The 55952-nt window shown below is 60.3% G+C and carries 56 protein-coding genes and 1 pseudogene (1 of these 57 running past the window's edge); 34 read left to right on the forward strand and 23 right to left on the reverse strand.

The features are described 5' to 3' along the window. A protein-coding gene (locus tag AB1E34_RS18695) for a thymidine kinase (protein ID WP_372573834.1) crosses the window boundary here: on the reverse strand, positions 1-115 show its start. The gene continues 482 nt to the left of window position 1, outside the view; 115 of the gene's 597 nt are visible here — the first part of the coding sequence; it begins with the start codon at positions 113-115; the stop codon falls past the left edge of the window. Between the two features lie 366 nt (positions 116-481). On the opposite strand from AB1E34_RS18695, the gene AB1E34_RS18700 reads away from it, so the two are divergent. The 3 genes and pseudogenes from AB1E34_RS18700 to AB1E34_RS18710 all read left to right on the forward strand — a co-directional run bounded on the left by AB1E34_RS18700 (position 482) and on the right by AB1E34_RS18710 (position 2119). Further along, positions 482-940 (forward strand): hypothetical protein, encoded by a 459-nt coding sequence (locus tag AB1E34_RS18700; protein ID WP_372573835.1) that lies wholly within the window; start codon positions 482-484, stop codon positions 938-940. Between the two features lie 18 nt (positions 941-958). Further along, positions 959-1662: pseudogene (gene arsH, locus AB1E34_RS18705) on the forward strand (arsenical resistance protein ArsH). A 94-nt stretch (positions 1663-1756) separates the two neighbouring features. Next, on the forward strand, positions 1757-2119 hold the full coding sequence (locus AB1E34_RS18710; RefSeq protein ID WP_372573836.1) for a hypothetical protein: 363 nt from the start codon (positions 1757-1759) through the stop codon (positions 2117-2119). A 79-nt stretch (positions 2120-2198) separates the two neighbouring features. Here AB1E34_RS18710 and AB1E34_RS18715 read toward each other — a convergent pair whose 3' ends face one another. Beyond that, positions 2199-3323: a beta-ketoacyl-ACP synthase III gene (locus AB1E34_RS18715; protein ID WP_372573837.1), complete on the reverse strand. Its 1125-nt coding sequence runs from the start codon at positions 3321-3323 to the stop codon at positions 2199-2201. A gap of 175 nt (positions 3324-3498) precedes the next feature. On the opposite strand from AB1E34_RS18715, the gene AB1E34_RS18720 reads away from it, so the two are divergent. The 3 genes from AB1E34_RS18720 to AB1E34_RS18730 all read left to right on the forward strand — a co-directional run bounded on the left by AB1E34_RS18720 (position 3499) and on the right by AB1E34_RS18730 (position 7332). Beyond that, complete coding sequence (locus AB1E34_RS18720; RefSeq protein ID WP_372573838.1) at positions 3499-4503, forward strand: bifunctional enoyl-CoA hydratase/phosphate acetyltransferase; 1005 nt, start codon at positions 3499-3501, stop codon at positions 4501-4503. A 70-nt stretch (positions 4504-4573) separates the two neighbouring features. Continuing rightward, a complete protein-coding gene (locus AB1E34_RS18725) occupies positions 4574-6025 on the forward strand; it encodes an MFS transporter (RefSeq protein ID WP_372573839.1) in 1452 nt (483 codons plus the stop codon). 236 nt (positions 6026-6261) lie between these two features. Then, entirely contained in the window at positions 6262-7332 is a 1071-nt protein-coding gene (locus tag AB1E34_RS18730) for a helix-turn-helix domain-containing protein (RefSeq protein WP_372573840.1), read from the forward strand. A gap of 37 nt (positions 7333-7369) precedes the next feature. Here the strand turns inward: AB1E34_RS18730 and carB are convergent, their stop codons facing one another. Beyond that, positions 7370-10714: a carbamoyl-phosphate synthase large subunit gene (gene carB / locus AB1E34_RS18735; protein ID WP_372573841.1), complete on the reverse strand. Its 3345-nt coding sequence runs from the start codon at positions 10712-10714 to the stop codon at positions 7370-7372. 182 nt (positions 10715-10896) lie between these two features. Between carB and AB1E34_RS18740 the strand changes: the two genes are divergently transcribed. The 8 genes from AB1E34_RS18740 (at position 10897) to AB1E34_RS18775 (ending at position 19653) form a co-directional block, all read left to right on the forward strand. Then, a complete protein-coding gene (locus tag AB1E34_RS18740; RefSeq protein WP_372573889.1) occupies positions 10897-12018 on the forward strand; it encodes an aminodeoxychorismate synthase component I in 1122 nt (373 codons plus the stop codon). Then, a complete protein-coding gene (locus tag AB1E34_RS18745) occupies positions 11973-12623 on the forward strand; it encodes an aminotransferase class IV family protein (RefSeq protein ID WP_372573842.1) in 651 nt (216 codons plus the stop codon). The genes AB1E34_RS18740 and AB1E34_RS18745 overlap by 46 nt, the downstream gene beginning before the upstream one ends. Continuing rightward, entirely contained in the window at positions 12616-13284 is a 669-nt protein-coding gene (locus tag AB1E34_RS18750) for a CPBP family intramembrane glutamic endopeptidase (RefSeq protein WP_372573843.1), read from the forward strand. The genes AB1E34_RS18745 and AB1E34_RS18750 overlap by 8 nt, the downstream gene beginning before the upstream one ends. Before the next feature lie 87 nt (positions 13285-13371). Continuing rightward, positions 13372-15147 carry an aspartate--tRNA ligase gene (gene aspS, locus AB1E34_RS18755; protein ID WP_372573844.1) on the forward strand — a complete coding sequence of 592 codons (1776 nt, stop codon included), beginning with the start codon at positions 13372-13374 and terminating at the stop codon, positions 15145-15147. A 139-nt stretch (positions 15148-15286) separates the two neighbouring features. Next, entirely contained in the window at positions 15287-16669 is a 1383-nt protein-coding gene (locus tag AB1E34_RS18760) for a DUF1800 domain-containing protein (protein WP_372573845.1), read from the forward strand. Between the two features lie 12 nt (positions 16670-16681). Next, positions 16682-17878: a DUF1501 domain-containing protein gene (locus AB1E34_RS18765; RefSeq protein WP_372573846.1), complete on the forward strand. Its 1197-nt coding sequence runs from the start codon at positions 16682-16684 to the stop codon at positions 17876-17878. Positions 17879-18059: 181 nt separating this feature from the next. Next, positions 18060-18680, forward strand: coding sequence for a 30S ribosomal protein S4 (gene rpsD / locus AB1E34_RS18770; RefSeq protein ID WP_306200395.1), 621 nt, complete (start codon positions 18060-18062; stop codon positions 18678-18680). Between the two features lie 160 nt (positions 18681-18840). Further along, complete coding sequence (locus tag AB1E34_RS18775; protein WP_372573847.1) at positions 18841-19653, forward strand: methyltransferase domain-containing protein; 813 nt, start codon at positions 18841-18843, stop codon at positions 19651-19653. 18 nt (positions 19654-19671) lie between these two features. Here the strand turns inward: AB1E34_RS18775 and AB1E34_RS18780 are convergent, their stop codons facing one another. Then, positions 19672-20673 (reverse strand): DUF2125 domain-containing protein, encoded by a 1002-nt coding sequence (locus AB1E34_RS18780; protein WP_372573848.1) that lies wholly within the window; start codon positions 20671-20673, stop codon positions 19672-19674. A gap of 69 nt (positions 20674-20742) precedes the next feature. Between AB1E34_RS18780 and AB1E34_RS18785 the strand changes: the two genes are divergently transcribed. The 3 genes from AB1E34_RS18785 to AB1E34_RS18795 all read left to right on the forward strand — a co-directional run bounded on the left by AB1E34_RS18785 (position 20743) and on the right by AB1E34_RS18795 (position 24166). Next, entirely contained in the window at positions 20743-21273 is a 531-nt protein-coding gene (locus tag AB1E34_RS18785) for a gamma-glutamylcyclotransferase (protein WP_372573849.1), read from the forward strand. 64 nt (positions 21274-21337) lie between these two features. Then, complete coding sequence (locus AB1E34_RS18790; protein WP_372573850.1) at positions 21338-22510, forward strand: biopolymer transporter ExbB; 1173 nt, start codon at positions 21338-21340, stop codon at positions 22508-22510. Between the two features lie 3 nt (positions 22511-22513). Then, positions 22514-24166, forward strand: a complete 1653-nt coding sequence (locus AB1E34_RS18795; protein ID WP_372573851.1) for a peptidoglycan -binding protein — start codon at positions 22514-22516, stop codon at positions 24164-24166. A 10-nt stretch (positions 24167-24176) separates the two neighbouring features. On the opposite strand, the gene AB1E34_RS18800 is transcribed toward AB1E34_RS18795, so the two are convergent. From AB1E34_RS18800 to gloB, 3 genes are all read right to left on the reverse strand, one after another. Next, a complete protein-coding gene (locus tag AB1E34_RS18800; protein ID WP_372573852.1) occupies positions 24177-25136 on the reverse strand; it encodes a peptidoglycan DD-metalloendopeptidase family protein in 960 nt (319 codons plus the stop codon). Further along, positions 25136-27460, reverse strand: a complete 2325-nt coding sequence (gene clpA / locus AB1E34_RS18805; RefSeq protein ID WP_372573853.1) for an ATP-dependent Clp protease ATP-binding subunit ClpA — start codon at positions 27458-27460, stop codon at positions 25136-25138. Before clpA ends, AB1E34_RS18800 begins: the two co-directional genes overlap by 1 nt. A gap of 176 nt (positions 27461-27636) precedes the next feature. Then, the gene (gene gloB, locus AB1E34_RS18810) at positions 27637-28404 is read right to left on the reverse strand and encodes a hydroxyacylglutathione hydrolase (protein WP_372573854.1); all 768 of its coding nucleotides are present in this window, start codon (positions 28402-28404) and stop codon (positions 27637-27639) included. Between the two features lie 61 nt (positions 28405-28465). Here gloB and AB1E34_RS18815 point away from each other — a divergent pair, with 61 nt between their 5' ends. The 7 genes from AB1E34_RS18815 (at position 28466) to AB1E34_RS18845 (ending at position 34834) form a co-directional block, all read left to right on the forward strand. Continuing rightward, positions 28466-29200 carry a class I SAM-dependent methyltransferase gene (locus tag AB1E34_RS18815; protein ID WP_372573855.1) on the forward strand — a complete coding sequence of 245 codons (735 nt, stop codon included), beginning with the start codon at positions 28466-28468 and terminating at the stop codon, positions 29198-29200. 307 nt (positions 29201-29507) lie between these two features. After that, positions 29508-30068, forward strand: a complete 561-nt coding sequence (locus AB1E34_RS18820; RefSeq protein ID WP_372573856.1) for a F0F1 ATP synthase subunit delta — start codon at positions 29508-29510, stop codon at positions 30066-30068. Then, positions 30069-31607: a F0F1 ATP synthase subunit alpha gene (atpA, locus tag AB1E34_RS18825; protein WP_372573857.1), complete on the forward strand. Its 1539-nt coding sequence runs from the start codon at positions 30069-30071 to the stop codon at positions 31605-31607. Between the two features lie 12 nt (positions 31608-31619). Next, complete coding sequence (locus tag AB1E34_RS18830) at positions 31620-32495, forward strand: F0F1 ATP synthase subunit gamma (protein WP_372573858.1); 876 nt, start codon at positions 31620-31622, stop codon at positions 32493-32495. A 20-nt stretch (positions 32496-32515) separates the two neighbouring features. After that, entirely contained in the window at positions 32516-33940 is a 1425-nt protein-coding gene (gene atpD, locus AB1E34_RS18835; RefSeq protein WP_372573859.1) for a F0F1 ATP synthase subunit beta, read from the forward strand. 12 nt (positions 33941-33952) lie between these two features. Next, entirely contained in the window at positions 33953-34363 is a 411-nt protein-coding gene (locus AB1E34_RS18840) for a F0F1 ATP synthase subunit epsilon (protein WP_372573860.1), read from the forward strand. A 120-nt stretch (positions 34364-34483) separates the two neighbouring features. After that, on the forward strand, positions 34484-34834 hold the full coding sequence (locus tag AB1E34_RS18845; RefSeq protein ID WP_372573861.1) for an H-type lectin domain-containing protein: 351 nt from the start codon (positions 34484-34486) through the stop codon (positions 34832-34834). Positions 34835-35037: 203 nt separating this feature from the next. Here the strand turns inward: AB1E34_RS18845 and AB1E34_RS18850 are convergent, their stop codons facing one another. After that, positions 35038-35181 carry a hypothetical protein gene (locus AB1E34_RS18850; protein ID WP_372573862.1) on the reverse strand — a complete coding sequence of 48 codons (144 nt, stop codon included), beginning with the start codon at positions 35179-35181 and terminating at the stop codon, positions 35038-35040. A 3-nt stretch (positions 35182-35184) separates the two neighbouring features. Beyond that, entirely contained in the window at positions 35185-35904 is a 720-nt protein-coding gene (locus AB1E34_RS18855; protein WP_372573863.1) for a response regulator, read from the reverse strand. A 137-nt stretch (positions 35905-36041) separates the two neighbouring features. Between AB1E34_RS18855 and mce the strand changes: the two genes are divergently transcribed. Both mce and AB1E34_RS18865 read left to right on the forward strand, forming a co-directional pair. Continuing rightward, complete coding sequence (mce, locus tag AB1E34_RS18860) at positions 36042-36446, forward strand: methylmalonyl-CoA epimerase (protein ID WP_372573864.1); 405 nt, start codon at positions 36042-36044, stop codon at positions 36444-36446. 39 nt (positions 36447-36485) lie between these two features. After that, entirely contained in the window at positions 36486-36761 is a 276-nt protein-coding gene (locus tag AB1E34_RS18865) for a DUF1467 family protein (protein ID WP_372573865.1), read from the forward strand. Here AB1E34_RS18865 and AB1E34_RS18870 read toward each other — a convergent pair. Together AB1E34_RS18870 and AB1E34_RS18875 are read right to left on the reverse strand one after the other, a co-directional pair. Next, positions 36718-37449, reverse strand: coding sequence for an EI24 domain-containing protein (locus AB1E34_RS18870; protein ID WP_372573866.1), 732 nt, complete (start codon positions 37447-37449; stop codon positions 36718-36720). The genes AB1E34_RS18865 and AB1E34_RS18870 overlap by 44 nt on opposite strands. After that, positions 37449-38027: a nitroreductase family protein gene (locus AB1E34_RS18875; RefSeq protein WP_372573867.1), complete on the reverse strand. Its 579-nt coding sequence runs from the start codon at positions 38025-38027 to the stop codon at positions 37449-37451. Before AB1E34_RS18875 ends, AB1E34_RS18870 begins: the two co-directional genes overlap by 1 nt. Positions 38028-38154: 127 nt before the next feature. On the opposite strand from AB1E34_RS18875, the gene AB1E34_RS18880 reads away from it, so the two are divergent. Then, positions 38155-38433, forward strand: a complete 279-nt coding sequence (locus tag AB1E34_RS18880) for a DUF167 domain-containing protein (RefSeq protein WP_372573868.1) — start codon at positions 38155-38157, stop codon at positions 38431-38433. On the opposite strand, the gene AB1E34_RS18885 is transcribed toward AB1E34_RS18880, so the two are convergent. Beyond that, positions 38418-38672 carry a DUF8831 family protein gene (locus AB1E34_RS18885; protein WP_372573869.1) on the reverse strand — a complete coding sequence of 85 codons (255 nt, stop codon included), beginning with the start codon at positions 38670-38672 and terminating at the stop codon, positions 38418-38420. The genes AB1E34_RS18880 and AB1E34_RS18885 overlap by 16 nt on opposite strands. A 127-nt stretch (positions 38673-38799) precedes the next feature. On the opposite strand from AB1E34_RS18885, the gene AB1E34_RS18890 reads away from it, so the two are divergent. The 3 genes from AB1E34_RS18890 (at position 38800) to AB1E34_RS18900 (ending at position 40194) form a co-directional block, all read left to right on the forward strand. Next, complete coding sequence (locus AB1E34_RS18890; protein ID WP_372573870.1) at positions 38800-39507, forward strand: M48 family metallopeptidase; 708 nt, start codon at positions 38800-38802, stop codon at positions 39505-39507. Position 39508: 1 nt separating this feature from the next. Continuing rightward, complete coding sequence (locus AB1E34_RS18895; protein ID WP_372573871.1) at positions 39509-39871, forward strand: YigZ family protein; 363 nt, start codon at positions 39509-39511, stop codon at positions 39869-39871. A gap of 71 nt (positions 39872-39942) precedes the next feature. Continuing rightward, complete coding sequence (locus AB1E34_RS18900) at positions 39943-40194, forward strand: DUF6455 family protein (RefSeq protein ID WP_372573872.1); 252 nt, start codon at positions 39943-39945, stop codon at positions 40192-40194. On the opposite strand, the gene AB1E34_RS18905 is transcribed toward AB1E34_RS18900, so the two are convergent. Together AB1E34_RS18905 and AB1E34_RS18910 are read right to left on the reverse strand one after the other, a co-directional pair. Further along, on the reverse strand, positions 40184-40570 hold the full coding sequence (locus tag AB1E34_RS18905) for a thiol-disulfide oxidoreductase DCC family protein (protein WP_372573873.1): 387 nt from the start codon (positions 40568-40570) through the stop codon (positions 40184-40186). The genes AB1E34_RS18900 and AB1E34_RS18905 overlap by 11 nt on opposite strands. 54 nt (positions 40571-40624) lie before the next feature. Then, the gene (locus AB1E34_RS18910; RefSeq protein ID WP_372573874.1) at positions 40625-40867 is read right to left on the reverse strand and encodes a CDGSH iron-sulfur domain-containing protein; all 243 of its coding nucleotides are present in this window, start codon (positions 40865-40867) and stop codon (positions 40625-40627) included. 162 nt (positions 40868-41029) lie between these two features. Here AB1E34_RS18910 and AB1E34_RS18915 point away from each other — a divergent pair, with 162 nt between their 5' ends. Further along, positions 41030-41458, forward strand: a complete 429-nt coding sequence (locus tag AB1E34_RS18915; protein ID WP_372573875.1) for a hypothetical protein — start codon at positions 41030-41032, stop codon at positions 41456-41458. Between the two features lie 190 nt (positions 41459-41648). Continuing rightward, entirely contained in the window at positions 41649-42131 is a 483-nt protein-coding gene (locus tag AB1E34_RS18920; RefSeq protein ID WP_372573876.1) for a fasciclin domain-containing protein, read from the forward strand. Positions 42132-42168: 37 nt separating this feature from the next. Here AB1E34_RS18920 and rimO read toward each other — a convergent pair whose 3' ends face one another. Further along, complete coding sequence (rimO, locus tag AB1E34_RS18925) at positions 42169-43551, reverse strand: 30S ribosomal protein S12 methylthiotransferase RimO (protein ID WP_372573877.1); 1383 nt, start codon at positions 43549-43551, stop codon at positions 42169-42171. A gap of 101 nt (positions 43552-43652) precedes the next feature. Here rimO and AB1E34_RS18930 point away from each other — a divergent pair, with 101 nt between their 5' ends. Next, the gene (locus AB1E34_RS18930) at positions 43653-45626 is read left to right on the forward strand and encodes an AsmA family protein (protein ID WP_372573878.1); all 1974 of its coding nucleotides are present in this window, start codon (positions 43653-43655) and stop codon (positions 45624-45626) included. A gap of 100 nt (positions 45627-45726) precedes the next feature. Here the strand turns inward: AB1E34_RS18930 and AB1E34_RS18935 are convergent, their stop codons facing one another. The 5 genes from AB1E34_RS18935 to AB1E34_RS18955 form a co-directional block, all read right to left on the reverse strand. Further along, positions 45727-47223 carry a phosphomannomutase/phosphoglucomutase gene (locus AB1E34_RS18935; protein WP_372573879.1) on the reverse strand — a complete coding sequence of 499 codons (1497 nt, stop codon included), beginning with the start codon at positions 47221-47223 and terminating at the stop codon, positions 45727-45729. A 20-nt stretch (positions 47224-47243) separates the two neighbouring features. Further along, entirely contained in the window at positions 47244-48077 is an 834-nt protein-coding gene (gene kdsA, locus AB1E34_RS18940; protein ID WP_372573880.1) for a 3-deoxy-8-phosphooctulonate synthase, read from the reverse strand. 3 nt (positions 48078-48080) lie between these two features. Further along, entirely contained in the window at positions 48081-49670 is a 1590-nt protein-coding gene (locus AB1E34_RS18945) for a KpsE/RkpR family capsule polysaccharide export protein (RefSeq protein WP_372573881.1), read from the reverse strand. Beyond that, positions 49648-50307, reverse strand: coding sequence for an ABC transporter ATP-binding protein (locus AB1E34_RS18950; protein WP_306200459.1), 660 nt, complete (start codon positions 50305-50307; stop codon positions 49648-49650). The genes AB1E34_RS18945 and AB1E34_RS18950 overlap by 23 nt, the downstream gene beginning before the upstream one ends. 228 nt (positions 50308-50535) lie before the next feature. Further along, positions 50536-50727 carry a hypothetical protein gene (locus tag AB1E34_RS18955; RefSeq protein ID WP_372573882.1) on the reverse strand — a complete coding sequence of 64 codons (192 nt, stop codon included), beginning with the start codon at positions 50725-50727 and terminating at the stop codon, positions 50536-50538. 567 nt (positions 50728-51294) lie between these two features. On the opposite strand from AB1E34_RS18955, the gene AB1E34_RS18960 reads away from it, so the two are divergent. Beyond that, positions 51295-52344, forward strand: a complete 1050-nt coding sequence (locus AB1E34_RS18960; RefSeq protein ID WP_372573883.1) for a hypothetical protein — start codon at positions 51295-51297, stop codon at positions 52342-52344. Between the two features lie 1210 nt (positions 52345-53554). Here AB1E34_RS18960 and AB1E34_RS18965 read toward each other — a convergent pair. The 3 genes from AB1E34_RS18965 to AB1E34_RS18975 form a co-directional block, all read right to left on the reverse strand. Beyond that, positions 53555-54646 (reverse strand): tyrosine-type recombinase/integrase, encoded by a 1092-nt coding sequence (locus tag AB1E34_RS18965; RefSeq protein ID WP_372573884.1) that lies wholly within the window; start codon positions 54644-54646, stop codon positions 53555-53557. A gap of 210 nt (positions 54647-54856) precedes the next feature. Then, positions 54857-55099 (reverse strand): hypothetical protein, encoded by a 243-nt coding sequence (locus AB1E34_RS18970; protein WP_372573885.1) that lies wholly within the window; start codon positions 55097-55099, stop codon positions 54857-54859. A gap of 190 nt (positions 55100-55289) precedes the next feature. Continuing rightward, positions 55290-55946 (reverse strand): helix-turn-helix domain-containing protein, encoded by a 657-nt coding sequence (locus tag AB1E34_RS18975; RefSeq protein ID WP_372573886.1) that lies wholly within the window; start codon positions 55944-55946, stop codon positions 55290-55292. Between the last annotated feature and the right edge of the window lie 6 nt (positions 55947-55952).

Raw genomic sequence — 55952 nt, forward strand, 5'->3', positions numbered from 1 at the left:
CTGCCGTCATCAGATAGGTCTGCATGCCGCGTTCGCGGTAATTGTGGGATGCCTGCAGCAAGACGGTCGACTTACCGGCATTCATGGTCGAATAGTTGAAGTAGAGCTTGGCCATGAGCCCGGTCTAAATCGCGAGACGATCCGGGGCAAGTTGCTAGGGCAGGGGGAAAACCATCGTCTCCGCACATCCTTGCAGCTCTTGCGCTGCGCGGTTGGCAGCAGGCCGCGTTGGATGGCGGAGACATGTACCCCAGCTCACTCTCTACTCACAACAATGAGTCCGGAGGGCATAGGTAACGCCCACCAGAGCCCACTAGTTAACCGACGCCGTTTGACGCCCCCACTCTCTTAAAAACCCTCAGGAAACCTGAGGGATAGCCAATTTGTTACATTTGATTTAAGAGTCAGGAATGGGAAATATCCCGGGCCTTTCCCCTCTTGGTGACTGTTGGGGGGGGGCGACAGTTGAGAGAGGATAACAATGGCCGATATCGGGTCCTATCTGAAAAAGCACACCGAGGCGCTGGTCAAGGATGTGGGGATTGAGGCGGCTTGCGAACTGACAGGAAAGTCCAAGGCGACTTTGGGGCGGTATTATTCCGACAATTCCGAGCACCTTGATCGGTTCATGCCGGTTGATGCGGTAGCGCGGCTGGAACAGGCGGCAAGCTATCCGCATGTGACCTCGGCGCTGGCCGAGTTGAAGAACATCACTCTGTCACACGGCAGTGCCCCGGCCAATAGCGAGCGTCAGGGTGGGGTGAACGCCGATGTCATCGCCCTCAGTCAACGTTTTGCGATGCTGATGACGGAATATCAGGAAGCGATCGAGGATGGCATCATCACCGTGAACGAGGCCAAACGTCTGCTCAGGGAAACCGTGGCGCTGCAGCAGGTTCTGATCGATATGAAGCTGCATCTGCAGGAAGAAAGCACCTGAACCGGTGGACCTGATGACCTGCCGAATATCGTCCCCGAGGCGTTGCAACCGGTTGCCGTCGATGGCCTGATCGCCGAAGGTGACCCGACCCTTCCGCCGCGCATACTGAGCTTTACGGGTCGCTGCGCGATGTCAGCTATTCCCACGAATCTGCGGAAGAGGCCGCGCGTATCCTGCGCGCATTTGACTGCGAAGCACATATATTCGTTCCCGCCGGTCTGCCGTTACCCGATGATGCGGGTGCCTCGGAGCATTCCAAAGTGGCGGAGCTGCGCGACTTGGCGGTTGGGTCCGAGGGCATGGTCTGGTCCTCGCCGGAGCGGCATGGCGCGATGACCGGCCTGATGAAACTGCAGATCGACTGGCTGCCCCTGTCGCTCAAGGGCGGCATTCGGACGGCACAGGGCAAGACGCTTGCGGTGATGCAGGTCTCGCGCGGGTCGCGGTCCTTCAACGCAGTGAACCAGATGCGCATTCTGGGACGCTGGATGTGGATGGTCACCATCGCGACCCAAAGCTCGATCCCCAATGCATGGCTGGAATTTGGCGAGGAGGGGCGGTTGCCCGAAGGCCCATTCTATTGCGGGGTGATGGACGTGATGGAGGAGTTGGTGAAGTTCAACTATCTGGTGCGCGGGCGACGAGCCTACCTGCTCAATCGTCACTCAGAACGTGTCGAGAGCGTCGAAGAGGTGCATAAGCGGGTGTCGAAAACGACTTGAGCTTCGATCTGCTCAGACGCCCTGGCAATGTGATCTGATTGCCTGTCTCTGCCGTATTCAGTTCATAGATATTTTTTTTTGGAAAGGAATCGAGATGTCTGGAGGACATGTTTTGGGAATTGGGAGCAAGGAGTCGCTCGAAGAGAAGATTTCAAGGCTTGATAACTATCAGTTGACGGATAAGGGCTACTTACTTTTCACGATTCTCCACATCGTGGACGACATCGACGCTGACGCGTTCGTTTTCAACAACGAACGGGCCGAAGATTCCGCGGCTACAGAGCAAAGCGCCAAGCATGATACGTCCCTTGAGGTCAACGCGCTCGCGGGCACTATTGGTCAGACTTCGGTTGGTTCCCTCGCGTCCGCATCGTTGCAACATGCAGAGGATGTCGTTGAGCATATCGATTTCGAGGATGTCCTTTTTGAACCGGAAACCTACGAGAACATCCTCTAGGCCCGGCCTTGGCAAGAGGGTTTCCTCTTGCCTTGTCGCTCGTGCTGAACTGCGCGGGCGGACGTACAGCCCGCTGTGATCAGCTATGTCGCCGGACGATCACCGAGCCCACAGAATACCCGGCGCCAAAGGAGCAGATCAGGCCAAGATCGCCTTCGGTCAGATCGTCGGAATATTTGGAGAATGCGATGATCGAGCCTGCCGAGGATGTGTTGGCATAATCCTGCAGGATGTTGGGTTGCTCGCCCGCCTCGGGCTCGCGGCCCAGTACCTTCTTGCCTATGAAATCATTCATCGTCTTGTTGGCCTGATGCAGCCACAGCCGCTTCAGATCGGCGCTGCCGACGCCCTCGTCGGTCATATGATCGGTGATATGCTGGCTGACCATCGGCAGCACTTCCTTGAACACCTTGCGACCGTTCTGCATGAACTGCATGTCGCGGCGATCCTCCATGCCAGCAGGGCGCGAACGACGCAGGAAGCCGTTATTGTTGCGGATATTGTTCGAAAATTTGGTGGCGCAGCGGGTCGAGAGGACCTCGAAATGCGTACCTTTGGCGTCCTCGGCACGCTCCAGCACCACAGCAGTGGCCACGTCGCCGAAGATGAAGTGGCAGTCCCGGTCCCGCCACTCCAGATGTGCGGTGCAGATCTCGGGGTTAACCACCAGCGCCGAGCGGATGCTGCCCGAGCGGATCATGTCTGCGGCGGCCTGCAGGCCAAATGTGGCCGAGGAACAGGCAACATTCATGTCAAAGGCGAACCCGACGATGCCAAGCGCGTCCTGCACTTCGATTGCGACTGCCGGATAGGCGCGTTCGTGGTTGGACGCGGCGCAGATCACCGCATCGATATCGCCCGCTTTGCGATCCGCCTGCGCGAGTGCCTTTTCAGCGGCGTCCACAGCCATTTCGGTCATGAGCCCGGGCTCGTCATCGTCGCGCTGGCGCAGCAGCGGGTGCATCACTTCAGGGTCCAGAATGCCGGTCTTGTCCATCACATAGCGGTTCTCGATCCCGCTGGCCTTGAAGATGAACTCTTCCGACGAATGCTGCATCGCTTCGACGGAGCCTGCGGCGATCTCATCGGCATGTTCGTCATTCCACTTATCCGCATAGGCATTGAACGCCGTGACCAGCTCGGCATTGGTGACCACATCGGTAGGTGTGAAAACACCGGTGCCTGTGATGGCGGGCGTGTACATGGCTTGCTCCTGCGAAAAGACGATTTGCTTAAGATGCTGCGCGTGGCGGCAAGGTTCAAGGGGCGTCGCGCAGCACAAACTTGCTCATCTGCGGCATTTGACACTGCACACCCGCGCCTAACCGGCCTAGGCTGACCACAATTCAACCCATCAGCGCAGAGAGAATGCGATGACAATGACGGTTTCCCCCAAGCCCACAGACGCGCCGAGCAAGCTGTTAAGCGGGCAGAACATGCCCTGCTTCGAAGCGCTCTTGCAGCGCTCGCGGCCACATGACCCGATCCGCACCGCGATCGTGCACCCTTGCGATGAACATGCGCTCGAAGGCGCGATGCAATCCCGCGCGGAAACGCTGATCGAACCGGTGCTGGTCGGCCCGCGCGCCCGGATCGAGGCCGCTGCGGTTGAGGCTGGTATCGACCTGACCGGAATCGAGATCGAGGACGCGCCCCACAGCCATGCTGCCGCCGGACGCGCGGTCGAACTGGCGCGCGAAGGCAAGGTCGAGGCGCTGATGAAGGGCGCGCTTCATACCGATGAGATCATGGGCGCGGTCGTGCATTCCAAAACCGGGCTGCGCACCGAACGCCGCATGAGCCACGTCTTTGTGCTGGATGTCTCGCGCTATCCCCGGCCCCTGCTGGTGACGGATGCAGCGATCAACATCTTTCCCGATCTCGAAACCAAGGCGGATATCATCCGCAACGCGATCGGGTTGGCGCGCGCCCTCGGCATCGACCCTCCGAAAGTGGCGATTTTGTCGGCGGTCGAGACGGTGACCGAGAAAATCCCCACGACCGTCGAGGCGGCGGCGCTTTGCAAGATGGCGGATCGCGGCCAGATCAAGGGCGGCGAGTTGGATGGTCCGCTGGCCTTTGACAATGCGGTCTCGCCCGAGGCGGTCGAAGCCAAAGGCATCGTGTCTCCGGTGGCTGGGCAAGCGGATATTCTGGTTGCCCCCGATCTGGAGGCTGGCAACATGATCGCCAAGCAGCTGATCTATCTGGCAGGCGCGGGCTGTGCCGGTCTGGTGTTGGGCGCGCGTGTACCGATCATGCTGACCAGCCGGGCGGACGGGGTTGTCGCGCGGGTGATGTCGGCGGCGCTGGCCCAGCTTTATGTGCGTAACCGACATGGTGCAGTGCCGGGAACGCTGGCCAAGCCGATAACCGAGGATTGATGGCGAAGGAAGGGCTTGACCTCAACCTGACTTGAGGTCGTAGCAAGGTCATAGTCACGCGGAGAAGACCATGACCGACCTGCCTCAACCCTCTGGCTCGCCCGTTTCGGGCAGCGTCTCGTGGCGCGCGTTGCTGACCGGGCCCCATGCCGCTGCGCTGGCGTTGATCTGCCTATCGGTCTGGCTGCACGCTGCTGACAGCCTGATGGTCGCGACCATGCTGCCCGCCATCGTGGCCGAGGTCGGCGGTGCTGCGCTCGTGGGTTGGTCCGTGTCGCTTTATGAGATCGGCTCGATCATCGCGGGCAGTGCCAGCGCCCTGCTGACCATGCGCCACGGGTTGCGCAGACCGATGATCTGCGCCGCATCGCTATTCGCGGCAGGCTGTCTTGTCAGCGCGCTCAGCCCGTCCATGCCGTTGGTGTTGACCGGCCGCCTGTTGCAGGGTCTGGGTGGCGGTGGGTTGGTGGCGCTGGGCTTTGTCGCGGCGGGCGTGATCTTCCCGCGCAGCCATACCGCGCGGGTCATGGCGGCCATTTCGACGCTTTGGGGCGTGTCGGCCTTTATCGGCCCGCTGATCGCCGCCTTGTTCGTGGAATACGCCAATTGGCGTTGGGGATTTGCGTTTTTCGGCCTTCAGGCCGTTGCTCTGGCGCTCTGGGTCGCTCTGCGGCCGGAACCGGAGAACGCGCGCCGCACGGGCGAGGCGGGCCGGTTCCCGCTCAAGCGACTGGCGCTGCTGTCGGCGGGGATCGTGTTGGTTGCTGCAGCGGGGGTCGAGATCGGCCCGCTGCGCACGCCCGTTCTGATGGTTGCAGGGCTGGCCTGCCTTGCCGCATTTCTGTGGCTGGACGGGCGCGGCGCAGCGAGCCGGTTACTGCCACGCGCCGCCTTTGACCCGCGCCAGCCGACCGGCGCGGCGCTGTTGATGATCCTGTGCCTGTCGATGGCAACGATTGCGATCACCGCTTTCGGCCCGCTGCTGATCACCGCGATCCACGATGCCGCGCCCCTTGCGGTGGGCTACATCATCGTCTGTTCTTCGGTTGGCTGGACGCTCGCGGCGATCCTGGTCAGCGGCTCGCCCGAGCGCTACGACCGGTTCTTCATTGCGCTGGGCATGGGCCTCGTCTGTCTGAGCATTCCCGGTTTTCTCTATGCGGTGCCGCGCGGCCCGCTCTGGCTGATCGCGATGATGGCCGCATTGGAGGGGGGCGGGTTCGGCATGGCCTGGACCTTCATCCTCCGCCGTTGCACGGGGTTGGCCCCGCCGGATGAAGTGCAGCGCGTTTCAGGTGCGATCCCCACAGTGCAACGCGCGGGTTACGCGCTGGGTGCGGTTGTTGTCGGCATGGTGGCAAACGCGACCGGGTTTCTGGAATTGCAGCGCGAAGGAAGCGCCACCACCGCCTCTAACTGGATTTTTATCGCCTGCATTCCCTTCGCGATGATTGGGCTTTGGGCGATGCTGGCTTTCGTGCGCGGTAGACCCGCTACTCAGGTTCTAAGCAGAGACTCATAAGTCTATCCGGTGCGTCAAGAGCAGTCCCGTCACTCCTTCCAACGCGTGCTTCTAGTGCGAGCTCTACGAAGAACGGGCGAGCGCCAAGCCTTAGCACGCGAGGCGGAATTGTAGACACAGCTCAAACGATACAGCCTAGAGCTCATCTAGGCGCTTTGCTGTCCCCGACTACTAAATGTTGAGACTTTACCAAATTATGGTAAAGTACTGATGAGCAGCCGCAAGGAGATAGAACCATGAGGTCGTCGTTTGGGCGATACGCGCAAAAGTTGAGAGCTGATCGCGGCATGAGCCAAAAGGAGTTTGCCGAGGCCGCTGGGATAGCCCTTTCTCGGGTGAGCAACCTTGAATACCAGCGTACGGCAATCAGCGATGACGTTATAGGCGGATACATCAAAACTCTCTCGCTGAATGGAGAAGAAGCGCATCAGCTTAGAACGAGGGCCAATTTCTCAGATTCTGTTCGCAAAAAAACAGCGAACAATGAAGCTCAACCAACGCTTCAAGCAATGATAGAGTTATATGGTGACAAGATTTCACCTAGCGGACTCGCCAAGATACAGCGTGTGATTGAAGACGAACTTCAAGAAGACTTGGCAGCTTTGAGGTTTAGCTCAAACCAAACACCTGTCGCGCGAACCCGAAGCGCCAAACGAGCGAAGCGACCGGGCCTTTTAGCAGGACGATTCGCGGACTTGTGTTTGAGGGCGGCACAGGTCCGGATAAGATTTGCAGGAAATACGGAAGCACTCAAGCTGGGAAGAGTTCTCGAGGCTCTCGCCGCTTCAGATGAGCGTTTTGATTATCGTGTGGAACTGGCCCTGCCTTCGGTGGCGGAGGGTGCGTTCGCCTGCATTCTTGGTGATCGAAATGGGCACACCCTGTTGTTGGAGGAGGAACGGTATCTTGCGGCTGAACGTGGCCAGCAGTTCGCGAGACATGTCATTTGCCATGAGTTGGCGCATCACTTCCTGCATGGCAAACTGCTGGCTTCGAAGTCAGAATTGTGTTTTCCACCGCAGCAGCTGGCAATGAACTCTATATCCATGCTCGGTACGAGCCAACAAATAGAGCAAGTTGTAGATAGCGTCGTCGAAGCTGAAGCTGAGTGCTTTGCAACTTTGTTCCTGGTGCCTTGGGAGGCCTTCATGAAAGGAACACATGCAAAGTACCTTGCGAGCGATTTTGGTGAGCAGCAGGGAGAAGTAGAGAGATACTTCGGCTACTTCTCCCAAGATTCTGTCATTGATGCACTTAGATCGAAACTCTGGGAGCGAGGCGACAGAGATCATCCGATTTTTGCATAGCGGGGCGCTATTCCCTTATGCGAAGGGCGACATCCTACTAGACCTGAAGCGACTTCACCTCGACAGCGCCGTCCGCTTGCGCGCGGATTGCCAGCGCGGCGGCATGGGACGCGGCGGCGGTGGTGAAATACGGGATCTTGTCATAAAGCGCGATGGAGCGGATGGACTTTGAGTCCTCCACCGCCTGCGCGCCCTCGGTCGAGTTCATCACCAGTTGCACGCCACCGTTCTTCATCAGGTCGGTGACGTCCGGGCGGCCCTCATAGACCTTGTTGACCACGCCACACGGCACGCCATGGCCATCCAGCCAGCTTTGCGTCCCACGGGTGGCAACCAGCGTAAAGCCTTGCTCGACCAGCACTTTCGTGGCCTCCAGCATGTCCGGGCCTTTGTCGGCATCCTTGATCGAGATGAAGGCACAGCCCGAAGATGGCAGTACCATGCCCGCACCCATCTGCGCCTTGAGGAAGGCGCGGGGGAAGTCGCGGTCCCAGCCCATGACCTCGCCGGTCGAACGCATCTCGGGGCCGAGGATGGTGTCGACGCCGGGGAAACGGGCGAAGGGCAACACCGCCTCTTTTACCGAGAACCACGGCATGTTCGGATCGGCCAGCGTCATCTGGTCGGCGATCTTGGTGTCATCGACATGTTTGTAAGGTGGGCGCATCGGGAAGTTGGACAGCGGCTCGCCCGCCATCACCCGCGCGGCGATCGAAGCAATGGCGCTGTCGGTGGCCTTGGCCACAAACGGCACGGTACGCGAGGCACGGGGGTTGACCTCGATCAGGTAGATATCGTTGTCCTTGATGGCGAATTGCACATTCATCAGCCCGACAACGTTCAGGGCCTTGGCCAGTTTATGCGCCTGTTCCTTGACCCGTTCTATGATCTCGTCCGACAGCGAATAGGGGGGCAGCGAACAGGCGCTGTCGCCTGAGTGCACGCCAGCCTCTTCGATATGCTGCATGATGCCTGCCACATGCACATCCGTCCCGTCGCAGATTGCATCCACATCCAGTTCCACGGCGCTTGCCAGATAGCTGTCCAGCAGCACCGGGCTGTCGCCCGAGACAACCACCGCCTCGCTGATATAGCGCTCAAGCTGCGCCATATCGCGCACGATCTCCATTGCGCGGCCGCCCAGCACGTAGGAGGGGCGGATCACCAGCGGGAAGCCGATGTCCTCGGCAATTTCCAGCGCCTGCGCGTCTGTTGAGGCAATGCCGTTGCGGGGCTGCTTCAGGCCCAGATCATTGACCAGCGCCTGGAAGCGTTCCCGGTCTTCGGCCAAATCAATGGCATCCGGCGTGGTGCCCAGGATCGGAATGCCCTCGGCCTCCAGCGCGTTGGCCAGTTTCAGCGGGGTCTGGCCGCCGAACTGCACGATCACGCCATGCAGGGTGCCGTTTTCCTGTTCCTTGGTCAGAATTTCCATGACGTGTTCGAAGGTCAGCGGCTCGAAATACAGACGGTCCGAGGTGTCGTAATCGGTGCTGACAGTCTCGGGGTTGCAGTTGACCATGATGGTCTCATAACCCGCATCGGTCAGCGCAAAACAGGCGTGGCAGCAGCAATAGTCGAACTCGATTCCCTGACCGATCCGGTTCGGACCACCGCCGAGAATAACCACTTTCTTGCGGGCGCTGGGCCGCGCCTCGCATTCCACCTCGCCCATCATCGGGGCCTCATAGGTCGAATACATGTAAGGCGTCTGGGCCTCGAACTCGGCGGCGCAGGTATCGATGCGCTTGAACACCGCCGAAACGCCCAGATTTTGTCGCGCACGGCGCACGTTGTTTTCGTCCCGGCCTGTCAGCGCGCCCAGACGGGCATCGGTGAAGCCCAGCATCTTGAGCGACCGCAGCCCGGCCTCGGTCAGGGGCAACCCGTCGCGGCGCAGCTGCGCCTCGGCCTCGACTATCTCGCGGATTCGGGCCAGGAACCATGGGTCGAACTTGGTGACGCCGAAGATTTCATCATCGCTCAGCCCGTGCCGCATGGCCTGTGCGACGGTGCGCAACCGGTCGGGCGTCTGCTGACTGATGGCCTTGATCACGGCGGCCTTGTCGTCGGCTTCCTCCCAGGGACCCACGCTAAGGCCCGGAATGGCGATCTCGTCAAAGCCGGTCAGGCCCGATTCCATCGACGCCAGCGCCTTTTGCATCGATTCGTGGATGGTGCGGCCAATCGACATCGCCTCACCCACCGATTTCATCGCGGTGGTCAGGTAGGGTTCGGAGCCGGGGAATTTCTCGAAGGCGAATTTCGGGATCTTGGTGACGACATAGTCAATCGTCGGCTCGAAGCTGGCGGGAGTCACCTTGGTGATGTCATTGTCGAGCTCGTCCAGTGTATAGCCCACGGCCAGCTTGGCTGCGACCTTGGCAATCGGGAAGCCGGTCGCCTTGGACGCCAGCGCCGAGGAGCGGGATACACGCGGGTTCATCTCGATCACGACCATGCGGCCATCATCGGGGTTGATCGCCCATTGCACGTTCGAGCCGCCGGTTTCCACTCCGATCTCGCGCAGAACGGCAATCGAGCCGTTGCGCATGATCTGGTATTCCTTATCGGTCAGCGTGAGCGCTGGGGCCACGGTGATCGAATCCCCGGTATGCACGCCCATCGGGTCGATGTTCTCGATGGAACAGACGATGATGGCGTTATCCGCCTTATCGCGCACCACCTCCATCTCGAATTCTTTCCAGCCCAACAGGCTCTCATCGACCAGAATCTGGTTCACGGGCGAGGCGTCCATCCCGGTGCGGCAGAAATGGATGTAATCTTCGCGGTTATAGGCCACGCCACCACCGGTGCCGCCCATGGTAAAGGCCGGACGGATGATGGCGGGCAGGCCGATGCCTTCCAACTCGCCCAGGGCGATCTGCACGCCGGCATCCAGATCGGTGCTGCCATCCTCTTTCCTGGGGGCGGTGACGATGGTTGCCTTGGGGTTTTCGATGCCCAGCCGATCCATCGCTTCGCGGAACAGTTTGCGGTCTTCGGCCATTTCGATCGCGTCGCGGGTCGCGCCGATCATTTCGACGCCGAATTTATCCAGCACGCCCATCTCTTCCAGCGCCAGCGAGGTGTTCAGCCCGGTCTGCCCGCCCATGGTGGGCAGCAGCGCGTCGGGGCGTTCCTTCTCGATGATCTTGGCGACAACCTCGGGCGTGATCGGTTCGATATAGGTGGCATCCGCCAGCCCCGGATCGGTCATGATCGTGGCCGGGTTCGAGTTGACCAGAATGACCCGGTAGCCTTCCTCGCGCAGGGCCTTACAGGCCTGAGCGCCGGAATAGTCGAACTCGCAGGCTTGCCCGATGACAATGGGACCCGCCCCGATGATCATGATCGACTGGATGTCGGTTCTCTTCGGCATGGCCCAAACCCCTGTGATGTCGCGAGTCAACGGGCACACCCCTGCGCCCAAATTGTCCTGCGTTATAGGGGGCGCGCCAAAAGGTGCAAGGGGTATCGGAAACCATCAACAACCTGCCGCTTTCCCCCTTCCAGTTTTCTGTGGTTGCTCTATATCCGGAGCCCTCTGACACGGGGCTGGATGTGGACATACGCTTTGATCAGGGCCCGGCCGGTCCGGGCACGGCGTTTACCTCTGCCGAAGAGGTGATCCGCGCGGATGTTGCGGCGGATGTGCCGGTGGCGTTGGCTCGTATTGATGCCGCGCGCGCCTCGGGTAAATGGCTGGCGGGCTATGCCAGCTATGAGTTGGGCTATGTGCTGGAGCCCCGGCTTGCACCATTGCTGCCTGAGGATAGGCGGCTGCCGCTCTTGTGCTTTGGCGTCTATGACGTGCCCGAGGTGCAGGATGCGCAGATGCCCGGTGCGACGCTCTCGCAGCCAAAACCGCGCTGGGACGAGGCGCGTTACCTGCGCGCCTTTGAGCGTGTGCATGCGGCGATCGGGGCTGGCGACATCTATCAGGCCAATCTGACCTTCCCGATCGATCTCGACATCGATGGCGAGTCTGGGGCGCTCTATTCGGCGCTTTGCGGGGTTCAGCCCGTTCTGCACGGCGCTCTGGTCACGCAAGAGGGACTGCCCGATCTGCTCAGCCGCTCGCCCGAGCTGTTCTTTCGCACCGACGAAGATGGTGTCATTGAAACCCGCCCGATGAAAGGCACCCAGCCCCGCAGTGTCGATCCTGAAGAGGATGAGCGCAGCCGGGTGTTTCTGGCCGGTGATGCCAAGAACCGGGCTGAAAACCTGATGATCGTGGACCTGCTGCGCAACGACATCAGCCGGGTGTCGGTGCCCGGAACAGTGAAAGTGCCCGAGCTGTTCCATGTCGAAAGTTATGCCACTGTGCATCAGATGACGTCACTGGTGCGGGCGCAGCTACAGCCTGACAAGCAATTGTCGGACCTCCTGCGCGCGCTTTTTCCCTGCGGCTCGATCACCGGCGCGCCCAAGATCAAGGCGATGGAGATATTGCGCGACCTCGAACCCTGGCCGCGCGACATCTATTGCGGCACCATCGGTTGGGCCGCGCCGGATGGGCGCTCGGAATTCAACGTGGCGATCCGCACGCTGATGGTCGAGGATGGCGCTGTGACCCTGAATGTGGGCGGCGGTGTGGTCTGGGACAGCACCAGCGCCTCGGAATATGAGGAGGCGCTATGGAAAGCCCGCTTCGCCACCCAGCTGAGCCTGATTTCCGCCTGATCGAAACGCTGGGTTACGATCCTGCGCGTGGCTTTGCCCGGCTGGACTTGCATCTGGATCGTATGGGCAGTTCGGCGCGGGCGCTGGGCATCTCGTTTGACCGGGCTGCCGCGATCTCTTGCCTGAAAGGGGGGGAGGGCGACGCGCCGTTGCGTTGCCGCTTGACGCTGGATGCACGCGGCGCATTCGATCTGACCACCGGCACGCTGACGCCATCGCCCGCGCTGTGGCGTGTGGCGATTGCGCCAGAGCGATTGAACCCGGATGACCATTGGTTGCGCCATAAGACAACGCGGCGCGCGCTTTATGACACTGCCCGCGCGGCGTTGCCCGCCGGTGTGGATGAGTGGCTGTTCCTGAACACAAGAGGTGAATTCTGCGAAGGCACGATCACCAATCTTTTTGTGACCCGAGAGACAGGCGAGGTCATCACCCCGCCGCTGTCCTGCGGTCTGTTGCCGGGCATCCTGCGACAAGATATGTTGGCGCAGGGCAAAGCAAGCGAACAGATCGTCATCCTTGACGACCTGCACGCGGCTCGGCTCATATCGATGGGCAATTCCCTGCGGGGGCTGATCCAGGCGGAGCTGGTCGAGAGTGTTTAACGATCTGTCCCTCTACAACACGCCGAGCGAGCGACGGCTGAAGCTTGAGTTTGTCCTGTTCTATCTGGCCGCTCCCGTTTTCATTGCCGTATTCCTGCCGCCCACCATGATGTTTCAGGCGCTGTTTGCCTTTACCGGCCTGGGTCTGGCGCTGTTGCATTTCACCCCGGATTTTCGCTGGGCCGAGCTGCGCCATGGCTGGCGTGACTGGGCGTGGCGCGAACTGGTCCTTTTTGCGACCCTGATGCTGGTGCTCTGCGTGGCGCTGATCTACCTGCTACGACCAGAGGCTGCGTTCTTTCTGTTAAGCCAGCGCCCGGAACTGCTGGCTTTCATCTGGATCGGGTATCCGCTGGTCTCTGCCCTGCCACAGGAATTGCTGTTCCGCCCGCTGTTCTTTCGCCGCTACGGCGCGATCCTTCCGCAGGGCGCGCGCGCCGATATTCTGAACGCTGCGATATTCTCGTTTGCGCATCTGATGTATTGGAGCTGGCTGGTCGCACTGATGACTTTTGCCGGAGGGCTGCTGTTCTCCTGGGCCTATCGGCAGCGTGGCTCGTTTGTCTATGCGGTGCTGCTGCACGCTGTTGCCGGAAACATCCTGTTTGCGGTGGGAATGGGCGTCTATTTCTATTCCGGAAACGTGGTGCGGCCGTTTTGAGCCTGTTCCGTTCCGTGCTCCCTTGACTTCCCGCGCAAGCCGGGGTGTATCGGCGCGATCATTTCTGCGCCCGAAGGGAATTCTCCGATGCATGTCTATCGCAGCCACACCTGCAACGACCTGACCGCCGCCAATGTGGGCGAGACCGTCCGCCTGTCCGGCTGGGTGCATCGGGTACGAGATCACGGCGGGCTGCTTTTCATCGATCTGCGCGACCATTATGGCGTCACACAGGTCATGGCCGATCCAGACAGCCCGGTCTTTGCTGAGATCGAAAAGGTCCGGTCCGAATGGTGCATCCGCATCGATGGCAATGTGAAGGCGCGCGACGAAAGCCTGATCAACCCCAAGATCGCCACCGGCGAGATCGAGGTGTTCATCCGCGATATCGAAGTGCTGGGCGATGCGGGCGAATTGCCGCTGATGGTGTTCGGTGATCAGGAATACCCCGAAGAAACCCGGCTGCGCTATCGCTACTTGGACCTGCGCCGCGAGGCGATGCAGCAGAACATGACCCTGCGCTCTGACGTTGTCGCCTCAATGCGCCGCCGTATGTGGGACAAGGGGTTCCGCGAATACCAGACGCCGATCATCACCGCCTCCAGCCCCGAGGGTGCGCGCGACTTCCTCGTGCCTTCGCGTCTGCATCCGGGCAAGTTCTATGCCCTGCCGCAGGCCCCGCAGCAGTTCAAGCAGTTGATCATGGTGTCGGGCTTTGACAAGTATTTCCAGATCGCGCCGTGTTTCCGCGACGAGGACCCGCGCGCCGACCGTTCACCCACGGATTTCTACCAGCTTGACCTCGAGATGTCCTTTGTCGAACAGCAGGACGTGTTCGATACGATCCAGCCGGTTTTGCAGGGCGTGTTCGAGGAATTCGGCGGCGGTCGCAAGGTCGATCAGGACTGGCCGCAGATCAGCTACCGCGATGCCGCGCTCTGGTACGGCACCGACAAGCCCGACCTGCGCAACCCGATCAAGATGCAGGATTGCTCCGAACATTTCCGCGGCTCGGGCTTTGCCATCTTTGCCAAGCTGCTGGAACAGGACGGCACCGAAATCCGCGCCATTCCCGCCCCCACCGGTGGCTCGCGCAAGTTCTGCGACCGAATGAACAAGTTTGCCCAGCAAGAAGGCCTGCCGGGTATGGGCTATATCTTTTGGCGCGATCAGGGCGAAGGGATGGAGGCCGCAGGGCCTTTGGCCAAGAATATCGGCCCCGAACGCACCGAAGCGATCCGTCAGCAATTGGGACTTGAGGTCGGCGATGCTGCCTTCTTCCTAGGTGGCAAGCCCAAAGCCTTTGAAAAGGTCGCGGGCAAGGCGCGCGATGTCATTGGCGCGGAACTGGGTTTGACCGATCAGGACCGTTTCGCCTTTGCCTGGATCGTCGATTTCCCGATCTACGAGCAGGACGAGGAAACCGGCAAGATCGACTTCGAACATAACCCGTTCTCGATGCCTCAGGGCGGGATGGACGCGCTGGAGGGCGACCCGCTCAAGGTGCTGGGCTATCAGTATGACCTGTCCTGCAACGGTTATGAGCTGGTCTCGGGCGCGATCCGGAACCACAAGCCCGAGATCATGTTCAAGGCCTTCGAGATCGCAGGTTATGGCAAGGATGAAGTCGAGAAACGCTTTGGTGGCATGGTCAATGCCTTCCAGTACGGCGCGCCGCCGCATGGTGGCTGCGCGGCGGGCATCGACCGGATCGTGATGTTGCTGGCCGATACGGCGAATATCCGTGAGGTCATCATGTTCCCGATGAACCAGCGCGCCGAAGACCTGATGATGGCGGCCCCCTCCGAGCCCACCAGCGACCAACTGATGGAACTGGGCCTGCGCGTTATTCCGCAGGAATAAGCGCGGCCTGTTCGCAAATATCTGCCGGCGCGCGACGGAATCCGCGCCGATCTGCGTTTAATGGTCTCAAGAGCGTGATTTCGGTGGTCCGGGCCTCTATGTTAAGCCTCGGGCGATCCTAGAACTGAGGAGGGCAGAGGTGCGCTATTCTCCGGAACTGGCGGCGATCCGGTTTGGGTGCGGGTTGTCTCCTGTTGTGCCTCCGCCGCGGTCGGTCAGCGATCTGCTGGACGGGCTGACCGGACCCGATGAGATGGCCCGAACCTATCCGATCGAGCCGTTTGACCGGTACCAGGACCGGTTGATCGACCTTACCGCCCTCTGGAAGGCGCATCGCAAAGCCAAAAAGCGCGAGGCTAAGGGCAAGCTGCGCGACCAGATAGATGCGGTCCGCGATCAGGCGCGGCGCGATGCGTCGGTCTGGTTTGCCCATACGCTGATGCGCTGGATCGATACGCAGAGCGGCCTGCGCGAACGGCTGGCATTTTTCTGGGCCGACCATTTCACCGCGCGTGGCAAGGACGGTGCGATCCGCTATTCCGGCCTGCCTTATGTGGAACAGGCGATCCGCCCCAAGATGACCGGGTATTTCTCGGATTTGCTGATCTCGGTCACCACCCATCCGCTGATGCTGCACTATCTCGACCAGGCCTATTCGATCGGCCCCGGCAGCCCGATTGCCCGGAAAAAGCCGGGCCGGGGGCTGAACGAAAACCTCGCGCGCGAGGTACTGGAATTGCACACGATGGGCGTCGATGGCGCCTATACACAGGCCGATATCCGCGCCCTGGCCGAGCTATTCGCCGGGTTGAGCTATGATTGGGCGGGCGGTTTCCGCTACCGGGCCGATTTTGCGCAACCCGGGGGCGAGACGGTTCTGGGCCGGTCTTACGGTGGTGCGAAAGCGTCGCTGTCACCGGTGTTGGAGTTCCTGCGCGATCTGTCGGTCCATCCCGATACAGCCCGCCATATTGCCCGCAAACTGGTGGTACATTTCGTTTCGGACAAGCCTGATCCCGATCTGGTCGCGCATGTGGCGCGGCGCTACCGTGAGAGCAATGGTCACCTGTTGACGGTTTATGGCGCATTGCTGGAACACCCGGCGGCCTGGCAATCCGAGTTGATGAATGTTAAGCCCCCCGCCGATTTTGTTGCCTCGGCCTGCCGCGCGCTGAATGTGCGCCCCGATCGGCTTGATCTGGACCGCCCGGGCCGGTTGCGCCGTCGAATTGTCCAGCCGATGGCCGGGATGGGGCAGCGCTGGATGGCACCCGAAGGGCCGGATGGCTGGCCCGAAGAGGACGCCGCCTGGATCACACCGCAGGGTCTGGCGAGCCGAATATCATGGGCCATGATCCGGCCCCGACAATTGGTGGGCGACCTGCCCGACCCAAGGCGGTTTCAGTGGGATGCGCTGGGCTCTTATGCGCCCGCATCGGTGCAGTTTGCGGCGCAGGCCGCGGAAACGCGGGCCGAAGGGATCGGTCTGGTGTTGGCATCGCCAACGTTCCAGCGGCGATAGGAGGGGCATACGATGGCACTTGATCTGACACGACGCAGCTTTCTGACCCGATCGGCCCTTGTTGGCTGCTCGGCTGCGGCCAGCCCTCTGCTGACGCGCGTCAGCTTTGCTGCGGCGCCCTGGGACACAAGGCTGGTGGTGATCATCCTGCGCGGCGGCATGGATGCGCTGGATGTGGTGCGCCCCCTTGGTGATCCCGACTATACCAGCGCACGGGCGGGGCTCCTGCGGCAGGACGATCCGGTGATTGATCTGGACGGGTTCTATGCGCTGCATCCGGGGCTGCAACCGCTGCTGCCGCTCTGGCGGGCAGGGGAGTTCGGTGCAGTGCAGGCGGTGGCGACGCCCTATCGCGACAAGCGCAGCCATTTCGACGGTCAGGACCTGCTGGAAGCGGGCAGTATGGGGTTGGGCGATGTGGCGGGCGGCTGGCTGAACCGGGCCCTGGGGCAGGTGCCGGGCGTGTCCTCGCGCACCGGTTTCGCGCTGGGTCATGGCGAGATGAAGGTGCTGGCGGGTGACACGGCGGTGACCGACTGGTACCCCGATACGGCTCTGTCTCTCAGTCCGCAAGCCGCCCTGCTTGCCGAACAGATGATGGCCGAAGACCCGTTGTTCCATGGGGCCTATGCGCAGGCCATGGCGCTTATGGGAGACGGGCAAGAGGGCGAGGCCGCCACCAACGGAGCCGCCAAAGGCAAGCGCCGACCGCCCGAGCATGTGAACATCGCCAGCTACGCCGCTGAACAGTTGCGCGGCGATGCGCGTGTCGTCGGCTTCTCGCTCAATGGTTGGGACACGCACCGGGCGCAGACGAAGGGGTTGACCCGTGCGCTGAAGCGGCTGTCGCAAACGATCCTGACGCTCAAGCGCGATCTGGGCGCGCCGGTCTGGGGCAAGACCGTTGTGCTGGCCATGACCGAGTTCGGCCGCACCGTGCGTCAGAACGGCACCGGGGGCACCGATCATGGCACCGGTGGTGCGCTGCTCTTTGCGGGTGGCGCGGTGCGGGGCGGCCAGGTGCTGGGCGACTGGCCGGGTCTGCAGGAAAGCGCGTTGCTTGATCGACGCGACCTGATGCCGACCGCAGATCTGCGGGCGTATGTTGCGGGTGTATTGCAGGGGGTGGCGGGGCTGGACCGGGCCGCGCTTGAAGGCACGGTTTTCCCGGGGTTGGATATGGATGGTCCTTCTGGATTGCTGCTATGATCCATCGCTGCGTTGCGGGCGCAAAAACACGGTTGACTCGGCCCATGGCATCTCTATAAGCGCGGCTTCATTGGTGTTGGTGGCCCCCGCAAGGGGATGCCTGTCATGGGCTCAGACCCAAGAGGACAACGCCCTTCATAGTGGTCCATCCCGGACCTCGACCTAACGAAGGAGATCAGCCGTGACCAAACGCACGTCTGCCAAGCATAAAATTGATCGCCGCATGGGCGAAAACATTTGGGGTCGCCCCAAATCCCCCGTCAACCGCCGCGAATACGGCCCCGGCCAGCACGGTCAGCGCCGCAAGGGCAAGCTCAGCGATTTCGGTATCCAGCTGCGCGCCAAGCAGAAGCTCAAGGGCTATTACGGCGACCTGACCGAAAAGCAGTTCCGCCGCATCTATGCCGATGCCGTGCGTGTGTCCGGTGACACCGGTGAAAACCTGATCGGCCTGCTGGAACGCCGCCTGGACGCCGTCGTTTACCGCGCCAAGTTCGTGCCGACCGTCTTCGCGGCCCGTCAGTTCGTGAACCACGGCCACGTCAAGGTGAACGGCAAGCGCGTCAACATCCCGTCCTACCGGGTCAAGGAAGGCGACGTGATCGAAGTGCGCGACAAGTCCAAGCAACTGGCCATCGTGCTGGAAGCCGCCGCTCTGGCTGAGCGGGACGTGCCGGACTACATCGACGTTGATCATTCGAAAATGACCGCCACCTTCGTGCGCGCACCTGGTCTGGGCGATGTGCCCTATCCGGTGATGATGGAGCCGAACCTGGTTGTGGAATTCTACGCGAAGAACTGATCTTCGCCAGATTTCCGGTTTATTGGAAGGGCTGCGCGGATTGTGCAGCCCTTCTTCGTTTGTTGCGCAGTTATCTGTAGAGGCGTGACTCGGGGCGGATGAGAAGTCTTTGAGAAATTCTGATATGTTGCGCTTAACCGTCAGCAATGGATGCAGTAGCATGTCAGACCCTTACTCAGACCTTGCCGCACAGGACCAGAGCACCCAGACCCTGATCGCAGACGCGATGGACGCCCGGTGTCTTGAGCCAGCTCAGATCGCGATTCGGCGTGCATATATGGGCGGGCTTTCCGTGCCCGCCGACGCGTTCGCCGTCGAATTCGGATCAGGAACCGGTTATGTGACCAGCGATCTCATTACCATGGCCGGGGCCGCGCGGGCGCTGGGCATCGAACCGTCGCCGGTGATGGTTGCTCGGGCACAGACGCGTTTTGCCGATGATCCCCGTTTGAGTTTTGACACCGGTGACGCCAAGCGGACCGCATTGCCGGATGCCTCGGTTGATCTGGTCCTGATGCACACGTTGCTATGCCATGTTCCCGAGCCGCAGGAGGCCGTTGCCGAGGCGTTTCGGGTTCTGAAGCCCGGGGGGCAACTGGTGATCTGTGACGGCGACTACGATACCGCCACGGCCCAGATCGCGGATTATGATCCGCTGGATCAGATCATCCGTTTCATGATCAATCAGAACGTGACGAACCTGTGGATCATGCGCCAGATCACCGAGATTCTGACGGGTGCGGGGTTCACGCTCGGGCCACGGCAGGGGCATGGCTATGTCGCGGAGGGCGAGGCCACCTATTTCATGACCGTCATCAGCAGGGGGGCGGATCGGATGGTGGAAACCGGGTTGCTGTTCCCGGAAACGGCCGAAGCATTGAAAGATGAGGCCCGCCGCCGAGTTGAGGCCGACAAGTTCTTTGGCTTCATGTCATATGTCAGCCAGATCGCGATCAAACCCGACAATGCGTGATTGCTTCGCGCCAGCTCCTCAGCGCAGGATCAGCCGGGGTGCCGGTCCCAGCGGGATCGGGCCAAGCGCCACGAACCCGTCGCGGAAATTCAACTGAACATCCAGAGAATTGCGGTTGCCACCAAGGCCTGCCAGCATGCCCAGAACCCGGTTCGCTGGGCCAACCGCCTGTTCTGGGATGGCACCCGCCGCTTGCGCCATAGCCAGCATTTCCTGCCAGTTTTCCGCCTTGAGCGCGATTTCTCCGGTGGGAATGCCCTGGCTGTCAACCTCCAGCTCTCCGGTTGCATAGAGGCGTAATTCGCCCCAGCGCATCTCGGCCAGACGCAGGTCGATCATCTGCGGCTGCGGTCTGCTCTCTTCCAACGCACTGCGATCCCAGGCCTTGTCGAAACGCACAGCCATGTCGAGCTCCAGCGTCTCAAGGCTGCGGGGCAGGGCGGTATCCGAGCGCAGCAGGCGGCGCAGCGCATCGCCCGGCGTGAAGCCTTCGGCCGATATTCCGAACATGTAGCTCTCAGGCTGCTCCTCCTGCGCCATGGCAAGCGACATGGTGTCTGCCTGAAGGGCGGTGCCGTCGACAGTATCGATACGCCACGGACCCGCTGTCAGCGCCATGCGCTGCAGCTCAAGCCGGACGCCGGGGTGCAGATGTAGGTCTGCGGTCAATTCCTGCGCCGTCACAACGGCGGTCTGGTCGAAATAGGACAGGCGCTGCGGCGTGTCGGCAAAGCGCAGGGTCTGACGCCCGGGCCAGATCGCGGGGCTGTCAAACATGATCCAGTCGGCCTGCCAGGCCGCCCCGGTGCGCGGATCGGCCAGCGCGGGGCTGGTCAGGGTGGTTTTGTGGTGCAGCGGGTAGCCGGCGGTCGAAATCTCGGCATAATCGGCCTGCCAGCCCCGTTCTGCCTGGGTGGCAAACCACGCCTCGACACTGCTGCGCAATCCATAGGCGGCGGCCAGCCAATAGCCAGACCACAGCACGATCACCACAATGGTGAGTTTCAGCAAACGGCGCATGCTCGATTGGCCCCTTTTTCCCGGCTTTGATTTGGTATTTATAGGGCGAAACAGGCAAGGACCAGTGCGATGACGATGTGGGTGTTCGGCTATGGGTCGCTTTTGTGGAACCCCGGATTTCCGGTGGCGCGCAGCGAGGTCGCGACGCTGCACGGATATGCGCGATCTTTCTGCATGAGTTCCATTCATCACCGGGGCACCGAGGAAAAACCGGGGCTGGTGCTGGCGCTGGACGAGGTTGACGGGTCCCATTGCAGGGGTCTTGCCCTGTCGGTGCAAGCGGGGCACGAAGACCGGACGCTGGCTGAGCTGCGCGAACGCGAGTTGATCTCATCGGCCTATCTGGAGCGGATGCTGGAGGTGGATCTGGAGGGCGGCGAACGCGTCACTGCCGTCACCTATGTGATCGACCCTCATCATGTGCAATATTGCGGCGGCCTCGCACTGGAGGATCAGGCGCGTATCATCGCAAATGCGGTGGGCGGGCGTGGCCCCAACACCGACTATCTTTATAATACCGCTGAGCATCTGGCCGAGATCGGGCTCAACGACCCTGATCTGGACTGGTTGACCACGCGGGTCCGTGCGCTGACCGCATAAAGCCTTGGCCTTGCGGGCGGCTTTTCGGTAGGTTCTTCCTAGAGCAGAAAATCAGGACACGCGCATGGCGCAGGCACGTTTCGAAGCGAGACCGCAATTCTCGCGCCCCTTCCGGCAGATCATCATGATGCTGGTCGTGATTGGCCTGTCTGGTTTCGGCGTTTTTGTGGCGTTGCCGCGCGTCGCCTCGGTCTTTCAGGCAAATCCCTATCTGAACGGGTTTATCCTTCTGGTCTTTGTCATTGGTGTTCTGGCCTGTTTCTGGCAGGTCTTCCAACTGATCGGATCGGTGCGCTGGATCGACGGCTTTGTCGGTGGTTTCGAGCGCGAGGGCATCCCCGCCCCCCAGCTTCTGGCGCCTTTGGCCACGCTGCTCAGCGCACGCAGCGCGCGGATGCAGATCAGTTCCACCTCGACCCGTTCTATCCTCGATTCTGTCGCCGAACGCATCGAGGAAGAGCGTGAGATCACGCGATACATCACCAATGTGCTGATTTACCTCGGATTGTTGGGTACCTTCTTTGGCCTAGCCACCACCGTTCCCGCCATCGTTGACACCATCCGCAGCCTCAATCCGCAGGAGGGCGAAGAAGGGCTGGCGGTGTTCAACCGGCTCATGGTTGGGCTGGAAACACAGCTCCAGGGGATGGGCGTTGCCTTCGGGTCGTCTTTGCTGGGTCTCGCCGGGTCGCTGATCGTGGGCTTGCTGGAGCTTTTTGCCAGCCACGGCCAGAACCGGTTCTACCGCGAGTTGGAAGAATGGCTGTCGACCATCACGCGGGTCGGGTTTTCCTCAGGCGATGAGGGTGGGTCTGATTCAGGTGCCATGGATGGTGTGATGGAGGCGATGACCGAGCAGATGGACGGGCTGCGGGTGATGTTCGAAAACTCCGAACAGGATCGGGCCGTGCTGTCGGACAAGATGGGTGAGTTGGTCGATACCATAGCCCAGATGAACCAGCGCCAATCCGATACGGACGGTGTCACCCGCGCGCTGGAACGCCTTGCTGCCAATCAGGAGGCGCATGTGGAGCTGCTGCGCAGCCATGAACACGGCGACGGGATTGACGCCGAAAGCCGGATGCGGCTGCGCTCGATCGACGTGCAGATGCTGCGCATTCTAGAAGAGATTTCAGCCGGGCGGCAGGAAAGCATGGCCGAGCTGCGCCGGGATATCGATACGCTCGTCACGGCGCTGACCCGCAGCGGCGGCGCGCGCGGCGCGGACGGGGAGTGATCCATGGCCCTGTCCCGCCGCACAGGTCAACGGTTCCAGGGCTCTGTCTGGCCCGGTTTCGTCGATGCCATGACCGGGTTGCTGATGGTGCTGACCTTTGTGCTGACCATCTTCATGGTGGTGCAATTTGTGCTGCGCGAAACGATCTCCGGGCAGGAGAGCGAGCTTGATGCGCTGTCGAACGAGGTGGCCTCGCTGGCGCAGGCGCTGGGGCTGGAAGAGCAGGAAAACGATCAGCTGCGCCAGCGCGTCGGAGCGTTGAACGCCACGCTCTCAGAAGCGCAGGGCAGTTTGGAACAGGCGCAGAACCTGATCGCAACCCTGACAAGTGAGCGGGATCGCCAGGACGCGGCTCTGGCCGAAGCCCAGACCCGGATCACCACGTTCGAGGCCCAGGTTGCGGCTCTGATCGCTGATCGAGATCAAGCCTTGGCCAATGTGGAAAACCTGTCGGCGTTGCAGGCCGATCTGCTCTCCGAGCAAGAGGCGCTGAACCTGGCTTTGGCGCAATCGCGCAGCGAGATCGATGCCCAGACCGAGGCTGCCCGTCTTGCCGCCGCGCGTCGCGAAGCGCTGGAAGCGCTGGTGGCGGATTTGCAGAGCGAAAGTGTCGAAACCTCTGAACAGATAGCCGCGCTTCAGGGTCAGCTTGACGAGGAGGAAGCGGCTCGGCTGGCCGATGCCGCTGCAGCAGAAGCGCTGCGCACGCGTTTGCAGGATGCCGATACCGAGCTAACTGCCATGACGCTGGCGCTAGAGGCGCAGCGCAAAGAGGCCGAAGAGACGCTGACCCTGCTTGCAGCGGCGGAGGCGGCCCGCGATGCACTGCAGGGTGATCTGGAGGTTGTCCGACCTAAAGCAGATCAAGCTGATACCCGCGCTGCGCTGCTTGCTCAGGCCCGCGAATTGCTGGCGGCAGAACAGCAGGTCTCGGCAGAAGCACAGCGGCAGACCGCTTTGCTGAACCAGCAGATCGCGGCGCTGCGCAGCCAGTTGGGCGGGCTTCAGGCATTGCTTGATGATTACAAGGCCCGCGACGAGGTGGCGCAGGTTCAGTTGCAGTCGCTTGGGCAGGACCTCAATACCGCGCTGGCCCGCGCTGCATCCGAAGAGCGGAGGCGGCGCCTGCTGGAAGAAGCCGAGCGCCAGCGGTTGGAGGCCGAAGCCGAAGACCTGCAGGCGCAAGCCAAGGATCTGGAACGCTACCGGTCGGAGTTTTTTGGGCGGCTGCGTGATGTGCTGGGCCAGCAGGAGGGCGTGCGGATTGAGGGCGACCGCTTTGTCTTTTCCTCCGAGGTGCTGTTTGCGCCCGGCTCGGCCACGCTGTCACCCGAGGGCCGGTTCGAGATCGCTAAAATCGCCGAAATCCTGCGTAGCATCGCAAGTGATATCCCGTCCGAGATCAACTGGGTGATCCGGGTTGACGGCCATACCGATAACACGCCGCTGGGAGGCACCGGGCGTTATCGCGACAATTGGGAACTCAGCCAGGGCAGGGCGCTTTCGGTGGTGCGCTACATGGTAAACGCGCTGGGCATTCCGCCCAACCGGCTGGCGGCCAACGGGTTTGGGGAGTTCCAGCCGGTGAACACGGACGATACCGAAAACGCGCGTGCGCAGAACCGGCGGATCGAGTTGAAATTGACTGAGAAGTGATCGCTGAGGGTTACTGAACCGTTGCCGTTGTCGACTTCTGGCTGATCACCTGCCCATCCCGTACCAGACTCACCGTGCCGGTATAGGTTCCCGCAGGCCATCGTTCAGCGGTCAGGCGCCTGCCATAGGCCCGGAAGAACCGGGCACGGTTGCGCTCCAACTCGACCTGCTGGCCGCCAAAAGGTCCGTCAGGCCCCATGATCTCGATCCTCATCACATCGCCTTTCAGCCCACCATAGGCCAGACCGTAAAGAACCAGCCCAGAACTCTGGTCGGACAGCACATCCTGCGCGGCGTCACCTGCAAGAATCGCGTCATATTCGGGAACCAGCGGGGCAAAGCCCACATCCATCAGCGCGCCCGGCACATAGTCGGGCGTTTCGGCCCAGAGGCTATCGCCTCCTTGCCCGCATTGCGCCTGTTCGGTGGTGTCAAAGGGATCGACCACCTGACCGTCCTTGCGCACCGACAGGTGAAGATGCGGAAACTGTGTCTTGCCGCTCAGTCCGACCTGGCCCAGCACGGTTCCGGCACCGATCACATCCCCGGATTTGACGCGGATGGAACCCTGCCGCATGTGGCAATACTGGGTTTCCCAGCCGTCCTCGTGCTTGAGTACAATGCCATTCCCGCATTCGCGCCCGTCGATCTGCGCGGCAGTGTCACTGGTATAAAGCTGATCGGGCATCGAATTGCGCGTGCCTTGCACGATCCCTGGTGCGGCGGCACGCACATCCACACCCTGCTGCATGGCGCGCAGCGTTGGCAGCGCAAAATCGGTGCCTTTGTGCCCGTCGTAAGACAACGTGCCACATGTGAAGTCGCGGGCTCCGGCACCGGGATCACGGTCGACGAACTGCTGGATATAGCAGGTCTCGCCCAGCTCGCAGTCAATAGGCAGGCTCAGAACGGGATCGCTCGCCGCCGGTCCGGCAGCGAGCGCAAGAGCCGCGAGCAGTCGCCCGTACATCAATCCGCTGTCAGCAGCGGCGGCTTGTCGCCCGGAATACGCTGCTGGCGCGGGCCGTTGATCTGCAGATCCAACTCGCCGTTCTTCACGGCAACCTTCACCACACCGCCCTTGGCGAGTTTGCCAAACAGCAGTTCTTCGGCCAAAGGCTTCTTGATATGCTCCTGAATGACGCGACCCAGCGGGCGGGCGCCCATCTTATCGTCATATCCCTTGTCGGCCAGCCATTCAGCCGCCGGACGGGTCAGTTCGATGGTCACATTGCGATCCAGCAACTGCGCCTCAAGCTGGAGGACGAATTTCTCGACCACCTGCAGGATGACCTCTTTCGGCAACGGCGCGAAGGAGATCACCGCATCCAGACGGTTGCGGAACTCCGGCGTGAACATGCGCTCGATCGCGGCGGTATCCTCGCCCTCGCGACGGTCGCGGCCAAAACCGATGGCTTCCTTGGCCTGCTCCTGCGCCCCGGCATTCGAGGTCATGATCAGAACCACGTTGCGGAAATTCACCGTCCGGCCATTGTGGTCGGTCAACTCGCCATGATCCATCACCTGCAGCAGGATGTTGAACACATCCGGATGTGCCTTTTCGATTTCATCGAGCAGCAACACACAATGTGGATGTTGATCGACGCCATCGGTCAGCATGCCGCCCTGATCGAAGCCGACATACCCCGGAGGCGCGCCGATCAGGCGGGAAACCGCGTGTTTCTCCATATATTCCGACATGTCGAAGCGCAGCAGCTCGACCCCTAACGTATCGGCCAATTGCTTGGCGACTTCCGTCTTGCCGACGCCGGTAGGACCTGCGAACAGGTAGTTGCCGATTGGCTTTTCCGGCTCGCGCAGGCCCGCACGGGCCAGCTTGATGGCGCTGGAAAGCGCATCGATGGCCTTGTCCTGCCCGAACACCACGCGCTTGAGCGAGGCTTCGAGGTCTTTCAGAACCTCCGCATCGTCCTTGGTGACGTTCTTGGGCGGGATGCGGGCGATCTTGGCAACGACCGCCTCGATCTCTTTCACGCCGATGGTTTTGCGCCGCTTGCTTTCCACCACCAGATGCTGCGCCGCGCCAGCCTCGTCGATCACGTCGATGGCCTTGTCGGGCAGTTTCCGGTCGGTGATATAGCGCGCCGACAGCTCCACCGCTGTTTTGATCGCGTCGGCGGTGTATTTGATGTCGTGGTGTTCCTCGAAATAGGGTTTCAACCCGCGCAGGATCTTGACGCTGTCTTCAACCGTGGGCTCGTTCACGTCGATCTTCTGGAATCGGCGGCTGAGCGCGCGGTCCTTTTCGAAATGCTGGCGGAATTCCTTGTAGGTGGTCGAGCCCATGGTGCGCAGCTTGCCACCCTGAAGGGCAGGCTTGAGCAGGTTGGAGGCATCCATTGCACCGCCTGAGGTGGCGCCAGCACCGATTACCGTGTGAATCTCGTCGATGAACAGCACCGCGTCCGGATGGCTTTCCAGTTCCGAGACGACGGCCTTCAACCGTTCCTCGAAATCCCCACGATAGCGGGTGCCAGCCAGCAGCGCGCCCATGTCGAGCGAATAGATCGTGGTGGCCGACAGCACCTCGGGCGTGTTGCCATTGACGATCTTGCGCGCGAGACCTTCCGCAATGGCAGTCTTGCCCACGCCGGGGTCGCCCACCAGCAGCGGGTTGTTTTTGCGACGGCGACATAGCACCTGAATGCAGCGCTCCACCTCAAGGTCACGGCCGATCAGCGGGTCCACATCGCCATCGCGTGCCTTGGCGTTCAGATCGACGCAGTATTTCGACAGCGCGCTTTCCTTCTGGTCAGGTTCACTTGCTGCGGCTTGTGTCTCTTCCTCGGGTTCATCCGAGCCCGACACGGAGCGATTTTCGCCATAGGCGGGGTCTTTGGCCACGCCATGGGCGATGAAGTTCACCGCGTCATAGCGGGTCATGTCCTGTTCCTGCAGGAAATAGGCCGCGTTGCTTTCGCGTTCGGCAAAGATCGCAACCAACACGTTGGCGCCGGTCACTTCGGTGCGGCCCGAGCTTTGCACGTGGATTGCGGCGCGCTGGATTACCCGCTGGAACGCGGCAGTCGGCACCGCTTCGGATCCGTCGATATCGGTCACCAGATTTGAGAGATCCTCATCGATGAATTCGACTAGGGTTCCGCGCAACTCATCCAGATCGACGCTGCAGGCCTTCATCACCCGCACCGCATCCGGTTCGTCGAGCAGTGCCAGAAGCAGATGCTCGAGCGTTGCAAATTCGTGGCGCCGTTCATTCGCAGCGGCAAGCGCCGCGTGAATGGCTTGTTCTAGTGTGCTCGAGAATGAAGGCACCGGCGTGCTCCTCTATACTGGGGTTGGCTGGGGGCGCATTGGTCGTTGGTCCCCCCAGACCAACCATGTCCTCATACTATTAGAGTTTGGTTGAACGCACGGCGGCTTCAAGGGTTTTTTGTCAAATCATCCTCACATTTAATGTGACTGATGCCATGAAGCTGGAAAAACAGGCCTCAGAATCGGTCTTTGCGGGCGCGAATCTCGGCAAATACATCAACCGGCGCGCTGCCGGTCATTCCCAGATTTGCTTGAATTCCCGGTTCATTGGCACGCAGGAAGGGATTTGTGGCCTTTTCCAGCGCCAATTCTGACGGAACCGTGGGCCGCCCTGCGGCTCTGGCTTCAGATATATCTGCGATGCGTTTTTTCAATGCGGCATTTTCGGGCTCGATTGTTTCCGCGAACCGGCCGTTGGCCTGTGTATACTCGTGCCCGGAATAGACGATAGTGTCGTCCGGCAATGCGGCCAGCTTGCTCAGCGAGGTCCACATCTGTTCCGGTGTCCCCTCGAACAGCCGCCCGCATCCCAGCGCCATCAAGCTGTCAGCGGTAAAGACCGCATGGCTTTCGGGCAGGTAAAAGGCGATGTGGCCGACCGTGTGCCCGGGCACCTCTATGACCTGCACATCTTCGCGCGACAGGGAAAAGACGCTGCCTTCGCGCACCTCCAGATCCAGCTTCGGCAGGCGTGGCGCATCCGCCGCCGCGCCCACCACTGTTGCGCCGAATCGTGACCGGAGCGTTTCGACCCCGTCGATATGATCCCAGTGGTGATGGGTCAGCCAGATCTGGTCCAGCGTCCAGCCGCGCCGGTCAAGCTCTGCCTCGATGGCGGCGGCCTTGGGTGCATCCACGAGGGCAGTCAACCCGCTGCCGGGCGCATGGATCAGAAAGGCATAATTGTCGCTGAGGCAGGGGATTGTGACGATCTCAAGAGGCATGGTCTTTTGCCCTTTCATTGCTAGACTGCGCCCAGCTAAGCCGATCATGCGAGCGCCTGCAATGCATCTGGATGTCCAGGATCTGAGGAATTTCTACTATCGCAGCACGCTGGGGCGGGCGGCGCAGGCGGCCATTCGCGGTCGCCTGCTGGAGCTTTGGCCCGAGGCACATGGCCAGACGGTGGCCGGGTTTGGATTCGCGGTGCCGCTGTTGCGGCCTTACCTGAAAGATGCGCGACGGGTCATCGGGCTGATGCCCGGTCCACAAGGGGTCATGCCCTGGCCCGCCGGGATGCCCAATGTCTCGGTTCTGGCGGAAGAGACCCGTTGGCCGATCGAGACAGGGCATGTGGACAAGCTGGTGGTGATGCACGGGCTGGAAACCTCGGAGCGGCCAAGCAACGTGCTGGATGAATGCTGGCGGGTGCTGGGCCCCGGCGGCAAGGCGATGTTCATTGTGCCCAATCGCGCCGGGCTATGGTCGCGGTCGGACAAGACGCCGTTTGGTTTCGGGCGACCCTATACACTGGGCCAGTTGGAAGCGCAGTTGAAAGAGCATGACTTCCTGCCCGACGCGCATTGCTCGGCGCTGTATCAACCGCCATCCTTTCGCCGATTCTGGCTGAAATCCGGGGCGTTGATCGAAAAGGCGGGAACCCGGCTGCCGACCATCATGGCGGGCGGTGTCTTCATGGTCGAAGCCAGCAAGCGCATGCAACCGCCCCGCGGCAGGGTCGTCCCGCATGAGCAGAGGCGGCCCATTCAGGCGCTGGACGGGTTGCTCAAGCCAGCCTGAGAGACGTAGCAAGTGCCATTCTCGACCTGTCAGATCGGTGTAACCTGACGGCAGGAATCGCGAAAACCTGCAGTCTCGTAACATTTTTCAAGGCGGGCAGTGAGGTCAAACCGTCACACTTTATCTTAACCCTTTGAAAACGCTCGATTTGGGGATAAGTGCGTCCCTTTTATACTGTATTGCGAGGTTGTGAACGCTCTGCTACATCCCCGGTGATTTTGATGCCCTGCCGTCCTGGCGGGGTTTTGTCACGCCCCCGGTTTGCCTGTTCTGCGCGAATTCGGGGCCAAGTAGCGGAAGGGTGGACGTGTCCGAACCAGCTTCGATTTCCGCCGGCATCGCCGAGCGTTACGCCACCGCGATCTTTGAGATCGCGAAAGAGAACAAGAACCTTGACGGCCTGGAAACGGGCGTCACCGATTTGGCGGAAGCTTTGGACGCCAGCGCAGAGCTGCGCGACCTGATCCATTCGCCCCTGATCTCGCGGGCCGATCAGGCTGCGGCCATCGGCGCAATCTCCAAAAAGATGAACTTGGACCCGGTGCTGGCTAACGCGCTGGGCCTGATGGCGCAAAAGCGCCGCCTGTTCGTCGTGCCGCAGCTGATCGCAGCCCTGCGCGCGGCGCTGGCCGATGAGCGCGGCGAAGTGACCGCCGAGGTGGCGTCGGCCAAGGCGCTGACCAAGACCCAGATGGAAAAACTGTCCAAGACGCTCGGTGCGCAAGTGGGCAAAACCGTAAGTATCAATGCGACCGTCGATGAAAACCTCATCGGCGGTCTTGTCGTCAAAGTGGGCTCGAAGATGATCGATAGCTCGATCCGCTCCAAGCTCAACTCCCTACAGAATGCAATGAAAGAGGTCGGATAGATGGGTATCCAAGCTGCAGAGATTTCTGCAATCCTGAAGGACCAGATCCAGAATTTTGGTCAGGAAGCAGAAGTGGCCGAGATCGGTCGCGTGCTGAGTGTCGGTGACGGGATTGCCCGCGTCTATGGCCTCGATAACGTGCAGGCCGGTGAAATGGTCGAGTTTCCCGGCGGCATTATGGGCATGGCGCTGAACCTGGAAAGCGACAATGTCGGTGTTGTGATCTTCGGGTCTGACCGGGACATCAAGGAAGGCGATACCGTCAAGCGCACCAACTCGATCGTGGACGTTCCGATCGGGAATGAACTGCTGGGCCGCGTTGTGGACGGTCTGGGCAACCCGATCGATGGCAAGGGCCCGATCAACGCCACCCAGCGTGGCGTGGCCGACGTCAAGGCGCCGGGCATCATCCCGCGTAAATCGGTGCATGAGCCGATGTCGACCGGCCTGAAATCGGTTGACGCGATGATCCCGATTGGCCGGGGCCAACGCGAACTGATCATTGGTGACCGTCAGACCGGCAAGACCGCCGTTGCGCTGGACACCATCCTGAACCAGAAGTCAGTGAACGAAGCCGCAGGCGACGACGAGAGCAAGAAGCTCTACTGCGTCTATGTTGCTGTTGGCCAAAAGCGTTCGACCGTTGCACAGCTGGTGAAGCGTCTGGAAGAATCCGGTGCGATCGACTACTCGATCGTTGTTGCCGCAACCGCGTCCGACCCGGCCCCGATGCAGTTCCTGGCGCCTTATGCCGCAACCGCAATGGCCGAGTTCTTCCGCGACAATGGCCGTCACGCGCTGATCATCTATGATGACCTGTCCAAACAGGCTGTGTCTTATCGTCAGATGTCGCTGCTGCTGCGCCGCCCACCGGGACGTGAAGCCTATCCGGGCGACGTTTTCTACCTCCACTCCCGCCTGCTGGAACGTTCGGCGAAGCTGAACGAAGATTTCGGCGCCGGCTCGCTGACCGCTCTGCCGGTTATTGAGACCCAGGGTGGTGACGTGTCGGCCTTTATTCCGACCAACGTGATCTCGATTACCGACGGTCAGATCTTCCTGGAAACCGAACTGTTCTACCAGGGCATCCGCCCCGCCGTGAACACTGGTCTGTCTGTTAGCCGTGTGGGCTCGTCGGCGCAGACCAACTCGATGAAATCGGTTGCCGGCCCGGTGAAGCTGGAACTGGCGCAGTACCGCGAAATGGCGGCCTTTGCGCAGTTCGGCTCCGACCTCGACGCCGCAACCCAGCAGCTGCTGAACCGCGGCGCGCGTCTGACCGAGTTGATGAAACAGCCGCAATACTCGCCGCTGACCAATGCGGAAATCGTCTGCGTCATCTTTGCCGGCACCAACGGTTACCTCGACAAGATCGACGTGTCCGATGTTGGCCGCTACGAGGCTGGTCTGCTGGCGCACCTGCGCGGCAAGCATGCCGATCTGCTGGACTGGATCACCAATGACGATCCCAAGATCAAGGGTGATGCGTCCGACAAGATCAAGGCTGCGCTGGACGAATACGCCGCAACCTTCGCTTAAGGAGAGGCGGCAATGCCAAGTCTTAAGGACCTTAAAAACAGGATCGAGTCGGTCAAATCGACCCGCAAGATCACCAAGGCCATGCAGATGGTCGCGGCCGCTAAACTGCGCCGCGCCCAGGAAGCAGCCGAGTCCTCGCGCCCCTATGCCGAGCGGTTCAATACCGTGATGGCGGGGCTGGCGGCCTCGGTTGGCGGCAGCGACAGCGCCCCGATGCTGCTGCGTGGCACCGGCAAGGATGACGTACATCTGCTGGTCGTCATGACCGCAGAGCGGGGCCTGTGCGGCGGGTTCAATTCGAGCATCGCCAAACTGGCCCGCGTCAAGGCCGAGGAACTGCGCGGGAAGGGTAAGACCGTCAAGGTCCTGACCGTCGGCAAGAAGGGCCGCGATGCGCTCAAGCGTGATCTCGGCGATCTCTTTATCGGTCACGTGGACCTGAGCGAGGTCAAGCGTCTGGGCTACGCCAACGCGCAGGACATCGCGCGCGACGTTCTGGGCCGCTTCGATGGGGGCGAGTTCGACGTGGCGACGATCTTCTTCGCCAAGTTCCAGAACGTGGTGACCCAGATCCCGACTGCGCAACAGATCATTCCCGCCGCCTTTGACGAGGTGGAAGGCGATGACACTGGCACGCTCTATGACTACGAGCCCAGCGAAGAGGCCATCCTGGCCGACCTGCTGCCCAAGGGGGTCGCCACTGCGATCTTCTCGGCCCTGCTTGAAAACGGCGCCTCGGAACAGGGCGCCCGGATGAGCGCGATGGACAATGCGACCCGCAATGCGGGCGAGATGATCGACAAACTGACCATCCAGTTCAACCGCTCGCGTCAGGCCGTGATCACCAACGAGCTGATTGAAATCATTTCCGGCGCCGAAGCGCTGTAGAGACAAACCGGAGACGAAACATGGCGAATGCAAAAGGCAAAGTCACTCAGATCATCGGGGCCGTCGTCGACGTGCACTTCGATGGCGAGCTGCCTGAAATTCTGAACGCGCTGGAAACCGAAAACAACGGCAAGCGCCTGGTGCTGGAAGTTGCTCAGCACCTCGGCGAGAATACCGTGCGGACCATCGCAATGGACGCAACCGAAGGTCTGGTGCGCGGCGCACCCGTGACCGATACTGCCGGGCCGATCTCGGTACCGGTCGGTAGCGCGACGCTGGGCCGCATCCTGAACGTTGTGGGCGATCCCATCGACGAAAAAGGCCCTGTTGAGGCGTCCGAAACCCGCGGCATCCACCAGCCTGCACCTGCGTTCGACGAACAGTCGACCGAAAGCGAGGTTCTGGTGACCGGCATCAAGGTCGTCGACCTGCTGGCCCCTTACGCCAAAGGCGGCAAGATCGGTCTCTTCGGCGGTGCCGGTGTGGGCAAGACCGTTCTGATCATGGAACTGATCAACAACATCGCAAAAGTGCACTCAGGCTATTCGGTGTTTGCCGGTGTTGGTGAGCGGACCCGTGAGGGCAACGACCTTTACTGGGAAATGATCGAATCGAACGTGATCAAGCCCGACAATCTGGAAGACAGCCAGGTGGCCCTGGTTTACGGCCAGATGAACGAACCTCCGGGAGCGCGGGCGCGTGTGGCCCTGACCGGTCTGACCCTGGCCGAGCAGTTCCGCGACCAGTCCGGGACCGACGTTCTGTTCTTCGTCGACAACATCTTCCGCTTCACGCAGGCGGGTTCCGAGGTGTCGGCGCTTCTGGGTCGTATCCCGTCCGCTGTGGGTTACCAGCCGACGCTGGCCACCGACATGGGCGCCCTGCAGGAACGCATCACCTCGACCAAAGCCGGTTCGATCACCTCGGTGCAGGCCATCTACGTGCCTGCGGATGACCTGACCGACCCCGCGCCAGCGACCTCGTTTGCGCACCTCGATGCGACCACAGTTCTCAACCGTGCGATCTCGGAAAAGGGTATCTACCCGGCTGTTGACCCGCTCGATAGCTCGTCGCGTCTGCTGGACCCCGCCATCGTGGGTGAAGAGCACTATGCGGTTGCGACCGACGTTCAGCAGATCCTTCAGCGCTACAAGTCGCTGCAGGACATCATCGCCATCCTCGGCATGGACGAACTGAGCGAAGAGGACAAGCTGACCGTGGCCCGCGCCCGTAAGATCGAACGTTTCCTCAGCCAGCCCTTCGACGTTGCCGAAGTCTTTACCGGGTCGCCCGGTGTACAGGTGCCACTGGATGTGACTATCGCGTCGTTCAAGGCCGTTGTGGCCGGCGAATACGATCACCTGCCCGAAGCGGCCTTCCTGATGGTTGGCGGCATCGACGATGTGGTCGCAAAAGCCGAGAAGATGGCCGCAGAAGCTGCCTAAGGAGTACACCTGATGGCAAACACCATGCAATTCGACCTCGTCAGCCCGGAACGGAGCCTTGCTTCGTTCCCGGTCAGCGCGGTCCAGATCCCCGGCGCGGATGGGGACATGACGGCGATGCCCGATCATGCCCCCACAATCACCACGTTGCGGCCCGGCATCCTGAAGGCCGAAGGGCCCGATGGCAGCGCCGAGTTTCTGGTGACCGGCGGGTTTGCCCAGATCAACGCGGATGCGATGTCGGTTCTGGCCGAAAAGGCGATCCCGGTTGGCGAAGTGACCCGCGCGCATCTGGACGATATGATCGCCGATGCCCGCGCCTCGCATCAAAGCGCTGTTGACCAGGGCCACCATACCATCGTGGACGAGGCCGCTAAGCTGTTGGCCGATATGGAGGCCTTGGGCACCCATATGAGCCTGTGATGCGGGCTTTGTGCATTATCTGAAAGTGGCCGGTCCCCGATGGGGCCGGCCATTTTGTTTCCTTGGAATTGACGATTTCCGTCTTTAGTGTCCATCGGACGCAGTAACTTAGTTGAAGTGATGCAGATTTTCTCAACCCACCCGGTGGGCATTTTACAGGGCGAGCTTGGCCTGTTCTCGGATTTCGAGAATGGCGGCGAGATGTGGACCGGTCATGGCCCACGCGAGCGTCGCACCACAGTCAGCTTCTCCGAGCCGTTCCGAAGCATTCCTGCCGTGCAACTGAGCATGTCGCTTTGGGATTTCGACACCAACACGGCGATGCGCGCCGAACTGAAAGCCGAGAATGTCACCGAGAATGGGTTCGAAGCGGTGTTTCGCACCTGGGCCGATACCCGTGTGGCCCGCCTGCGCGTGGCCTGGACCGCGATTGGTGATGTGCCGCATGACGATGACTGGGAGGTCTATTGACCAATTGGGTATCGCGCTGACCTATGTGCTACGTACCGCAGCGGGATAGGCAGCGAGCCGAAACGCATAGACATTGCTGCGGGATGTTTAGGCGCGGGCGCCACCCGCACCCGCAGCCACCGCACGCAAATGACACGCGAAGGTCTCGGGCGATGTGACCTGAGCGACAGGTGAAAACTTCATCATATAAGACCTAGATCGGTTCAGCCCCGCTCCAGCATGGATGGAGTTGCCAGGTCTTCACGTTGATGCGCGCGGTTACGCCGGATGTCGCGCGCGCGAATGCGCACCTGCCCGTATAGCCCCAGTGCAAGTGTCGCCATTGCTGCCAGAAACACCTCAATCATGCTTCATATCGCCTTTCTGTTTTGCAAGCGTTGTTGCACAAGCCCTGCCAATCGTGCGGCGTCGCTGGTGACCGGTGCGCCGCGCGCGCGGGAGCGAGCCAAACGGTCCGCCGCATCCGCCAGCGCGGTGTCCTGCACGCTATGGGCCACGCCGCGCACGAACTGCGCCACATAGTCCAGCATCTTCTCGTCAACCTCTTCGGTCATCACGGTCGCCGCATGGGCCATGTCATCGTGATAGGCGACGCGGTCAGGCTCGACCGTTTCGTCGCTGATCGACATCAGCGGGGGATAATGCTTGTCCGTTGGCATGCGTGAAAGCACAGCGTTCTGGAAGGCCGCCAGGGAATGCACCGGTTTGGCAAGAAACCCGTCGGCCCCAGCGGCGATCGCCAGTTCTTCGCCCTGGTCATCGCCCGAGATGCCCAGAATCACCGGTACGCGGGGCACGGATACGGACAGTTCGGCAATCAGGTCGGCCCCCGATCCGTCAGGCAGTCCCATATCGACGATCAGGCAGGAGGGGCGATAGACCCGCAGATGCCGCCGCGCCGATTTCAGGTTGTCCGCGCGCCGGATACGCGCTCCGCTGCGCAGACAGAGCAGGCGCATGGCCTCGCAGGCATAGCGGCTGTCCTCGACAACCAGAATGGTCAGACCCAGCAGCGGTCGGTCGATGGTGGGCGTGACATGGGCGGTGGCGAAGGGATCCGAATCGTCCATGGTGAAACTCCTCTCAGCAGACCCGCCCAACGCTAGGTCATGGTGGCTAACGCGGAGTTAATGCCGCACCACCCGCTCTTGCCCTTTTGCCCGCCGCGTGGTCAAAACCGTGCGACCGAGCAACGAGGAGACCCGCCATGATTGGCCGACTGAACCATGTAGCCATCGCCGTTCCGGACCTGGAGGCCGCGTCCGAGCAATATCGCAACGCTCTGGGTGCCAAGGTGGGCGCGCCGCAGGACGAGCCCGATCACGGCGTCACGGTTGTCTTCATCGAATTGCCCAATACCAAGATCGAATTGCTCTATCCGATGGGCGAGGACAGCCCGATCAACGGGTTTCTGGAAAAGAACCCGGCGGGCGGCATTCATCACGTCTGCTATGAGGTTGAGGACATCCTCGCCGCGCGCGATCATCTGAAAGAGACCGGTGCGCGGGTGCTGGGTTCGGGCGAGCCCAAGATCGGCGCCCATGGCAAGCCGGTCCTGTTCCTGCATCCCAAGGATTTCAACGGCTGTCTGGTGGAATTGGAACAGGTCTGAGCCTGAAGGCGCCAGACCGACACGAAAGGACGCAGCGACATGGGCATTACCTCCGGCATCGTGCTTTATGCAGTGATCTGGTTCATGACCTTTCTCGTCGTGCTGCCGATCCGCATCAAGACCCAGGGCGATTTGGGCGACATTGTTGCGGGCACCCATGCGGGGGCGCCTGAACATCACCACCTCAAGAAAAAGGCCTGGATCACCACGGCTGTGGCGGCGGTGCTGTGGGCGATCATCGCCGGGATCATCCTGTCGGGTGTGATCAGCATCAGCGACTTCGACTGGACCGAGAACCTGCCCCCGGTCCAGTGACCGCACCGTTCAGCGCGTGGTATATATGGGTGAAGGTTGCGGCCCCCAGAACCGGGATCAGCAGGTTTATCAGTGGCACTGACAACGGGATTGCCATCAACGTCCCGGCCAACCAGATCGTGCCGGTATGGCGCGCGCGTAGTTCATAGGCCTTCTCGCGGCCCAGCCTGCGCATAGCGGCGAGCGTGAAATATTCACGCCCCAGAAGAAACCCGTTCAGCCCCCAGAAGATGAAGGGCGCCAAGGGTGTGAATATGACATAGAGGATCAACGCCAGGATGTTGGCGACGATCAGAATGCCCATGAAACTCAGCGAATCCCTGATCGCCTCTGAGACGGGAACGGCGGATACCTGGGGCAGGGCGGGGTAGTGGCGATCCTCGACCGCCTGCGCCACCTCGTCGAGAAACAGCGAGGTGATGGCCGAGGCGACCGGCACCATCAGGAACACCGGCAGGATCAGTACCAGCACGATGCCGGAATAGTTCAGCACGTCGTTCAACCAGGGCACCGCGCCGATAAATGGCAACGAGATCTCGCTGCCCGACAGCCAGTTGATCAGCCAGATCGCAGCGATGCAGGCGGCGATCAGCAGGGCGATGGTCAGGCCGACACCACGCAGCAGCACGCGGCGAAACCTGGGATCTCCGATCTGGCCCAATGCCAGAAAGAAGGAATTCAGGATCATCATTGCGACACCCAATCGGTGATCGCGTCCAGATCGGGGCGCGGGCGTTCTGGCGGCTTACTGCCTTCACTTGCGATATGGATGAACCCGGCGATACGTTCATTTTCCGCCAGCCCCAGACCCTCCTTACAGAACGCGCGGTCATGCGAGGGCCACCCGCTGAGCCAGTTGGCGCCCCAGCCCGAGGCGAGCGCGGCATTCAGGAGCGCAAGACAGACCGCACCGGCAGAATAGCTCTGTTCGATGGCGGGGATTTTCTCGGAAGGTTTCTGAACCTCGATCACCGCCACGGCAAGAATGCCCTGATCGAACTGGCTGCGGCCCTTGGCGATGTCATCGTCGGATTTGCCCAGCGCTTCGCCTCGGCGCTCGGCCAGATCGGCGAGCCGCGCCATCGCTGCTTGTTCCAGCACGATGAAACGCCATGGCTCAAGCTTGCCGTGATCGGGGCTGCGGGCGGCGGCTGTCAGCAAAGGCAGCAGCGCGTCCCGGTCCGGGGCAGGCGCGACCAGCGTTTTTGCCGGACGGGACCGACGGGACAACAGGAATTCGAGTGCGGTTTGATGGTTCTGGGGCATATGTAAACTCTTTTTACATCCGTTTCTGCTATCTCGGTCACGCGGCCCCCGGTTTCAAGAGCAATTCGGCCACACCTAGCGGGAATTCTGCTGGTTCTGTCCGCTGATCCGAGGGACATTGCGTGCCATGGGAAAGCCCAAAACCAAAGAACTGGTCGATCTGCGGGATCTGGCGGTGCCGGGGGCTGAGGTCACTCTGCGCGTCACGCCCAAGGCCGCGCGCAACAGTCTGATGTGGCGCGATGGCAGGTTGCGAGCAACGGTCACCGATCCGCCCGTCGATGGGCGCGCCAATGATGCGGTGCGCATGTTGCTGGCCCGGGCCATGGGCGTCGCACCAAGTCGCCTGACGCTGATCCGCGGGCAGAGCGCGCGGGACAAGACCTTTCGCTATGATGGCGGCTGACCGCGCGGAGCCTCGCGCATCTGATAGACGCCTTCGGGCAGATCAAGGGCTGCAGCCAGATCGCGCAATTGCTCGGGCGACAGAGTGATCTTCTGGACCTGGTCGGTTCGGGGATCCAGCTGCTCCAGCGTGACGCATTCGGCGAAGGAGTTGATGATCACATCCTCCAGCAGCGGCGTTTCGCCCTCATCCATCAAGGTGATGACCGTGGCGTCGAATTCGTGCTCAATGGTAAACATAAGCGCAGAGTGACGGCGCGCGCGGCGGGTTGCAAGCAAAACAGATCGTGTTCTTGCAGGGCTGGCAGCCGATGGTCGGACGGGCTAGGTTCCACTTCGAGCAGTTCTACCGAAAGGCCCCCTTGTTATGCGTCGCCTCGTGCTTTTTCTGGCCCTGAGTCTGACCGCCTGCGTCGAGTTGCCGCCCCAGACGGGCGGCGGACCTGTCGTCGCCGGGCAGGAGGGGCCGGCCAACACACCGGAAGAGGCCGCGCGCGCCTTCACTGAGGTCAGCCGCGCCGTCAAACCGCGCGCGGTCGAGGAATGCCGTCGCCGGACCCGCAATGTGAACTGCGACTTTCTCATAGTTGTCGACCCCGATCCGCGCGCGCCGGTCAATGCGTTCCAGAGCCTTGATGATGATGGCCGCCCGGTCCTCACCTTTACCGTCTCGATGATCGCATCGGTGCGCAACCAGGACGAGTTGGCCTTTGTGATGAGCCACGAGGCCGCGCATCACATCAAAGGCCATCTGGACCGGCAGGCCGAGAACGCGGCAGCAGGGGCTGCGATCTTTGCGGAACTGGCGACGATCACCGGCGGCAACGACGCTGCGGTCGAAAACGCACAAAAGATCGGCGCGGTGGTGGGCGCGCGCAGCTATTCCAAGGAATTCGAACTTGAGGCGGATGAGTTGGGCACCATCATCACCGCCCGCGCCGGATATAACCCGATCGTGGGGGCCGAGTTCTTTTCGCGCCTGCCTGATCCCGGTGACCGTTTTCTGGGCACGCACCCGCCAAATGCCGAACGGATCGAGATTGTGCGCCGCACCGCCACGCAGGTGGGGTTCTGAGGTGCCAGAACTCACGCGGCTTGGCGTGATTTTGACCGATCGCGGCTCGAAATACGCGGTGTCGGGTGCAGATGTCGAAAGCCGGGCTGATGTGGATGCGGTGCTGGCCGATCTCAAGTCGGACCGTGCCTATGCCAAGGCGACACACAATACCTGGGCCGCGATCCTGCCGACAGGCGCGCTCAAGGCCGATGATGGCGAAAGTGGCGCGGCGATGGTCATCCTGCGGATGATGGAACGGGCAGAGATGCAAGACCACGTGATCGTTGTGACCCGCTGGTATGGCGGCAAGAAGCTGGGTGGTGATCGGTTCCGGCGGGTTCAGGATGCGGTGCGCGCCTATCTCGATCAATCAGGCATTTGACCTGAATCATATTTTGCGTCCGCCGCGCGCGATATTCTCTCCCTGGCCAGCAACGGCGCGAAGGGAAGATCATGCAAAGCCCAAAAGTACTGAAACGTCACGCGTCTCTGGTGGATCGGATGGCGCGGACAGTTGGTGTCGATCTGGAAGAATCGGCGCTGCGCGGAGACCTCGAATTCAATGAGATCGCAGATGCGGTGATTGCCTGCACCGGATGCACCAACCCGAACCATTGCGAAGCCTGGCTGGCTGCAAACGACAGTGCCGAGTCGACACCGGGATATTGCCGCAATACGGAGTTGCTGAAGCGGCTTATGCCTTGAGATTTTGTTTCCGCAGCCGCGCAAGGTGCCAGCGGTAAATCAGCGGCGCCAGCGCGTGGTCGTAAAGCACGCTTGCCAGCCACCGGATACCCGGCAGGCCAACGATGCGCGCCAGCCAGCGGTATCGCGGCATGTCCTGCCAAAGCACCAGAAACCCGTCGACACCGCCATAGAGCGCGCCGTCCTTCAATACATAAAGCCGCCGCGCCGCCTGATCGCGGGTCAGCCCCCATATCGCCAGATCCTCGGTGTTCAGGTCTTCGAATCGCAGTGGCAGCGCGTGGCGGTTGGCATAGCGCTCATACTGTCTGATCTCATGATTGCAGACCGGGCATTGGGCATTGAAAAGCACGCGGGTTGTTTGTGTCTGGTCCATGCAGGATCACCTAGCATCCATCCGGTCACCGGCCATGGACCGATTGCCGCAGCCTCAGAGCTTGGAATGGCTGCCGTCGCAAAGCGGCATCTTGTGGGACTGTTTGCAGCCGCAAAAGAACACCTTCTTGTCGGCCTCGGCGGTGTATTTCACCGGTTCGATTGTGCTGCCCTTGTGCGACCCGTCGCAGAAAGGCTGCTTCGCCGATTTTCCGCAGGCACACCAGAAATAGGTTTTCCCTTCGGTGACGTCGATTGGATATGGCGCCTTTTGCGCAACGATGGGCGCGTCTGACATGTGGCTCTCCTTGCTGGCTGATGTCGCTGTCCAACGATAGCGCAGGCCGCCGGGATTGGTAGAGCGCGCTTATCGAAGAAAATCAAAGTCTCAAGTTGGGAATTCACTACTTTTTAAACAAATTACCCCATGACAACCTAAAGAAGAGTAACAGGGGCAGATATGATTTCATTGATAGTAAAGGGCAGCATCCCCTTGATGTTTGGCGCAGCAGCATCCGTCTACGCGGCGGATCCGTTTTCGTCGGAGTTCGAGCGATTTTCCCGAGAGATGATCGAACAGCTTCAGGCCGATGGCCAGCCCGTCGCCACATCCGAGGTTCTGAGTTTCCTGACCGATGCCGGGATCGAGGACAGGGTGTCGTTCCTTCAAAGCAATATGGCTGCTTGGGCACCTTATCACGTCGATGATCCCGAGCTCTTATCCAACATCAGATCAGCCTTGGTGGATCAGGACACGCAGGTATTGCGGGTCTATTCCGACTACCATTACGGCCTGTTCGACGGTGGGTATGAATTGCGAGTCCTGATTTGGGAAAAGGCGGAAGGCAACGCCGAACTGGCAGCCTACGTCGTCGATCACAGCCTTTGAGGGACCGCGCGGCGGTCGGTTTGATTGGGTCGTTCACATCATTGTGACTGGAACGTGCCCACCTCTGCGGCTTAGCGCGTGTGGTTTCGGGATCAAGTGACTTCTTTGACAGAAGGGACTGAACCGCGCCACCGCTCGGCCCGTATCGGTTGTGATGCACACGAAGCGTCTCAACTCAGGAGGACCGACCATGTTCCGCAACTTTGCCATCGCATCCGCGACCACGATTCTGATGACCACTGCAGGTTTTGCCGGAGGGCACGCCAAGGATATCGTCGACACCGCCGCCGGAGCGGGCTCGTTCACCACGCTCGTTGCCGCCGTGCAGGCCGCCGATCTGGTCGACACGCTCAAGGGCGAGGGGCCATTTACCGTGTTCGCCCCGACGGACGAGGCCTTTGCTGCGCTGCCCGAGGGAACGGTGGAAACCCTGCTCAAGCCGGAAAACAAGGATCAGCTTGTTGCGATTCTGACCTATCATGTTGTGCCCGGCAAAGTGATGTCCGGTGACCTGACCGACGACATGACCGCCGCCACGGTGCAGGGCGGCACCGTTACGATCGATCTCGACAACGGAGTCATGGTCAATGACGCGACTGTTGTCACCCCGGATATCGAGGCCGAAAACGGCGTCATTCATGTGATCGACAAGGTCATCCTGCCTGCAAGCTAACGGGTTGGCGGCCCCGAAAGGGGCCGCAGACCTAGGCCTAGAGACGTCCCCAGAGGTCGTATTCCCCGGCCTCGTCCACCTCGACGGTCACGATATCGCCGGGTTTCAGCCCCTCGAACCCTTCATCGATGAACAGGTTGCCGTCGATTTCGGGGGCGTCCGATTTGGTGCGGCAGGTAGCGGCCTCGCCATCCACCACATCCACGATCACCTGTAGCTTCTGGCCCACCTTGGCGGCCAGCTTGGCCGCGGAGATCGCCTGCGCCTTTTCCATGAACCTTTCCCAGCGCTCCTGCTTGAGTTCAGGGGCGACATGGTCGGGCAGGTCGTTGGAGCGCGCGCCATCCACGTTTTCGTATTGAAAGCAACCGACACGATCCAGTTGTGCCTCGTCCATCCAGTCCAGCAGGGTCTGGAATTCCGCCTCGGTCTCACCCGGATAACCGACGATGAAGGTCGAGCGCAGGGTGATATCCGGGCAGATCGCGCGCCAGGCGGCGATCTCGTCCAGCGTCTTGGCGCCGGCTGCGGGCCGGGCCATGCGTTTCAGCACATCCGGATGGGCGTGCTGGAACGGAATGTCGAGATAGGGCAGCAGACCGCCCCCTTCGGCCATTAGCGGGATCAAATCGCGCACAAAAGGGTAAGGATAGACATAATGCAGCCGCACCCAGGCATCGAGCTGACCCAACTCGCGCGCCAGATCGGTGATATGGCTGCGCACCTCGCGGTCTTTCCACGGGTTCACGTCATATTTGCGATCCAGACCATAGGCCGAGGTGTCCTGACTGATGATCAGCAATTCTCTGACGCCGCTGTCGACCAGCTTCTCGGCCTCGCGCAGCACCGCATGGGCCGGGCGGCTGGCCAGGCGCCCGCGCATATCGGGGATGATGCAGAATTTGCACTTGTGGTTGCAGCCCTCGGAAATCTTCAGATAGCTGTAATGACGTGGTGTCAGCTTCACACCGGAGGCGGGCAGCAGATCCACAAACGGGTCCGGGTCGGGTGGCACCGCCCCATGCACCGCGTCCAGCACCTGCTCATATTGATGCGGGCCGGTCACCGCCAGAATGCGGGGGTGATGCTCGCGGATATAATCCGGCTCCGCCCCCAGACAGCCGGTCACGATCACTTTGCCGTTTTCGCTCAGCGCCTCACCAATCGCATCCAGCGACTCCGCTTTGGCGCTGTCAAGGAAACCGCAGGTGTTCACGATCACAGCATCGGCCCCGGAATAATCGGGTGAGATGCCATACCCCTCGGCGCGCAGCCGGGTCAGGATGCGTTCGCTGTCCACCAAGGCCTTGGGGCATCCAAGCGAGACCATGCCAATGGTCGGCTGGCCCGCGCGGGGTGTGTCGGCGATCCGGGCTGCGGGCGCAAGGTCGGGGCGGAGATCGGTTGGGTTTGTGCTCATGCCCGCGCGTATAGAGGCGTTGCCGCGCACGTGCAAACGTTGCGCCACGCCGCGGCCCTTGCCATAGTTCGAAAAACCCATCCAAAAGGGAAGAGCAGAGCATGCGTTGGTTGTTTCGTATCGTTTTCATTGTTGTCGCGGTTCTGGGTCTTGTGGTTGGCGCGTTGCTGCTGTTGCCGGGCGAGAAGCTGGCGCAGATCGCCGCCGATCAGATCCGCACCGAAACCGGGCGCGAGGTGACCTTCGATGGTAAGGTGAAAGTCTCGTTCTGGCCGGTTCTGGGGCTGGAAAGCGGGCCGGTCACCATCGCCAACGCGCCCTGGGCCACATCCGGACCCATGCTGAGCGCCGACCGGCTGTCGGTAGGGGTCTCTGCACCCGATCTGCTCACGGGTACGATCCGGGTCAAGCAATTGTTGGCGGATCGTCCGATCCTGAGGCTGGATGTGCAGGGGGACAAGGCGAATTGGGATCTGTCGAAACCCCAAGTGGCCAGTTCCACTGCACCAGAGAGCGCGACCGGATCAGGCTCGGGAACAAGCGAACAAACAGCCACGGATTTCTCGCTGGAAAAGCTTGTTCTGAGCGATGCGCAGTTGATCTATACCCGTGACGGGAAGGTCAACATCAAGCAGGCGGGTGTCGAACTGACGGCGCGCTGGCCGATGGCCGATGGTCCCCTCGATCTGGAGCTTGCGTTATCCCTGGGCGGCGATCCTCTGGCGGTCACGGCTGAGATTGCAAAGCCGCAGCTGTTGAACGCAGGCCGCGCCTCGCCCGTCACACTCGACATAACCACCACCCCCGGCTCGGTCGGTTTCGATGGCCGGTTCTCGCGCGATGGGGATGCGGAAGGCAAGGTGACGCTGAACAGCTCTGACACCGCGCGCCTGCTTGCGGCATTTGGGCAGGGGGGCGTCGATATTCCGCAGGGCCTGGGCCAGGTAGCAAGCTTTGAGGGCACGGCAACCTATACCCATGACGGCCGCCTCTCCTTGCGCAAAATGGTGCTGAAGCTCGATGGAAATCAGATGAAAGGCGGCGCAGATGTGCAGTTGGCGGCCAAACCCAATTTCACGGCCAATCTCCGGGCGAGCAATCTGGACTTCTCCAAGACCGATCCGACCGGAACGGTATCCTCTGGGGGTGGCGGCGCTGGCTCCCACGGTCAGGCCACCGGTTGGTCGAAAACCCCGATTGACGCCTCATCGCTCGGGCTTGTCGATGGAACGATAAATCTGACAGCACAAGCCATTAAACTGTCGGAATTCGATTTGGGCAAGACCCAGGTGGCGCTTAAGATCGAGCGTTCTCGCGCAGTGCTCAGGCTGAAAGAGGTCTCAGTGTTTTCCGGCCTGTTGAGCGGACGTCTGGTGGCCAATAACCGCGATGGCCTGTCGGTAGGTGGAGACCTGACGGCGCAGGATATCGACCTGAACCAGGCGCTGAGTGCACTTGCCGATGTCACCCGGTTTTCGGGGCAGACCTCTGGCAAGCTGAAGTTTCTGGGCGTCGGGCAGACCGAAGATCAGATCATGCGCTCGTTGTCGGGGTCGGGCAGCATCCGCATGGGCAAAGGGGTAATCTCGGGCTTCGATCTGCATCGCCTGATGGACGGCCATACCCGCACGGACGGCACCACCGTGTTCAACAGCCTGACGGCCAGTTTCACCATGGAAGATGGCGATCTGGACAATCAGGACCTTCTGTTGAAACTCGACAATTATCGCGCTGACGGCAAGGGGCGGGTTGGCATCGGTGCCCGCGATATAGATTACCTTTTTACGCCTGTGCTGCTGCGTGCCAATTCCGGCAAAGGGCGCGAGGTGCCCATCCGAATTACTGGTCCCTGGTCGGACCCCTCGATCAGGCCCGATCTGAAGAAGGTGATCGAGGCTGCGGCTGAAGCGGAACTGGACAAGGTCGGTAACACCGCCAAGAAGGCGCTGCATGGCAAATTAGGCGAAGAACTGGACGCCCCTATCGAGAGCACCGAAGATGCCGAAAAAGCGTTGAAGAACAAACTGGAAGAGGAAGCGAAGAAGGGCCTGTTGAAGCTGTTCGGTGGGGATTGACCCCTTTTCCTGATTTCCGGCGGCGGTAATGTTGCGATACTCTGCCCCCACCGCGCGGTATGTGCGGTGGGGGCAGAGCCCCGAGGCAAGTGTCGGGTCTTCAGATGGTCTGGTCGTAGTCACCCACCAATGGCTCGGTGCGGATCACCGCATCGATATCGGCAAAGATCGCCCGCAACTCGGCGTCGCTTTCAGGGCTTTCACAGACAACCACCAGATTGGGCGTATTGGAACTGGCGCGCACGAGGCCCCAGGCGCCATTGTCCAGGATCACCCGCGCGCCGTTGACCGTCACGACCTGCGCGATCTTGCGACCGGCGATGGTACCACCTTCGGCGGCGCGTGCCTCCAGCTTGCTGACAAGACGCTGCAGCACATCGTATTTCTCGGTATCCGCGCAATAGGGTGACATGGTGGGGGTGGAGTAGGTTTTTGGTAGCGCTTTGCGCAGATCCGACATGGATTTGTCCGGGTTGCGGTCCATCAGCTTGCAGATCTCCACCGCCACGCGCATCCCGCAATCATAACCGCGTCCGATGGGTTCGGCGAGGAAGTAGTGGCCCGATTTCTCGAACCCGGCCAGCGCGCCGATCTCTTTCACGCGGCGTTTCATGTGGCTGTGACCCGTCTTCCAATAGTCAGCCTTGACCCCATGGGCCTGCAATTCAGGATCCGAGGCAAAGAGCCCGGTGGATTTGACATCCGCCACGAAAGTTGCGCCGGGGTGCAGTTTCGCCAGGTCGCGGGCCATGATCACACCCACCTTGTCGGCGAAAATCTCTTCGCCCTCGTCATCCACCACGCCGCAGCGGTCGCCATCCCCATCAAAGCCAAGCGCCAGATCAGCGCCGCTGGCTTTCACGGAATCGGCCATGTCATGCAGCATCTCCATGGCTTCGGGGTTGGGATTGTAGTGGGGGAAAGTGTAGTCGAGCGTGTTGTGGCTGGGCACAACCTCGACCCCCATGCGCTCGAATATCTCCGGCGCAAAGGCCGAGGCGGTGCCGTTTCCGGTGGCGCAGACCACTTTGAGCGGGCGCGAAATGCGGAAATCTCCGACCAGATCGTCGATATAGGCCTCGCGCATGCCGTCCACGAATTCATAAGACCCACCGGCGCGGGGCTCACCCTCGCCATTCAGAACGATGTCGCGCAGTTCCGCCATTTCGTCAGGCCCATGGGTGAGCGGGCGCTCAAACCCCATCTTGACGCCAGTCCAGCCGTTCGGATTATGGCTGGCGGTCACCATCGCCACTGCGGGCACATCCAGATGAAACTGAGCGAAATAGGCCATAGGGGACAAGGCCGGGCCGATATCCTTGACCTGAATGCCTGCCTGCATCAGCCCCAGAATCAGCGCATTTTTGATCGCCAGAGAATAGTCGCGATAATCATTGCCCACCGCGATCACCGGTGCAATTCCGCGCCGATGTATCTGGGTCCCGAGGCCCAGGCCAAGCGCCATCATGCCGGGCAGGTTGATCTCATCAGGGTATTTCCAGCGGGCGTCATATTCGCGGAATCCGGTGGGTTTGATCATTGCATCGCGCAGGAAATTCCAGGTGTTCGGCGACACCTCGGGCAAGGGTTTGGTCATGGCAATATCTCTTGATCTGTTTAGATATCGACGGGGTTGGCCTTGGCCAGCGCGTCGAGCTTCATCAGGGTGTCGATGAGCTTCGGCATGTGATCCAGATAGATCATGTTGGGCCCGTCACAGGGAGCGTTGTCGGGATCCTGATGCGTTTCCATGAAGATCCCGGCCACGCCAACAGCCACCGCCGAACGCGCCATTACCGGCGCGAACTCGCGTTGACCGCCGGATGCTCCGCCCAAACCGCCGGGCTGGGCGACCGTGTGGGTGGCGTCCATGATCACAGGATATCCGGTGCGGGCCATTTCGGGCAGCGACTGCATGTCTACCACCAAGCGGTTATAGCCAAAGCTGACACCGCGCTCGGTCAGTAGAATACTGTGGTTGTTGGTGCTTTCGATCTTGGCCGCAACATTCTGCATGTCCCACGGGGCGAGGAACTGCCCTTTTTTTACATTGACCGCTGCTCCGGTTGCGCCTGCGGCCTTTAAAAGTGCTGTCTGGCGGCTCAGGAAGGCCGGAATTTGCAGGATATCGCAGGTCTCGGCCACCGGCGCACATTGTTCCTTTTCGTGCACATCGGTCGTCACGGGCACGCCGATCGTATCCTTGACCGACTGCAGAACCGCCAACCCTTTTTCGAGGCCCAAAGCCGGGGCTGCATTGACGGAAGTCCTGTTCGCTTTGTCGAACGATCCTTTGAAGACGTATTGCGCGCCGTGGGCGGCGCAGATTTCTTGCATCGTGCCCGCGATCATCTGCGCATGATCAGCGCTTTCCAGTTGGCAGGGGCCCGCGATGATGGTCAGCGGGCGGTCATTGCCGATAGTCAGATCGGCCACTTGCACATGTTTCATGGTCTATGAAGATACCTGTTCTCGTAGGATCGACGCGGTAAGCGAGATCATCAGGTAGATACCAGCAAAGACCAGGAATGCCAAAATCGTATTTTCGAATTTGCGCGGATAGCTGGATTCCTGGCTGGGCACCGGGTTAACCGACACGGTAAGATAGCGCACCTGCCGGTTCGCCTCCATTCGCGTGGTCTCCATCTGTTGCAGGGCCGATTGCAGCATCATATCGCGCGAAACGAGGTCCGCCTGCGCCATCTGTATCCGCACGCTCAGCTGCGCCAGTGAGTTCTCGCCATTCGAGGCATCGACCATTTCGGCATTCAGCGCGTCCAGCAGGGTCTGCAAACGGTTGATATCAGCCTGCGTGCCCTCGACCTTGGCGCGGTTGGGGCGGGTATTGTCAAGCAGAGCGGCCAGTTGCAATTCCTTTTCCTGCAACTCCAGTTCTACGGTGTTAATTCGGGCGCGCAGCCCGGCGATCACGCCCTGCGGATCCAGAACGGCACCTTGCATCTGCAGCTCGACCAGTGCTTCTTGCGCGTTTCGCCTTTCCTGCTGTGCGCTCTCAAAACTCTTGCGCGCTTCGCGCATCTGGTCCTCGCGCTTTTCGCCGGATAGCCCGTTCACGCGATCCTCCGCATATCCCAACAGACTTTCCGAGAATTCGGTTGCGGTCTCAGGATCTGTCGCCGAAACCTCCATCCGGATCACGCCCTCCGCTGAATCGTATCCAATAGTCACGATGCGAGAATAAGTCTTATAGGCGTCTTCATTGGTGGCGTCTGGGGCAAGGCGCTGGATTGGATCGACCCAGGGCTGCGAGAAATGCGACTTGAACCCGCGGTCCCGGTCCAGAAGCAGCATGGCCTCTTTCGATTCCAGAAAATCCTGAACCAGAACGGAATCTTGGGTCGTCGCGAATTGGGTGCCGGCAAACAGGCCACCAACGCTGGCTCCGCCGCCATCTGCCTGCAAGATCGCAAATTCCGACTTGGTCGAATACATCGGCGTTGCGATATTGTAGAAATACCAACCCACGATCGCGGTCGGCAGCAGCACGAAAAACGCCAGTCGCGCCATCAGCATCGTTAGTTTGCGTCGGCGTCGGCGCGCGATGTCGCGCTGTATCTGGGTGATTTCCATTTCCCGGCGCTGAGCGGGGCTCATATCCGGGGCTGGCAGGTTCTGCTGGCCAGGTTTCACGGTTTGCGGCAATTGCACTTTCTGCCGTGCCTTGGCCGAGGGGCGCTCCTTGTCTGACGCCTCCTCGTCGCGTGGTACCACCAGTTCCAACAGATTCGGCCGCTTGAACGGCTCGATCCCGTGTTCCCGCAACAGCCGGACCGCATCATAATCCGAGGTGGCAGGCAGGTTGTGTTTCTGCGCCATTCTCCGTGCCATCCGCAACTGGCGACCGGTCAGACCTTCGCGCTTGATGGCCGCGATGTCGGTCTGGGCGATGTTTCCCGTCCCGCCATCCTGTTCCGGCGGCGGTGAGTCAGCATTGCTGTCAGCGGCCTCGGGTGTCTCGGGCCTTGCGCTGCCTGCATCGGTGCGCCGGATGCGGAATTTTCTAGCCTTGGGTTTCGTAGTCATAGAGCTGTTTCGCTTCTTCCAAGGTGTCGAACATGTAGAGCTGACCGTCCAGCAGAACCGCCGCCTGCCGGGCGAACTTTTCCAGCACTTTCGGGCTGTGCGAGACGATCACGATCGTGGTGGTGCGCAGGCGTTCCTCCAGTATGGACCCCGCTTTGCGATTGAACTCCACATCGGTGGAGCCGGGCATCCCTTCGTCGATCAGATACATGTCGAAATCCAACGCCAACATCAGCGCAAAGGAAAACCGGGCCCGCATCCCCGACGAATAGGTGCCCAGCGGTTGGTCGAAATACTCATCCAGATCGCAAAGCCAGCGGCAATAGGCCTCGACATAATCCGGGTCCATACCATAGAGGCGCGCGATGTAGCGGCAGTTTTCCATCGCCGAGATACGCGAGACCACCCCGCCCATGAACCCCAGCGGAAAGGAGATGTTGCATTCGCGGTGGATCGTGCCCTCATCAGGTTTTTCCAGTCCGGCGATCATGTTGATCAGCGTGGTCTTGCCGGTGCCGTTCGGGGCCAGCACGCCCAGCGATTTGCCGACCTCGACGCGGAACGACACCCGATCCAGGATCACCTTGCGCTGTGATCCGGTCCAGAAGGACTTGCTGACAGTGTCGAATTCAAGCATCGGTGGTCTGCTTTGGCCTGCGTCATTCGTTCTGGGGCGCGGTTGCGACCCCTGCTGCATTCCCGTTTTTGGGTTTGTTTCAGCCTAAGCGCTGATATGGGCCACATTATGTCGAAACATGAAACAAATAATCAACGCGAAACCGCCCGCCATAGCAGATGTGAACAGCAGCAGAGGGGTTCGGCAAGCTGGTATGTCGCTTGACTTTGGTTTTTGGCATCCCGCCATTCACCCGCGCCGCAAAGGCAGGTCATGTCGCTTTTCATCAAGCACAGCCTGGAAGAGCGATGTCAGCTCTGACTTTTGTAACAGCGGTACTCTATCTATCTTGGCCGAATTGTCTTCATCGGTGTCATTTGGAGTTGAGGTTTGAACTGGTTCCGCCACTTTAAAGCGGTTGAGAAATGATTTGATTTGCATCTTTAGATTCCTTCAACACTAGGCTTTCAAAGTTGTCGCTGTGGATCTGGTCCGAACCTAGATGGAGGGGGCTCAAGGACCTGTAATCCGTGAGTGGCGATCCACAGCGACAATACGCATTTAGGAAAAGCCTTTGTTGTCGTAAGGGGGAAGAATCTCCCGGTTTGCGTCACATTTTGACCGGGTAGTCAAAAAACTGATACATGCCTTACGTTTACGTCAACAGACCGAGAAGCCAGGTCGATGAATGAGACGTAGCGTAAGGTGAAACCAAGGAACGCTCAGACAAATCTGAGAACAAAGAACATTCCGTAGGGGATCACTGCTTTCTATCGGAGCCTCAATAGAGGCGTCGTCACGGAATCGGCTCATCGATCTAGGGCTGTTCGAATTCGCCACAGCTAGAACGGCAGTTTCATGAGAGTGGGAGACAGGCGAAACCCGGACGAAACGTGTTTCAAATGGTTTGACATCCTGTCGTTTCCTAATGACCCGCCGTTGGTGATGGCGCGAGGGTAGATCAACTTGGCCGAAGATTAGGTGTCGAAATTGTGGTACTTGTCCTTCATGAAGATAGCCAAGAAACAAAATCCGGTTATGGTCTATCGGGAGGTGAAAACACGCTACTTTGCCATAGCGTTCGCTCCGGTATTCATCTTCTTGATTAACACCCTGATTACCAACCATATGTTCGCCACAGATATAGATGTCCCTATAGACATTCTGCAAACTGAGCGCCCCTGGCTGGAGGCAGTGGGTCGGCACAGATTTCTTGCGGCGACTTGGTTCTTCGCCGCGTTGGCAATCTTTGCTGTCGCAATGCTGATACGAAACCTTGCTCGACCGACTGCGCCAAAAACAAGGGCGTTGGCCATAGCAACATTGACTATCATACTATTGCTTGCCGTTGTCCCGACAATTCAGCAAAGCATCAACCCCGATGGATCGCGGGTCTATCATCGCCTGGGCGCTGCTTTCTTTGAGACTGCGCTGTCGCGGGGAGGTCTGCCAGGGTGTATTGGACCAGACGACCTCTGGCTTTTGGGTCGATGTGGCGAAATACCCGCTATATCCTTGTTCAATCGTATACTGGACATCGTAAATGTTCTTGCGGGTCTCTCTGTCGGTGCACTTGTCGTGGGAATGGTTCTTTGTCTGGAAACGCGCGAGGGTGACAATATCGAGGATCAAGCCGCACTTTTGGCGCGAAACCTCAAGCAGATGCGGCAGCAACTATATGTCTCCAGCATCGTGCTCACGTTCGGCATGTTGTTTGCGACGAGTTGGATGTACTGGCCGCTACCTTTGGTAAAAGAGGCTGAACAAGCTGCATACAGCGCGCTCGTCCTCGCATCGGCACTCTTTAGTGGTACGTATTTTAGCCTTTTGATGCTTAGCTTTTACCTGCCCGTAGCCTTGATTTTGGATGGCCGCACTCGAAAGCTTGCCGAGAAGGTGAGACGGGGTGCACGTCCTGGTGAGCCCCTGAATGCCATGCAGTGGAGGAAATCGAGAGGACTGCAGGAGGGCGCGTTAGACTACTTGCGCGCTGGCTTCGCAGTAACCGCGCCGATTCTGGCAGCTTTCGCGGGTGGCATTTCACCGATTGCCCTTTAGGTTCTGAGGCGGATGTCGCTTCTCTGCATTCTGGGAATTCAACGCCAAGCAAGGTTTTGAGGGGTTGGCTGTGTGGGCAGGACGAGGCGCAGGCAATGGCCACTGACGTGGCCCAGGGCAACATCCGTCAGTTCATGGACATTCTTTCTGACTAAGCGAAAAGCTTATGCAGTTGCGCGCAGATATCGCGAACTTCTCCGCTACCGAGCGTGATCAAGAGCTTCGAAGGCGAAGGGAAAAAAAGAAGAACGGCGACGAAACAGATTGCGCCGTCCCTCTGGACTGTAGCGGAAGGGGCGCTTATGCGCGCCCCTCGGTGCTTGCTTCGGGAGCATCTTCGCGCGGAATGCGTAGAACGATGCGGCCATTGATCGAGCAGGTTGGCCCGCGACGATCAAGTCGGCAATAGCTGAACATCTTTGCTCGAGGCGTTCCAAGGATATCGGGTCTAGAGCGATGGTCACTAGGCCGTCAGTATTGTCGGCATTTACAATCCTGATGGGTCCCAAATCTCTGGTGACTGGCTCAGACGGGATGCTCAGCTCTTGTGCGCTTGACGGAAGAGTATTGTTCAGGAAGGCTTCTCAAACGCAGTCAGTCGGTGGATGCCGTCTACCATCACATATGCGGTCTGTGCGTCAGCGGGTGCCTTTCGAACGGTGATAGGGTCCACCGTAACGCCATTGCGATAGAGGTTCCTGAGAGTGCGGACGTGGGTCTCGTCGATCCCGGTGGAACGAGTGTTCAAGTTGTCGTCAAAGCAGATTTCTCTTGGGAGAAGGCGTGTTGGTTCGAGCATGATAGTTACCTTTCTGCATGCGCGTTGGATTTCAGGGTTTGTGGGTGTGCAGCCGTGGGGACGCAGTCGGCTTGAGTTGCTACAAAATGCGAAAAGCACCGATAGCACCCCCGGTCAGGCATGCGCACTCACAAGCCCGATGCGGCAACCACAGGGCAACCGAGACCGGTCTCCCGGTGAGTCGCGTCAAATCAGCCGGAACGCGCACCCGAAGACAAAAAATTCCGCTATTCTTGTCTTTGGTCGGTGAGGGCATTGTCAGGGTCACTGTGTAGGACTCCTGTGTAGGAGTCGGGCGACGTAAGCCTTTGGTTTGGCGTAAGTTTCTGATGTATATGGAGAAATCATGGTGCTGCTGGAGAGAATTGAACTCTCGACCTCTCCCTTACCAAGGGTAGACGCAAACCTGGATTATCCTTTCTGTTTCATTAGCTTAGCAGGTTTCGGTCGCACACGCTGTACGGAACCTGTACGAATGCGGTCGCGCATTTCGCGGTCTTCGCCTTCCACCTGGGCATAGATTTTGTCCGGCAAGGCGGGGTTCGACCAGCGTCCCGCCTTGGCGGCGGTCACCGGGTCTACGCCCTGGCGCACGCGCAATTCGGTGTAAAATCCATGCCGTCCGGCCTGGTGCGGGGACAGGTATTCAACACCAGCGCGCTTGCAGGCGCGGCGCAGCTCAGCGGTGAAGCCCGACCGATCGGCATAGCCAAACACCCGCATTGGCAGCTTGTAGCCCAGCTTGCGGTTATGCGGCCGGCGCGGCTTTAGATTGGCCAGCACCACCACCATGGCCATGGATATGGAAATCCATTGTTCCGGGTGGCCCTTGGATGCGATGATGCGGACGCGCGCGTTTTGCAGGTCGCAATCCCTCGGTTCAATCGCCACCAGTTGGGAAATGCGTAGCCCGGTTTCGAACATGAACTCGAGGCCCGCCGCGACATAAGGGTTTGTGCCCGGCTGTACGGCGCGAATCCAGTCCCAACTGCCCGCTTTGCGCGGTTCCCGGCTTTGCTTGCCGCGTTTGCGGTCCTGGTCGATGCGCTGCTGCGCAGTATAGGACTTTATGCGGATCGGCGCGCATTTGCCCTTGTCATGGGCGTTGTTGATCACCGCTGAAACGGGGGTGATGACCTGTCGATGCCAGGTGTCTGTTGCGCAATCAGGGTATATTGTGCGGGCCAAATCTCTGACGTGGCCGGGCTTGATGGCGCTTACGAATTCCGAACCGATCAACTTAGTGATTGGGATCAGATAACCGGCTTCTGCGGGTTTAGCATCATAAAGGGTAACGGCTTCTGCAAAGGTCAGGGACGCTTCGTCGCCAAGCAGATGACGCCGGATTTGCCGGTTCTCTTCCGCTTTGATCCAGTCTTCTGCGCCCGCTTCTGTAGATGCCTCAGTGCTGCATCGGTAGTAGCTGGTGATTGGTCGCCCGTTATAGTCGATCCGGCCTTTGACCCACCAGATTTTCCCGCGTTTGTAGGCTTCGAGCGGCATAAGCATTTCTCCAAAATCGTGTTGATCTGGTCGGGGGTGATGATCATCGCCCGGCCCAATATATGGCAAGCCTGAAATTCGCGGGCTCTTTCGCGCAGATTCCGTTCGCTGATGTCAATGCCGCGCTCGGCCAGCAGCGCGCACCACTGTTCCGGCGTCTTGCCGTTGTCGAGAATGAACGATCCGGTGGGCGGCATCATGGACATGGCTTTAGGCTCCGTCCTTTTCCATTTCCCTGAAAGGCTTGGCGCTGGATTGCAGGGCTCTGACGGCTTGCGCGTAGTTGTGCGTGTCGTTCAAAACCTGCATCGCATTGCTGGCGCGGGCATGAGTCTCAGTTTGGCTGATACTCCCCCACCGATGGTCGCACAGGCTTTGATACGGCCCCGTGATCGTGTTCCTTGAGCTCAACTCGTCTGAAATCGGCGTCGAAACATAGCTGCGATTAACCATAGAGCGGTCCCCCTAAACCATCTGTCTCGACCCTTCGCGAAGCTTGTAGCGGTACAATGGGTAAGTCCTGAGTTCGCATCACCCCCCCCAAAAAAATTGCTCGCAAAAAAATCTGTCTACCCATTCAGGTCCCTTGCTTGTGACCCATCGACATTTGATGCCCCCCACCCGTCTTCCGTCATTGAAGCCATCAGCAAACATTACCGATGCTTCGACCCTTGCTCAGAACTACATCGTCAAAGAAGCGCATGTAGCGGTCAGCTTCGTCCGGATTGGGGAAACGTGCCGGGAAAGCGATGCAGCTATTCCTTCTCAGCAACTGCACCAACATCTCAACGTCCAAGACGCTATGAGTGGCGATAAACGTTTTCCATTCACGAAGCGTAGAAGTGTCACGTTCATCGAACCAATGAAATCCTCCAACCCCCTTTGCGAAGGGTAGTTCTACTTTGTTCTTTCCTTTGTTCTTATAGGGCGCGACAGCTTTGTCGCCTTTCGACGACATTTTTGTCGCGCAGCGCAATCGTTTGCTGTCATGTTCAACGTCGTGTTCAGCGTCGAAAGGCATAACGATCTTGAACACGCGTCGAATGCCGCGCCTGCGAATACGTTGGATCCATCCGAGTGTCTCAAGCTCACGAAGATAGCGTTGAATGCTGCGTTCGTGGACATCAAACCTGCCCGCAAGTGTCCTGTTGCTGGCCCAGAAACAGCCGTTCTTGCTGGAAACAAATTCATCACAGACAAAGGCCGCGAAGTGCTTTGTGCGTCGAGCCAATTGGTTCGAAGCGCGGACGCCTCTTTTCCAGGCGAACCGTTGCTTAGAGTAAGGGGCACGCTGAGTCACTACTCT

Origin of the sequence: Ruegeria jejuensis (assembly GCF_041537905.1) — a bacterium.
Lineage (GTDB): Bacteria > Pseudomonadota > Alphaproteobacteria > Rhodobacterales > Rhodobacteraceae > Ruegeria_C.

Excerpts from the sequence above, each read along its gene's own strand:
- AB1E34_RS18700 (WP_372573835.1), top strand. The coding sequence starts at position 482 with ATGGCCGATATCGGGTCCTATCTGAAAAAGCACACCGAGGCGCTGGTC.
- AB1E34_RS18710 (WP_372573836.1), top strand. The coding sequence starts at position 1,757 with ATGTCTGGAGGACATGTTTTGGGAATTGGGAGCAAGGAGTCGCTCGAA.
- AB1E34_RS18715 (WP_372573837.1), bottom strand. The coding sequence starts at position 3,323 with ATGTACACGCCCGCCATCACAGGCACCGGTGTTTTCACACCTACCGAT.
- AB1E34_RS18720 (WP_372573838.1), top strand. The coding sequence starts at position 3,499 with ATGACGGTTTCCCCCAAGCCCACAGACGCGCCGAGCAAGCTGTTAAGC.
- AB1E34_RS18725 (WP_372573839.1), top strand. The coding sequence starts at position 4,574 with ATGACCGACCTGCCTCAACCCTCTGGCTCGCCCGTTTCGGGCAGCGTC.
- AB1E34_RS18730 (WP_372573840.1), top strand. The coding sequence starts at position 6,262 with ATGAGGTCGTCGTTTGGGCGATACGCGCAAAAGTTGAGAGCTGATCGC.
- carB (WP_372573841.1), bottom strand. The coding sequence starts at position 10,714 with ATGCCGAAGAGAACCGACATCCAGTCGATCATGATCATCGGGGCGGGT.
- AB1E34_RS18745 (WP_372573842.1), top strand. The coding sequence starts at position 11,973 with ATGGAAAGCCCGCTTCGCCACCCAGCTGAGCCTGATTTCCGCCTGATC.
- aspS (WP_372573844.1), top strand. The coding sequence starts at position 13,372 with ATGCATGTCTATCGCAGCCACACCTGCAACGACCTGACCGCCGCCAAT.
- AB1E34_RS18765 (WP_372573846.1), top strand. The coding sequence starts at position 16,682 with ATGGCACTTGATCTGACACGACGCAGCTTTCTGACCCGATCGGCCCTT.
- AB1E34_RS18775 (WP_372573847.1), top strand. The coding sequence starts at position 18,841 with ATGTCAGACCCTTACTCAGACCTTGCCGCACAGGACCAGAGCACCCAG.
- AB1E34_RS18780 (WP_372573848.1), bottom strand. The coding sequence starts at position 20,673 with ATGCGCCGTTTGCTGAAACTCACCATTGTGGTGATCGTGCTGTGGTCT.
- AB1E34_RS18785 (WP_372573849.1), top strand. The coding sequence starts at position 20,743 with ATGACGATGTGGGTGTTCGGCTATGGGTCGCTTTTGTGGAACCCCGGA.
- AB1E34_RS18790 (WP_372573850.1), top strand. The coding sequence starts at position 21,338 with ATGGCGCAGGCACGTTTCGAAGCGAGACCGCAATTCTCGCGCCCCTTC.
- AB1E34_RS18795 (WP_372573851.1), top strand. The coding sequence starts at position 22,514 with ATGGCCCTGTCCCGCCGCACAGGTCAACGGTTCCAGGGCTCTGTCTGG.
- AB1E34_RS18800 (WP_372573852.1), bottom strand. The coding sequence starts at position 25,136 with ATGTACGGGCGACTGCTCGCGGCTCTTGCGCTCGCTGCCGGACCGGCG.
- gloB (WP_372573854.1), bottom strand. The coding sequence starts at position 28,404 with ATGCCTCTTGAGATCGTCACAATCCCCTGCCTCAGCGACAATTATGCC.
- AB1E34_RS18815 (WP_372573855.1), top strand. The coding sequence starts at position 28,466 with ATGCATCTGGATGTCCAGGATCTGAGGAATTTCTACTATCGCAGCACG.
- atpA (WP_372573857.1), top strand. The coding sequence starts at position 30,069 with ATGGGTATCCAAGCTGCAGAGATTTCTGCAATCCTGAAGGACCAGATC.
- AB1E34_RS18830 (WP_372573858.1), top strand. The coding sequence starts at position 31,620 with ATGCCAAGTCTTAAGGACCTTAAAAACAGGATCGAGTCGGTCAAATCG.
- atpD (WP_372573859.1), top strand. The coding sequence starts at position 32,516 with ATGGCGAATGCAAAAGGCAAAGTCACTCAGATCATCGGGGCCGTCGTC.
- AB1E34_RS18840 (WP_372573860.1), top strand. The coding sequence starts at position 33,953 with ATGGCAAACACCATGCAATTCGACCTCGTCAGCCCGGAACGGAGCCTT.
- AB1E34_RS18845 (WP_372573861.1), top strand. The coding sequence starts at position 34,484 with ATGCAGATTTTCTCAACCCACCCGGTGGGCATTTTACAGGGCGAGCTT.
- AB1E34_RS18850 (WP_372573862.1), bottom strand. The coding sequence starts at position 35,181 with ATGATTGAGGTGTTTCTGGCAGCAATGGCGACACTTGCACTGGGGCTA.
- AB1E34_RS18855 (WP_372573863.1), bottom strand. The coding sequence starts at position 35,904 with ATGGACGATTCGGATCCCTTCGCCACCGCCCATGTCACGCCCACCATC.
- mce (WP_372573864.1), top strand. The coding sequence starts at position 36,042 with ATGATTGGCCGACTGAACCATGTAGCCATCGCCGTTCCGGACCTGGAG.
- AB1E34_RS18865 (WP_372573865.1), top strand. The coding sequence starts at position 36,486 with ATGGGCATTACCTCCGGCATCGTGCTTTATGCAGTGATCTGGTTCATG.
- AB1E34_RS18870 (WP_372573866.1), bottom strand. The coding sequence starts at position 37,449 with ATGATCCTGAATTCCTTCTTTCTGGCATTGGGCCAGATCGGAGATCCC.
- AB1E34_RS18875 (WP_372573867.1), bottom strand. The coding sequence starts at position 38,027 with ATGCCCCAGAACCATCAAACCGCACTCGAATTCCTGTTGTCCCGTCGG.
- AB1E34_RS18880 (WP_372573868.1), top strand. The coding sequence starts at position 38,155 with ATGGGAAAGCCCAAAACCAAAGAACTGGTCGATCTGCGGGATCTGGCG.
- AB1E34_RS18885 (WP_372573869.1), bottom strand. The coding sequence starts at position 38,672 with ATGTTTACCATTGAGCACGAATTCGACGCCACGGTCATCACCTTGATG.
- AB1E34_RS18890 (WP_372573870.1), top strand. The coding sequence starts at position 38,800 with ATGCGTCGCCTCGTGCTTTTTCTGGCCCTGAGTCTGACCGCCTGCGTC.
- AB1E34_RS18900 (WP_372573872.1), top strand. The coding sequence starts at position 39,943 with ATGCAAAGCCCAAAAGTACTGAAACGTCACGCGTCTCTGGTGGATCGG.
- AB1E34_RS18905 (WP_372573873.1), bottom strand. The coding sequence starts at position 40,570 with ATGGACCAGACACAAACAACCCGCGTGCTTTTCAATGCCCAATGCCCG.
- AB1E34_RS18910 (WP_372573874.1), bottom strand. The coding sequence starts at position 40,867 with ATGTCAGACGCGCCCATCGTTGCGCAAAAGGCGCCATATCCAATCGAC.
- AB1E34_RS18915 (WP_372573875.1), top strand. The coding sequence starts at position 41,030 with ATGATTTCATTGATAGTAAAGGGCAGCATCCCCTTGATGTTTGGCGCA.
- AB1E34_RS18920 (WP_372573876.1), top strand. The coding sequence starts at position 41,649 with ATGTTCCGCAACTTTGCCATCGCATCCGCGACCACGATTCTGATGACC.
- rimO (WP_372573877.1), bottom strand. The coding sequence starts at position 43,551 with ATGAGCACAAACCCAACCGATCTCCGCCCCGACCTTGCGCCCGCAGCC.
- AB1E34_RS18930 (WP_372573878.1), top strand. The coding sequence starts at position 43,653 with ATGCGTTGGTTGTTTCGTATCGTTTTCATTGTTGTCGCGGTTCTGGGT.
- AB1E34_RS18935 (WP_372573879.1), bottom strand. The coding sequence starts at position 47,223 with ATGACCAAACCCTTGCCCGAGGTGTCGCCGAACACCTGGAATTTCCTG.
- kdsA (WP_372573880.1), bottom strand. The coding sequence starts at position 48,077 with ATGAAACATGTGCAAGTGGCCGATCTGACTATCGGCAATGACCGCCCG.
- AB1E34_RS18945 (WP_372573881.1), bottom strand. The coding sequence starts at position 49,670 with ATGACTACGAAACCCAAGGCTAGAAAATTCCGCATCCGGCGCACCGAT.
- AB1E34_RS18950 (WP_306200459.1), bottom strand. The coding sequence starts at position 50,307 with ATGCTTGAATTCGACACTGTCAGCAAGTCCTTCTGGACCGGATCACAG.
- AB1E34_RS18955 (WP_372573882.1), bottom strand. The coding sequence starts at position 50,727 with ATGCAAATCAAATCATTTCTCAACCGCTTTAAAGTGGCGGAACCAGTT.
- AB1E34_RS18960 (WP_372573883.1), top strand. The coding sequence starts at position 51,295 with ATGAAGATAGCCAAGAAACAAAATCCGGTTATGGTCTATCGGGAGGTG.
- AB1E34_RS18965 (WP_372573884.1), bottom strand. The coding sequence starts at position 54,646 with ATGCCGCTCGAAGCCTACAAACGCGGGAAAATCTGGTGGGTCAAAGGC.
- AB1E34_RS18970 (WP_372573885.1), bottom strand. The coding sequence starts at position 55,099 with ATGGTTAATCGCAGCTATGTTTCGACGCCGATTTCAGACGAGTTGAGC.